General features: G+C 42.4%; 50 protein-coding genes and 1 pseudogene (2 of these 51 cut by a window edge). 31 read left to right on the top strand and 20 right to left on the bottom strand.

Going from position 1 to position 57,671, the window contains the following annotated elements:
- From BN8908_RS06025 to BN8908_RS18475, 6 genes are all read right to left on the bottom strand, one after another.
- Nucleotides 1–12, bottom strand: partial view of a zinc metalloprotease gene (locus BN8908_RS06025; protein ID WP_068689655.1) — the start only. Its footprint begins 1,311 nt before the window's first position; the window shows 12 of its 1,323 coding nt (coding positions 1–12); its start codon is at nucleotides 10–12; its stop codon lies beyond the left edge, outside the window.
- Nucleotides 13–163: 151 nt separating this feature from the next.
- Entirely contained in the window at nucleotides 164–1,681 is a 1,518-nt protein-coding gene (locus BN8908_RS06020) for a RagB/SusD family nutrient uptake outer membrane protein (RefSeq protein WP_068689653.1), read from the bottom strand.
- Nucleotides 1,682–1,694: 13 nt separating this feature from the next.
- Nucleotides 1,695–5,321, bottom strand: coding sequence for a SusC/RagA family TonB-linked outer membrane protein (locus tag BN8908_RS06015; protein ID WP_068689651.1), 3,627 nt, complete (start codon nucleotides 5,319–5,321; stop codon nucleotides 1,695–1,697).
- Nucleotides 5,322–5,381: 60 nt separating this feature from the next.
- Nucleotides 5,382–6,662 (bottom strand): hypothetical protein, encoded by a 1,281-nt coding sequence (locus BN8908_RS06010; RefSeq protein WP_068689649.1) that lies wholly within the window; start codon nucleotides 6,660–6,662, stop codon nucleotides 5,382–5,384.
- Between the two features lie 26 nt (nucleotides 6,663–6,688).
- Nucleotides 6,689–7,867, bottom strand: a complete 1,179-nt coding sequence (locus BN8908_RS06005; RefSeq protein ID WP_021988915.1) for a FecR family protein — start codon at nucleotides 7,865–7,867, stop codon at nucleotides 6,689–6,691.
- Nucleotides 7,868–7,895: 28 nt separating this feature from the next.
- Complete coding sequence (locus BN8908_RS18475; protein ID WP_154670134.1) at nucleotides 7,896–8,066, bottom strand: hypothetical protein; 171 nt, start codon at nucleotides 8,064–8,066, stop codon at nucleotides 7,896–7,898.
- A gap of 882 nt (nucleotides 8,067–8,948) precedes the next feature.
- Between BN8908_RS18475 and BN8908_RS06000 the strand changes: the two genes are divergently transcribed.
- The 3 genes and pseudogenes from BN8908_RS06000 (at nucleotide 8,949) to BN8908_RS05990 (ending at nucleotide 11,070) form a co-directional block, all read left to right on the top strand.
- Nucleotides 8,949–9,299 carry a helix-turn-helix domain-containing protein gene (locus BN8908_RS06000; RefSeq protein ID WP_068689647.1) on the top strand — a complete coding sequence of 117 codons (351 nt, stop codon included), beginning with the start codon at nucleotides 8,949–8,951 and terminating at the stop codon, nucleotides 9,297–9,299.
- Between the two features lie 254 nt (nucleotides 9,300–9,553).
- Entirely contained in the window at nucleotides 9,554–10,138 is a 585-nt protein-coding gene (locus BN8908_RS05995; RefSeq protein WP_068689644.1) for a BfmA/BtgA family mobilization protein, read from the top strand.
- 4 nt (nucleotides 10,139–10,142) lie between these two features.
- Nucleotides 10,143–11,070: pseudogene (locus tag BN8908_RS05990) on the top strand (DUF5712 family protein).
- A 22-nt stretch (nucleotides 11,071–11,092) separates the two neighbouring features.
- Here BN8908_RS05990 and BN8908_RS05985 read toward each other — a convergent pair.
- A complete protein-coding gene (locus BN8908_RS05985; RefSeq protein ID WP_068689642.1) occupies nucleotides 11,093–12,031 on the bottom strand; it encodes a hypothetical protein in 939 nt (312 codons plus the stop codon).
- A 771-nt stretch (nucleotides 12,032–12,802) separates the two neighbouring features.
- Here BN8908_RS05985 and BN8908_RS19035 point away from each other — a divergent pair.
- From BN8908_RS19035 to BN8908_RS05970, 4 genes are all read left to right on the top strand, one after another.
- Nucleotides 12,803–12,931: a hypothetical protein gene (locus BN8908_RS19035; protein WP_262361140.1), complete on the top strand. Its 129-nt coding sequence runs from the start codon at nucleotides 12,803–12,805 to the stop codon at nucleotides 12,929–12,931.
- A 456-nt stretch (nucleotides 12,932–13,387) separates the two neighbouring features.
- Nucleotides 13,388–13,663 (top strand): hypothetical protein, encoded by a 276-nt coding sequence (locus BN8908_RS05980; RefSeq protein WP_068689640.1) that lies wholly within the window; start codon nucleotides 13,388–13,390, stop codon nucleotides 13,661–13,663.
- 88 nt (nucleotides 13,664–13,751) lie between these two features.
- Nucleotides 13,752–14,606 carry a hypothetical protein gene (locus BN8908_RS05975; protein WP_068689638.1) on the top strand — a complete coding sequence of 285 codons (855 nt, stop codon included), beginning with the start codon at nucleotides 13,752–13,754 and terminating at the stop codon, nucleotides 14,604–14,606.
- Nucleotides 14,603–15,055, top strand: a complete 453-nt coding sequence (locus BN8908_RS05970; protein ID WP_068689636.1) for a hypothetical protein — start codon at nucleotides 14,603–14,605, stop codon at nucleotides 15,053–15,055. Before BN8908_RS05975 ends, BN8908_RS05970 begins: the two co-directional genes overlap by 4 nt.
- Before the next feature lie 649 nt (nucleotides 15,056–15,704).
- Here the strand turns inward: BN8908_RS05970 and BN8908_RS05965 are convergent.
- Entirely contained in the window at nucleotides 15,705–16,547 is an 843-nt protein-coding gene (locus tag BN8908_RS05965) for a mechanosensitive ion channel family protein (protein ID WP_021988914.1), read from the bottom strand.
- A 368-nt stretch (nucleotides 16,548–16,915) separates the two neighbouring features.
- Between BN8908_RS05965 and argS the strand changes: the two genes are divergently transcribed.
- The 6 genes from argS (at nucleotide 16,916) to BN8908_RS05935 (ending at nucleotide 22,222) form a co-directional block, all read left to right on the top strand.
- Entirely contained in the window at nucleotides 16,916–18,706 is a 1,791-nt protein-coding gene (gene argS / locus BN8908_RS05960; protein WP_021988912.1) for an arginine--tRNA ligase, read from the top strand.
- Between the two features lie 31 nt (nucleotides 18,707–18,737).
- The gene (locus BN8908_RS05955) at nucleotides 18,738–19,250 is read left to right on the top strand and encodes a flavin reductase family protein (RefSeq protein ID WP_068689634.1); all 513 of its coding nucleotides are present in this window, start codon (nucleotides 18,738–18,740) and stop codon (nucleotides 19,248–19,250) included.
- Entirely contained in the window at nucleotides 19,250–20,107 is an 858-nt protein-coding gene (locus BN8908_RS05950) for a histidinol-phosphatase (protein ID WP_068689632.1), read from the top strand. Before BN8908_RS05955 ends, BN8908_RS05950 begins: the two co-directional genes overlap by 1 nt.
- Before the next feature lie 146 nt (nucleotides 20,108–20,253).
- Nucleotides 20,254–20,511, top strand: a complete 258-nt coding sequence (locus tag BN8908_RS05945) for a TIGR03905 family TSCPD domain-containing protein (protein ID WP_021988909.1) — start codon at nucleotides 20,254–20,256, stop codon at nucleotides 20,509–20,511.
- 208 nt (nucleotides 20,512–20,719) lie between these two features.
- The gene (locus BN8908_RS05940; protein ID WP_148453219.1) at nucleotides 20,720–21,499 is read left to right on the top strand and encodes an inositol monophosphatase family protein; all 780 of its coding nucleotides are present in this window, start codon (nucleotides 20,720–20,722) and stop codon (nucleotides 21,497–21,499) included.
- 27 nt (nucleotides 21,500–21,526) lie between these two features.
- On the top strand, nucleotides 21,527–22,222 hold the full coding sequence (locus tag BN8908_RS05935; protein ID WP_068689630.1) for an SGNH/GDSL hydrolase family protein: 696 nt from the start codon (nucleotides 21,527–21,529) through the stop codon (nucleotides 22,220–22,222).
- An 84-nt stretch (nucleotides 22,223–22,306) separates the two neighbouring features.
- On the opposite strand, the gene BN8908_RS05930 is transcribed toward BN8908_RS05935, so the two are convergent.
- The 4 genes from BN8908_RS05930 to bcp all read right to left on the bottom strand — a co-directional run bounded on the left by BN8908_RS05930 (nucleotide 22,307) and on the right by bcp (nucleotide 27,907).
- Entirely contained in the window at nucleotides 22,307–23,941 is a 1,635-nt protein-coding gene (locus BN8908_RS05930; protein ID WP_021988905.1) for a dipeptidyl-peptidase 3 family protein, read from the bottom strand.
- A gap of 182 nt (nucleotides 23,942–24,123) precedes the next feature.
- Nucleotides 24,124–26,199 (bottom strand): dipeptidyl-peptidase Dpp5, encoded by a 2,076-nt coding sequence (gene dpp5, locus BN8908_RS05925; RefSeq protein WP_068689628.1) that lies wholly within the window; start codon nucleotides 26,197–26,199, stop codon nucleotides 24,124–24,126.
- 149 nt (nucleotides 26,200–26,348) lie between these two features.
- Nucleotides 26,349–27,398 (bottom strand): recombinase RecA, encoded by a 1,050-nt coding sequence (recA, locus tag BN8908_RS05920; protein ID WP_068689626.1) that lies wholly within the window; start codon nucleotides 27,396–27,398, stop codon nucleotides 26,349–26,351.
- A 56-nt stretch (nucleotides 27,399–27,454) separates the two neighbouring features.
- A complete protein-coding gene (gene bcp / locus BN8908_RS05915; RefSeq protein WP_021988902.1) occupies nucleotides 27,455–27,907 on the bottom strand; it encodes a thioredoxin-dependent thiol peroxidase in 453 nt (150 codons plus the stop codon).
- A gap of 277 nt (nucleotides 27,908–28,184) precedes the next feature.
- Here bcp and BN8908_RS05910 point away from each other — a divergent pair, with 277 nt between their 5' ends.
- Both BN8908_RS05910 and BN8908_RS05905 read left to right on the top strand, forming a co-directional pair.
- A complete protein-coding gene (locus tag BN8908_RS05910) occupies nucleotides 28,185–28,508 on the top strand; it encodes a DUF4491 family protein (RefSeq protein ID WP_068689623.1) in 324 nt (107 codons plus the stop codon).
- A 15-nt stretch (nucleotides 28,509–28,523) separates the two neighbouring features.
- Nucleotides 28,524–28,934: a PaaI family thioesterase gene (locus BN8908_RS05905; protein ID WP_021988900.1), complete on the top strand. Its 411-nt coding sequence runs from the start codon at nucleotides 28,524–28,526 to the stop codon at nucleotides 28,932–28,934.
- Nucleotides 28,935–28,972: 38 nt separating this feature from the next.
- On the opposite strand, the gene BN8908_RS05900 is transcribed toward BN8908_RS05905, so the two are convergent.
- A complete protein-coding gene (locus BN8908_RS05900) occupies nucleotides 28,973–31,078 on the bottom strand; it encodes a M3 family metallopeptidase (RefSeq protein WP_021988899.1) in 2,106 nt (701 codons plus the stop codon).
- Between the two features lie 346 nt (nucleotides 31,079–31,424).
- On the opposite strand from BN8908_RS05900, the gene rpmB reads away from it, so the two are divergent.
- From rpmB to BN8908_RS18125, 3 genes are read left to right on the top strand one after another with little or no spacing between them, the layout of a single operon-like run.
- Nucleotides 31,425–31,667: a 50S ribosomal protein L28 gene (gene rpmB, locus BN8908_RS05895; protein WP_021988897.1), complete on the top strand. Its 243-nt coding sequence runs from the start codon at nucleotides 31,425–31,427 to the stop codon at nucleotides 31,665–31,667.
- Nucleotides 31,668–31,678: 11 nt separating this feature from the next.
- The gene (gene rpmG / locus BN8908_RS05890) at nucleotides 31,679–31,867 is read left to right on the top strand and encodes a 50S ribosomal protein L33 (protein WP_021988896.1); all 189 of its coding nucleotides are present in this window, start codon (nucleotides 31,679–31,681) and stop codon (nucleotides 31,865–31,867) included.
- Between the two features lie 8 nt (nucleotides 31,868–31,875).
- Nucleotides 31,876–32,028 carry a DUF4295 domain-containing protein gene (locus BN8908_RS18125; RefSeq protein WP_021988895.1) on the top strand — a complete coding sequence of 51 codons (153 nt, stop codon included), beginning with the start codon at nucleotides 31,876–31,878 and terminating at the stop codon, nucleotides 32,026–32,028.
- Between the two features lie 66 nt (nucleotides 32,029–32,094).
- Here BN8908_RS18125 and BN8908_RS05885 read toward each other — a convergent pair whose 3' ends face one another.
- Complete coding sequence (locus BN8908_RS05885) at nucleotides 32,095–32,730, bottom strand: hypothetical protein (RefSeq protein WP_068689622.1); 636 nt, start codon at nucleotides 32,728–32,730, stop codon at nucleotides 32,095–32,097.
- A gap of 813 nt (nucleotides 32,731–33,543) precedes the next feature.
- Between BN8908_RS05885 and uvrA the strand changes: the two genes are divergently transcribed.
- Nucleotides 33,544–36,375: an excinuclease ABC subunit UvrA gene (gene uvrA, locus BN8908_RS05880; protein WP_021988893.1), complete on the top strand. Its 2,832-nt coding sequence runs from the start codon at nucleotides 33,544–33,546 to the stop codon at nucleotides 36,373–36,375.
- A gap of 394 nt (nucleotides 36,376–36,769) precedes the next feature.
- On the opposite strand, the gene BN8908_RS05875 is transcribed toward uvrA, so the two are convergent.
- Nucleotides 36,770–38,119, bottom strand: coding sequence for a sodium-dependent transporter (locus BN8908_RS05875; RefSeq protein WP_068689621.1), 1,350 nt, complete (start codon nucleotides 38,117–38,119; stop codon nucleotides 36,770–36,772).
- Nucleotides 38,120–38,387: 268 nt separating this feature from the next.
- Here BN8908_RS05875 and guaA point away from each other — a divergent pair, with 268 nt between their 5' ends.
- Nucleotides 38,388–39,917, top strand: a complete 1,530-nt coding sequence (gene guaA, locus BN8908_RS05870; protein WP_021988891.1) for a glutamine-hydrolyzing GMP synthase — start codon at nucleotides 38,388–38,390, stop codon at nucleotides 39,915–39,917.
- Between the two features lie 139 nt (nucleotides 39,918–40,056).
- The gene (locus tag BN8908_RS05865) at nucleotides 40,057–41,079 is read left to right on the top strand and encodes a DHH family phosphoesterase (RefSeq protein ID WP_068689619.1); all 1,023 of its coding nucleotides are present in this window, start codon (nucleotides 40,057–40,059) and stop codon (nucleotides 41,077–41,079) included.
- A gap of 1 nt (nucleotide 41,080) precedes the next feature.
- Here BN8908_RS05865 and BN8908_RS05860 read toward each other — a convergent pair whose 3' ends face one another.
- The 5 genes from BN8908_RS05860 to nadB all read right to left on the bottom strand — a co-directional run bounded on the left by BN8908_RS05860 (nucleotide 41,081) and on the right by nadB (nucleotide 48,101).
- Complete coding sequence (locus BN8908_RS05860; protein ID WP_068689617.1) at nucleotides 41,081–41,893, bottom strand: patatin-like phospholipase family protein; 813 nt, start codon at nucleotides 41,891–41,893, stop codon at nucleotides 41,081–41,083.
- Nucleotides 41,894–42,119: 226 nt separating this feature from the next.
- Nucleotides 42,120–44,567, bottom strand: a complete 2,448-nt coding sequence (pheT, locus tag BN8908_RS05855) for a phenylalanine--tRNA ligase subunit beta (protein ID WP_068689615.1) — start codon at nucleotides 44,565–44,567, stop codon at nucleotides 42,120–42,122.
- A 111-nt stretch (nucleotides 44,568–44,678) separates the two neighbouring features.
- Nucleotides 44,679–45,605 (bottom strand): quinolinate synthase NadA, encoded by a 927-nt coding sequence (gene nadA, locus BN8908_RS05850; RefSeq protein WP_068689613.1) that lies wholly within the window; start codon nucleotides 45,603–45,605, stop codon nucleotides 44,679–44,681.
- Nucleotides 45,606–45,659: 54 nt separating this feature from the next.
- A complete protein-coding gene (nadC, locus tag BN8908_RS05845) occupies nucleotides 45,660–46,499 on the bottom strand; it encodes a carboxylating nicotinate-nucleotide diphosphorylase (RefSeq protein WP_021988886.1) in 840 nt (279 codons plus the stop codon).
- A 27-nt stretch (nucleotides 46,500–46,526) separates the two neighbouring features.
- Nucleotides 46,527–48,101: an L-aspartate oxidase gene (nadB, locus tag BN8908_RS05840; protein WP_021988885.1), complete on the bottom strand. Its 1,575-nt coding sequence runs from the start codon at nucleotides 48,099–48,101 to the stop codon at nucleotides 46,527–46,529.
- Between the two features lie 149 nt (nucleotides 48,102–48,250).
- Here nadB and BN8908_RS05835 point away from each other — a divergent pair, with 149 nt between their 5' ends.
- The 10 genes from BN8908_RS05835 to BN8908_RS05790 form a co-directional block, all read left to right on the top strand.
- Nucleotides 48,251–48,802: an FKBP-type peptidyl-prolyl cis-trans isomerase gene (locus tag BN8908_RS05835; protein WP_021988884.1), complete on the top strand. Its 552-nt coding sequence runs from the start codon at nucleotides 48,251–48,253 to the stop codon at nucleotides 48,800–48,802.
- A gap of 201 nt (nucleotides 48,803–49,003) precedes the next feature.
- Nucleotides 49,004–49,303: an ArsR/SmtB family transcription factor gene (locus BN8908_RS05830; protein WP_021988883.1), complete on the top strand. Its 300-nt coding sequence runs from the start codon at nucleotides 49,004–49,006 to the stop codon at nucleotides 49,301–49,303.
- An 84-nt stretch (nucleotides 49,304–49,387) separates the two neighbouring features.
- Nucleotides 49,388–49,696, top strand: a complete 309-nt coding sequence (gene trxA, locus BN8908_RS05825) for a thioredoxin (protein WP_021988882.1) — start codon at nucleotides 49,388–49,390, stop codon at nucleotides 49,694–49,696.
- A 12-nt stretch (nucleotides 49,697–49,708) separates the two neighbouring features.
- Nucleotides 49,709–52,150, top strand: coding sequence for an FAD-dependent oxidoreductase (locus tag BN8908_RS05820; RefSeq protein WP_021988881.1), 2,442 nt, complete (start codon nucleotides 49,709–49,711; stop codon nucleotides 52,148–52,150).
- A gap of 79 nt (nucleotides 52,151–52,229) precedes the next feature.
- The gene (locus tag BN8908_RS05815; RefSeq protein WP_021988880.1) at nucleotides 52,230–53,420 is read left to right on the top strand and encodes a mechanosensitive ion channel family protein; all 1,191 of its coding nucleotides are present in this window, start codon (nucleotides 52,230–52,232) and stop codon (nucleotides 53,418–53,420) included.
- Between the two features lie 237 nt (nucleotides 53,421–53,657).
- The gene (locus BN8908_RS05810) at nucleotides 53,658–54,518 is read left to right on the top strand and encodes a M23 family metallopeptidase (RefSeq protein ID WP_021988879.1); all 861 of its coding nucleotides are present in this window, start codon (nucleotides 53,658–53,660) and stop codon (nucleotides 54,516–54,518) included.
- Nucleotides 54,519–54,543: 25 nt separating this feature from the next.
- Nucleotides 54,544–55,704 (top strand): 1-deoxy-D-xylulose-5-phosphate reductoisomerase, encoded by a 1,161-nt coding sequence (locus tag BN8908_RS05805; RefSeq protein WP_118773130.1) that lies wholly within the window; start codon nucleotides 54,544–54,546, stop codon nucleotides 55,702–55,704.
- An 18-nt stretch (nucleotides 55,705–55,722) separates the two neighbouring features.
- Nucleotides 55,723–57,063, top strand: a complete 1,341-nt coding sequence (gene rseP, locus BN8908_RS05800) for an RIP metalloprotease RseP (RefSeq protein WP_021988877.1) — start codon at nucleotides 55,723–55,725, stop codon at nucleotides 57,061–57,063.
- Nucleotides 57,064–57,076: 13 nt separating this feature from the next.
- Entirely contained in the window at nucleotides 57,077–57,436 is a 360-nt protein-coding gene (locus tag BN8908_RS05795; RefSeq protein WP_021988876.1) for a carboxymuconolactone decarboxylase family protein, read from the top strand.
- A 6-nt stretch (nucleotides 57,437–57,442) separates the two neighbouring features.
- A protein-coding gene (locus BN8908_RS05790; RefSeq protein ID WP_068689608.1) for a thioredoxin family protein crosses the window boundary here: on the top strand, nucleotides 57,443–57,671 show its beginning. 779 nt of this gene lie beyond the right edge of the window; 229 of the gene's 1,008 nt are visible here — the first part of the coding sequence; the start codon lies at nucleotides 57,443–57,445; the stop codon falls past the right edge of the window.

The following is a 57,671-nucleotide window of genomic DNA, read 5'->3' as shown; positions in this document are numbered from 1 at the left end:
TTTTTTTATCATCGTATTGTTATTTTTGATTTATGAATCATGGTATCCTTGTTGCATACCTGTTGGATTTTGGGATTAATTGTAAATCTAAAGCCGTGAATCTGAAATTATTTTAAAAGATGTGTATTCCACCTTTCATTCGTTCTTTACTAACCTTTCTGTTTTAATCCAGTTGGACGTTTTCCCATCCGGGGTTTTGCACGATATTTCTGTTCAGTTCGATCTCTTTGGCCGGAATCGGAAAGGAGTAGCGGAAATCATCGGGAGCCAGCGTATAGGTATTCCGGCCGATGGTTCGTTTTATACTGATTCCCAGTCGCTTCATGTCCAACCAGCGAAAATCGTTTTCCATATAGAATTCGCGGCTTCGTTCGTTCAGTATCTCCTGTAATATTCCGTCCGTATCGCCGGGCAGATCGAAGTTGCCGTCGTAGCGGGCTGATTTGAATTCTTCCAATGTTTTCCGGGCTTCTCCGGTCTTGCCTTGACGTAGGAGAGCTTCAGCTTTGATCAGGTACATTTCAGCCAGGCGGAATAACATCAGACTTCCGCCTCTGGCCGAAGTGATGATACCGTTTCCCAGACCCAGCAGGTTGTATTTGTCGCTTTGCAATCCGTTTGCAGTGAAATAGATGTCTTTGCGGATATCGTTGGCTTTGAAAAGGGTGTAATATTGGTTACTGGCGTTTCCGTCTACTAATTCGGCTTGGTAGTAAGCGTATGGAAAATTAAAAATTTGCCCGTTGTTACCGTCCAGTATCCGGAAATAGAATTCATCGCTTATCATGTCGGAGGCTGTCGTAACTTCCCGGCAGTCGAACATTTGGCGCAGTATGTTTGAAGATTGAGTCAAAGAGCGGCCTTTCATGGCTATTGCTGCACATTTTTCAGCGTTATTCCAATCGGTGTCCTCGGCTGCTCCGGACATTGCTTTCCACATGTAGATACTGGCCATCATGGCGTTGATAAAATCTTCACGCCAGGCACAATTCCAGTCGGAGCTCGGAGTTTTTTCCAGTAAAATCAGGGCTTCCCGGCAATCGTTCAGTATCTGGGCAAATACTTCCTGTTGGGTTTTGCGGGGAGGCATAGCGTTTCCGATATCTTTAGCCGGGTCGAGATAAACCGGTATGCCGTATTGGTTGTTTTTGTAAGGTGAATAATATTGCAGCAGCTTGTAGAATGAAAAGGCCCGCCATACGAGCCCTTCTCCCAATATGCGGTTTCTCCAGTCTTCGTCATTTCCCTGAGCAGTACGGACACCGGAGATCAGCAGATTGAGCGAACCGATAAACCGGTAGTATCGGTTCCAGCAATAGGGGTCGGTATTCATCCAGGTGAGTAATTGCAATCCTTCGGCGGTATAAGTACCTGTATTTTTATCATAGTAAAAAAAGGAGTTGCGGTTTAACACCGTTTCGCCCGTATAGATCCCCAGGTATTTGGCCATGTCGAAATAAGGGTAGTTGAAATAGATGCCGAATACCGCATCCTGGTTCCGGTTGGGCGTTTTCAGCAGGCTCATGTAACTGGCCAGGATAGCCCGGTAATCTTCAATTGTACTCACTACTTTTTTATCCCGGGGATGCAGTTCCAGAAACTTTTCGCAGGAGCTCATAAACAATATGCCGCACAGGCAGGCAATGACAATATGGCTTCGGTTTATCATTTGTGTTTTCATTTCCGTTCGTATTTTAAAATCCGAGTGTCAGTTTAAGGTTGAATTCCCTGGAGGCAGGATAGGTGAAGGCTCCCTCAGAACCGACATCCAGCCCCCGGTAGCGGGTAAAAGTCAATAAATTACGTGCATTGAATCCCAACAACAGGTTTTTTAATTTCAGTGCTTTCAGCGATTCGGGCCGAAAGCGGTAGCTGATGGAAAGATTGGTCATACGCAGGTAGTCGCCTTTCGAATACTTGTCGGAAGTGACAAGACTGGCCCAATAGTCGGCATTCGGCGATACAAAGCGGGGTATATCAGTGATATCACCTTCTCCTTTCCAGTAGTAAAGATAACGTCTTTCTCGGTTGGTAGAGGAGGCCCGCAGGTCGCTGCCCCGGTTGGGTGCATTTTGGTAATCGTTGAAATCGGGAATCAGGTGTCCGGTTTTAAATGTCCAGTCGGTGGTAAATTCCAGACCTTTGTATTTGAAATAAGTACTGAATCCTCCGACGTATTTCGGATTGGTACGTCCCAGGTATTGCATGGAAGGCATCATGCAGCCCGGTTGTATCCATTGGTCTCTGAAAAAATCGGCGACCCCCGGGATGGCATCGAAGGAAGTAATCATAACCTGATACCGTTCTCTTTCTTCCGGCGATAAGTTGTTCCAGTTGGCCAGCATTTCTCCGAATTTTGTTTTTCCGGCTTTTGTCAGGGTGTAGCGGGGATTTCCGCTCACCGGATTGACACCGGCAAACTGCCAGCCGAATATGCTGCCTGTTTCTTTCCCGATGATATTCAGTACTCCGCCTCTTACTCGTTCCGCGTTGATCACTTCCTGGTAGGAAGAATAGCTGTAACGGGATTTTTTGATTACATTTTTATTGCGGGCTATATTTACGGAAGTACTGAAAATGAAATCGTTGGTATTGATCCATCTGACGTTCAGGTACATTTCCAGCCCTGTATTTTCGACAATACCACCATTGGCTCTGACGATTGTCCGGCCGGTGGAGGACGGTACTTCCAGATCTTCAAGTACATCTGTTGTCCGGTTGAAATAATAGTCGGCAGTGAAATTGATACGGTTGTCGAACAGTGAAATGTCAATGCCCAGATTCCGGTCTTTCTTTTTTTCCCACCGGATATCGGGATTGGGAAATGTCAGTGTCTTGACATAGTGGTCGCCCATATACAGATTGCTTCCCAGTCCCATCATTGAAAAGGGATAAGCAGAGCGGTCGATATTTCCGGTGTAGCCGAATGAAGCCCGAAGAGCCAGTTCGTTGACGATGCGATTGCGGAAGAATTTTTCTTTGTGCAGGTTGTAGCGCATGCCGACCGACCACAATGGTGCAAAACGCTGGGCGTCACCGATCATATCGGCTCCGTCAGCCCGCCAGCTGAAACTGGCTACGTAACGGTCTTTGTAGCTGTAACGGAATGTACCCAGAAAGGAAACGCTGCGGTCCTGTCCGTCCGAAGTATTGAACAGGCTTCCCAGGCTGTTTCGCAGGGTTTCGTAATCGATCCGGGAATCGAATGAAGGTAATCCCGTAATGCGATAATCCGCATAATAGATGGGGGAGGTATAGCCGAAATTATTGAATTTTTTGGATATTACTTCGTTGGCCAGCAGTATGCTGAACAGGTGGTTTTCTTTGAGGGCTATAGAGTAGTCGATTTGATTGCGAAGCGACCAGTTGTGATTTCGTCCGGAATTCTCACTCAATTCGCCGTTGTCGTATTGATTGGGAAGAGGACCTTCCTTGAAAATATCACGGCCCAGTTTTTCATTGGCCCAGGAGGTATAGGTTCCGGCATTGACGGCTTTCATTTCAGTGTTATAACTTATACCTTTACGAATAATAGACTGGAGATTCAATCCCGGAATGACTTCGTAGCGCACATTGAAGGTAAATTCTGCATCCAGTCCGGTTTGGGTTGTCCGGGTTTCTGTCAGTTCGCGGAGTATATTGAACCGGTCGTACAGGTAGCCGGAGGCTGTTTCGGTGGTGTAATTATTGGGCAGATAACTCAGGTCGGAGGCATAGCTGCCGTCTTCGTTATAAGGTTTTTCGTAAGGATTGGCAAATACAGCATAGGTAAAGGGGTTGACGGCAGAGGCATGATCTTCGTTTTTCCGGGTGTTGGCCGATAGGTTTAAAGCAAAGATCAGTTTTTCCGTCGGGCGGTATTCGAGTTTTACCAATACTCCGGCGTTCTGATATTGATTGGAACGCAGAATACCGTTTTGTTGCTGAAAATTCACAGAAGTGTAGTAGGTCAGTTCTTCGCTGCCTCCCCGCAGACTGATGTTGTGGGATTGCGAATGAGCCGTGCGGAACAGCACGTCGAACCAGTCTGTGTTCGTGCTGGATAGTTGTTGTAATTGCTTGTTGTAGTCAGCCGAAGAGAGGTATCCCTGGGCATTTCTTTTGAAGAGGTATCCTCCTCTGCCGGCAAAATCGGCTCTGCCGAGACCGAAATTGTCGATGATAGACTGTTCGTACCACAGTTTTTCACTGCTGTTCATAAAATCCAGCCGGTTGCGTGGAGCAATACTGACGTTGTAAGTTCCGCTGTAATTGATAAGGGTTTTCGAGCGGAATCCTTTTTTGGTTGTGATGACGATCACTCCGTTGGCGGCACGGGCGCCGTAAATAGCTGCCGCAGAGGCGTTTTTCAGGATACTGATGGATTCGATATCTTCGGGCATGATGTTGCCGACGCCGTCCTGCATAATGGTGTTGGCATAATTCCCGGTATTATTTTTGGGGACACCGCTTATTAAAGGCAAGCCGTCGACGACCCATAAGGGTTCGGTGTTGCCGCTCAGGTTGTTTTCTCCCCGGATGGTAATTTTGGCCCGTCTCCCCGGCGCTCCGGAAAGGGTCGTACTGTTCAGTCCTGCTATTCTTCCCTCAAATATCCGGTCGAGAGAAGTTACTCCCTGCATTTGCAAATCTTTGGCGGTAACAACGGTAGCACTTCCTGTCATACGTTCTTTTTTGATGACTTCCATACCGGTGACGATAACCTCTTCTAAGGCTTCTAAACTTTCATGCATAACGATGCGGATTTCTTTGTCATCCACGACGTTATAACTTGTCGTTTGCATACCGACAAAGGAAAAGAGAAGCTCCGGAGTTTCTTTTGTGACGGGGATCGTCAAAAAAAACATACCTTCGCTGTCGGTAGACGTACCCAGTATCGTCCCTTTTAACTTGACCGTGACACCGGGTAAGGGAAGGCGTGATTTGTCGACAACAATACCTTGCAGTGTGCGGACTTGTTGGCCGGAGGGTGCCGGCTGTTTTTGAAGAACAATGATTTTATCTTGTATGACGTAGTTTATACCCAGCGGTTTAAGACAGGTTTGTAACGTAGTCTCGATGTCTGCATTCTGAAGAAGAAGAGAGGATATCCGGGTTTTATCGTTGATCTCCCCGGCATTGTAGAGAAAGTCAAATTGCGTTTGGGCTTTGATTTCTTTCAGAATGGTTTTGAGGTCTGTATTTTTCAGGGAAAGATTTATTCTGATGTCCGATTGTGCAGAAGCTTTGCCCCAAGTTCCGGATAATGAAAGGAGGATCAGACATAAAATAACAGAAGACAATGCTTTCCGGAAAATATAGCTTGACAATGTGGTGTTCATGTTCAAAAGTTATTTGTGTTGAGAGAATCCTGGATTCTCTCAACAATTCAGGGTTCTCGGTTATCGAATCGGAGGATTTACAGCATTTGTCGGATATTTGATATCCATGACTAAAGTCGGATTTACAGGTGTAGTAATATAAACAACTCCTGTTTCCTCGAAAGGCATTGAAATTTTATCCATCGGGGTAAAACGTTTAATGCGGATCACGCCCTGTATGCCATTTCCGGTTTCAAAAAATACGTATCCCGGTGAAAAAGTAGCCTCCGTGCCTCCGAATACGACTTTTTCATCTTTACTTTCATATGAAAATCCGGTGTCTTCGAGTTTAGCAAAATCTTCATCCGTAAAAGTGGCAGGAGCTTTTGCATAAGTTGTGTGACAGGGATAAGTAAGTGTAATGTTGTACCACAGGTAACTGCTCATTTTTATCGGAGATTCGAAAACAAAGGATTCATCGTTTTTATTCCAAATCAAGCCGATATCGATTTTATTTCTTAGTTCCTCAGCGATATTTGCGATGTAACTCTCATTGGTTGTTGTCGAATAAAATGCTTTCCCGTTTTCAGTATCTGCTATTTCTATATTCCCTAATATCATGCCGCCGAGTTCGGGTGCATGACTTAATGTCATTGTTACGCTATCCAGCAGACCGGCAATGGTTACATCTTCGTATGTTGCATAAGCCGGTTGCTCTGCCTTTGAGGTGTACAGTGTACTTTCGTATTGGCCTGTCAATTTACTTCCGTTAGCTAATGTACAGTCGAACTTAATGTACCAGCTATCGGTATTCTGTTCGATGAGCACTTCACCCGATGTAATTTCCAAAAGAGTATTGTTGCCGGCTCCCGGTTTGTACGAAATACAGCTCCAGGCCATAAAGGTATTGGCTGACTTCGCTTTTCCGAAAACATATTTCCCCGGCACAATTTTATCGATGTCGGAAGTGCTTAAGTGGAAACTGATACAGGCACCTTGTCCCGAAACTGTTTTCGTATTATTGTCGAAAGTCAGTCCCGTTCCGTAAAGCGAAAGCATAAAATTACCCGTTACGGTCATGTCACTTCCGGCTTTGAAGCCTTCGACCGTATTGGTGGCTTCTTCCCCTCCCTGGCCGGTTTCTTCGTCTACTTCAGTAATGTAATTGTATTCGTATCTGTAGGGAACAGTAGAAATGAGTACATTCCGGTTGCTTTTCCAGATAACTCCGGAAGTAAGGTCGTAATTTTGTCCCAAAAACTGGAACCGGGAAGGGTCCGGACCGTTTTCTTTGTCTGAACAGGCGTTGAAACAGAGGCATACACCGATGACTGCTGCCATCAAAAAAATAGATTTTTTCATAGATTTTAGTGTTTAGTAGGTTATAATTAAATGGGTTGACTGCTTACGATAATGGTATTCCCCTTTACCTGAAACCGTATACCTCCGGTCATTTCGACGGCCTGTAGGAATTGGTGTATGGTTTCGTATTTCCGTATACTTCCGGAGAAGACCATGTTTCTGGCCTTTTGGTCGGCGAAGAATACATGTATGTCGTACCAGCGGGATAGTCTGGTCAATATGTTTTCGATTGTTTCTTCTTCGAATACATACTGGCCTTTGTACCAAGCTGTATAGAGTTCGGTGTTTACTTCCTCGGTACTGAATTCACCATTGTTTTTATTGAACACTCCTTTTGTTCCGGGGACTAATGTGATATTGCTGCTGTGTTGCCACATTTTTACAGAGCCTTGTTCGAGAACGGTTTCTATTTGGATTTCATCGGGATAGGCCCGTACATTAAAGGCTGTTCCCAATACCTGTATATTGACTTCTGTCCGTGTATTGACAATGAATGGACATTTATCATTGTGTGCAACATCGAAATAAGCTTCTCCTTCCAGATATACAAGCCGTTCTTTGCCTGTAAAGTTCACCGGATAGCGTAAAACAGTTTGAGAGTTTAACCATACCCGGGTTCCGTCAGACAGGATCAGTTTGTATTCTCCGCCTGTTGGAGTTTTCAGTATGTTGTGCTCTCCGGAAAGTCGGGATCCGGCCAGACTATCGCTTGGTACCGGAGTGTAGCGGATTTCATTTCCGGATTTCCGGAGGGTTACTCCTGCCAATTCGATGGTTTCGTTTTTTTGGGTCTCTTCCAATTCTTTGACCTGACCGTCGGCCATGATCAATATCGCTTTGGAAGTTCCGGGGTGTATATTGACAACCTGGACACGTTCCGGGTGAGTTCGTACAAGCAGATGGATGCCAATGCCGATAAGTAATAATCCGATAGCAGCAGCAGAAATCCACCGGACGGGCATACGAACGGAATGTGACCTATAGCGTTTCCGGTATTTTTGAAGTCCTTGTGTCGTTTGAATTTGCTGATATGTCCGGAAAGCCGGAACCGGATTTTGTTTTTTCAGTTTTTCGTATAAACTCCGGTTGACCGGATTTTCAGATAACCATAGTTTTAGTTCTTTTCTTTCAGACTCTTCCAGTGTGTTTAAACGTTCTTTTGCAATCAGGAAAGCGATGTGTTGGTATGTATGTATCGGATTCATAAACTATATTGTTTTACATTATAAACCCTTAATTTTTTGAAAAGACGACAAGTTTTTGATTTTTTTGATGGAAAATAGGATTGAATGCGTATTTTTCCGGCTCTGTTGCATAAAAAATGATTGCAGCTATCCCCTCTATAGCTGCAATCGGTTTGTTGCTCTTCAGTTTCGCTTGAAAAATGAAAATGACATCCGGCATTTAATTCACTTCAGAGCAATCCTGCCTAAGGATTTTGTTTAAAAGTATGAGAAAAATAGTTTTCCACTTTTCTATATTATAAACCCTTATTTTTTGAAAAAGTCGACAAGTTTTTGATTTTTTTTTCAAAAAAAATACGTCAAAAAAGCAGGAAACAGAGAATTGGAGTAAAATAACTGTAAATCAATACGTTCAGACACTTTTAGAAAAACGGAGTGAGATAAAGGAAGACAGCGGAAAGACAGGTTAGGACAGAGTTTTATTACCAAATCATTACCGGATATAGGATAATACGGGACTGAAATTCTTTCAAGCATAACACTGATTTTAAATCGTTTAGCACTTTCAAAACTAAATCTGTTCACAAAATTAGCAGCGTACAAAGGAAAAAACAAATAAACCGTTTTTTAAGTACTGAACTTTAATATTTGCATAACTATAAATAAATCAATAAGTTATATTTTCAATCCATTAAAAATTGAGTTATGAGAAGTACGTTTAAAGTATTGTTTTACCTGAAAAGGAATGCCCCCAAGAAAAACGGTTATGTATCAGTTATGTGCCGTATTACAGTAGAAGTTTTTCATTTTATCTATTGATTAATAGATATTTATGAGAAAAAAGAACAATGGGTAACGATATAGAAATGAGCGAACTGCTTTAGTTTGCTTTGTTTTTCTATTGCTTCAAATAACTCAACTATAAATATAGAATATTTTATCGAAACATTAAAAAAATAGAGTTTATTTGTAAATCAGTCACTTACTAATAATTTATAGGGGAATAGATGATCTACTCCCCTAATTTATTTTTCACCATTTGCCGAACTTTGCTTCATCAATCGATTGGGAATCTTAATGTTGAATTTAATAATGAAGTAAAATGTATATAGACAACGAAAACTTCGACAAGTGGATGGAACGATTGTCGAAAAAGCTCTCCGAAATCGGGCAAGACCTAAAATCTTTTATCAATATCGACAATGTACTGGACGAGAACGATAAGATACTCGACAATCAGGATTTAGCTTTCCTGCTGAAAGTATCTTTCCGAACCCTGCAACGCTATCGGGCAAGTGGCAAACTTCCTTACTTTACGATAAGTCATAAGACCTATTATTGTGCTGCTGACATCCGGGCATTTATTCAAGAAAATGCCGATAGCAAGACCTACGAACGGTTCAAAAAGGAAAACGAACTCGATAAGCAAACCGAAGCAAAACAGGACGGGTAATCTACTCGCCTGATGAAGTACCACCACACCCCATTTAGCAGAAACCGCCTTGCCCTATGGTTCGGCTCATTTCGCTAAATGAAGCAAGAGGGAACTGGGCTTTGTCCTGTTCTCCCTCTTGCCCTGCGGGGCAAAGCCTTCGGTTTTAGCGGGTTACATTCGTAACCGTTTATAAGAGTGATTATAAGTCGAAAATGTATTTTACTTATTATCAACTAAATAAATCTCATTTCCATTATAAAAAAGTTATAATCATGGATAAGACCAATAATATATCTCCCTTTACCACCATCGGGATAGACCGACAAACAGGAAAGTTGATAGATAAGCTCTGCAAACGCTATTCACTGAAAAAGGGTGAAATAGTCCGTTTGGCATTTGTCTATATTGATAAAGCGTGTATCAACCCATCGGAAGCACCCGAATCCGTAAAATCGGAACTGGTGAAAATAAACAAACGGCAGGACGATATTATCCGCTTCATCCGACACTACGAGGAAGAGCAATTAACCCCGATGATACGAACCGCCAACTCTATTGTAGTTCGGTTTGATACTATCGGCAAATCATTGAAAACACTTCTTCTTACATGGCTGGAAGCTAATCAAGGAAAACAAACAGCCGTACTGCAAAAGGTAAGTGAACAGTTCGGAAAACATGCCGATGTAATCAACCAGCAGGGAAAGCAACTTAACGCACTGTATCAGATACACCAACGGGATTATAAGAAGTTGTTTCAACTGATACAACTCTATTCGGAGTTATCCGCTTGTGGAGTAATGGATAGTAAACTGAAAGAGAACCTAAAGGCGGAGATTGTCAATCTGATAAACATATAGAATCATGCACATAGATTTTGTCCCATCATCGGGCGGAACATATAACAATGCAGGTAGTAGCCGACAATTAGCGTCGTACATGGAACACGAAGACTTAGAACGGATGGAGAAAGGAATCTATATTGACGGTTTTTTCAATCTGACGGAGGATAACATCTATAAATCAAAGGTTATAAAAGATAAAGATAGTAATATCGGGCAACTCCTGAAAACGGATGCTAAGTATTATGTGATCCATGTCAGCCCATCGGAACAGGAACTGCAAGCGATGGGTAACACGGAACAGGAACAGGCAGAAGCCGTATATCAGGGAAGTGTTTATTTCTGAATATGCCAAAAACTTCAACAAAGGGCTATCTGAAGCGGATATAAAGTTTTATGGTAAAATCCATTTTGACCGCAACCGTTCCGATAACGAACTAAATATGCACTGCCATTTGATTATAAGCCGAAAAGACCAGTCAAATAAGAAAAAACTATCACCGCTTACCAACCATAAAAACACTAAGAATGGAGCAATAAAAGGTGGCTTTAACCGTGTAGATTTGTTCCGACAAGCGGAACAGGGATTTGATAAGCTATTCGATTACAACCGCCAATTCCCAGAATCCTTTGAGTATGCTAATACCATGAAAAACGGTAGCATTGACAATAAACTGAAAATACAGGAGCAGGAGTTGAAAGAGCCAAAACAATATTTTACTAGCGAAAAGAAAAAAGAAATATTCCAATCCAGTGAAAGAGCAAATAATATTTCTTGCAATTTTGATAACAAACAAAACAGTGAACAGTCTTTTAATCACGGAAATAAAACAAACAGAGATTCTTTATTATCTATCTTCTCATTGGGAGATGGCAATAATTACGATGCAACATTGGCAGAGGAATCACAGGCTAAGAAACTCAAAAATAAGAAAGGTCGTAAGTTGTAATTATTGTCAACAATAATTGCAACTACTGTCCCAAAAAATGTATTTCATCCATTTTTAATACTTTTGTTTTGATACTCAACTTACTATATGTTTTTTCCGCTTTATACTTACACCTATCATCATTTGTTAAGAAGAAATCAAAATGAGCTGCGTAGAAAGTATGCAATGCATCATCAAACATATTATTAAAATGTCCATCACTTTTATATCCAGCAATATCAAATTTGAAAAAAATTTTAATAACTTTTTGATACATCAAATTTTCACTACATTTATTGTTTGGGGTATATAAATCGAAGAAATCTGTTAATTCCAAATGTTGAGGTAAACTCTTGAAATTTGAATTGAAAGACTTAATAAGTTCTTTATTATTTCTTAGTTTATTTAAACTTGTTATGAGATGACTTTTAAAAGATTTATAGAGTCCATAGTCTGATTTAAGGCGAGTTTGAAAATTAAAAATATCAGTTTGCAATGCATACATATTGGGTTGTAATTTAGATAAAGGAAACATTATTCCAAATATTGGATTTTCATATCCTTTTCTGAACTCAGAAGGCAATGGGACGTTTTTATATAATTCCATAGTCGCTTGCATTAAAGGAAAATCTTCAAACAATGTTTCATAAGAGATTGGTTCATGCTCCCACTCTTTTTTCTTCTCTTCAAAAAAATCAAAAATATTTCGATAATGCCAAGTCGCATTTTTTTCACCCCAATATTGGCAGATGCAAAGGTTGTTTGTAAAGTGCTGGATATTCAGCAAATGACCATCAATATAAGTAGGATTCTTTTGGAATCCACGAAATAAATCATTTAAGTGTGCATTTGAATATGCTGTAATAATCTGCTTACTTGTTAATAAATCAGACAAATATTGATATGAAGATTTTTCTGTTGGGTCTAATCTATTCAACTTTTCAAGTCGGTCAAATATATTTAAGTCAATGTATACCTTCATACTAATTCTAATTATTAAATTTCTAAGCAAAGATATACATCTTGAAGCTAAAAATGCACGAATCAAATAACAAAAAGAAGATGGTAGTATAGTTCTTTTCTTTCTCTGAACACAAAGGTATATTCCGAGCCTGAAACGCCAATGCCAAGGCCTACGGGTTTGGGAGAATTTCTTCCTTTTTGCTTCACAAAAAGAGTAAATTTCCCCAAAGCATTGCCTTATGCATTCTCTCCATATGTGAGATGTTTATCAGAGAAAGAAAGGAAAAAAGATATTGGTTGGGCTACTTATTTGGGCAGTTGGTATTTTCCCTCAATCCGTTCTGCTAAATTTGTCATATCCTCATTAATCTTCGTTTTAGTGACCTCTGCGTAAATTTGTGTTGTTTTTATATTAGTATGCCTCATCATTTGGTTAAGTGTATCTATATAAGCATCTTGTATAAGGCAAATACTCGTTGCGAAGCTATGACGCTATATGTGGAAAAAGACAGGTAAAGAGAGCAACAGAAACGAAAAGAAAGCATAACACAATTTGTTGGTAATTAGTTGTTTCTCCATATTCTTCCACATGGGTAAAAAGCAAGAAAGTGGGGATTATTGAAGATGTTCAGTTACCAAACCGTTAGACGGACAGTTACCGAAAGGAATCAAGGTAACTCAAAACGGATCAGATAATATGAAACAACGATATATTACACTGATTGTCATAATTTTGCATACCAGCGAACGCTTGTAAAACAGGTAAATTTGCCACTAAAATTATGAGCGTATGAAAGTAGAAAAATTCAAAGTTTTGCTCTACCTCAAAAAGAGCGGATTGGACAAGTCGGGCCGTTGTTTGAGGATTGCTAACCGTACGTTGTCAGATTTGTCAGTATCCATTGTCGGGCACATTTGACGTAACTGACGTAAATAATACTCTTTTAACTCCTAATTTTCATCGCGCAGAGATTGTTCTAAAACCTGTTGACTGTTTAAAGTGGCATCAACGGATACGTTATTTTGTTCTTGGCTCATGTTTTGTCAGTAAATAAGTTATTTACTTTGATTCATTCCTCAGATTTTGTCCGTTCGGAACGGGCAAATAATTTTACGATACAGTAAATATGGATGAAAAGTAATTACGGCTATAAACACGAAAAAGCGTGAAATACTTCAACTATTTCGTATCGTTGAGGCATCGCCAAACGCCTACCACCTACTAATAGAATCCATAGTCCACGCCCATACAGCATGAAACTATTTTATCTATTGTCTCGGTGTAAAATTTTGGCGATTTTCAACGAGAGACGCTAAAACAAAAAGTTTTCACTTATATATCTTTTCGTGTACCCATTTTATGGAACACTCTTTTATGGTTTTGGCAAAGGAATTAACGCACAGAAAGCCCGTCATCTTTTCCGGTTCTCTTTTCTCACCTGAATTTAAAAGGCATTTTAACGCTGAACACTCCACGGCTAAAGTAGAACACCATCCCGAAGAACGGGGAAAACTCCAGTTGATGATTGACGGGGTGAGTGATTCCGATTGGTTCAGAAATAAGCGCAGGGAGTTTTTGCAAATGGTTGGAATTAAGCCGAGGCAAAGCCATGCTGGAGAACATAAAAATGGGAAAGGAATTAAATTTTAATTTCCGAACGAGAAATCAATTATTTTGATATAAATGCATATTATTAATATTTATTTATAAATTAGTTGGCGAAAAACATACAAAGATTATGAATAAAAAAACATTCGATTTTTATAGATACCAATTAGTCCCAAAGGATTACATTGAATTAAGTCTTTTTGAAAAGACATATAGCATAGAGGAAATTAAAGCAAGAAAAAATATTTTCTTTGCAGAGATGTTAAAGCAGGTCCATTTTGAAAATAGAAAGGGTAAACTTCCTTTCAAATTTAATATGGCGCAAGATAATATATATTGGGTTCAATTAGCTAATATAAAAGAAGCTAAATATGTTTCAAATTTTGAGGAACATAGTATTTCATCAGAACCTTTTGTAAATATATTATTTGATAATGAACCTACACGACAGATAATAGCAATTAGTCGTAATCCTAATGCCTATGACAATACAGGACAAGTAGTTGACGTATTAACATTATCTTTGAATCCAATGCTTGAAAAATATAATCTAAAAATGTATATTTCACCTATAAATGAAAATGATACATTTTGGAATATTATAAAAAGAGTTGGAAGAAATATTACTCGAATTGAGATTGAAATAATAAAACCCAATATGAGTAATATTTCAAATTGCTTAAAAGATGAAGTAAAAACTCTAATTGAAAAAACTAATAGCCATACGACAACGTTAAAGTTAGAAAGTACAAAAGATGGAGTTCTTGAAAATATTAATCAAAATAATGAAGGTTTAACAGGAATGGTTGAGTATTCTGCTGCTGGAGGAGGAAATATTAAAGTAAAAGCTAAAGGACGTAAAGAAATTATACAGACTAAAAATTCAATAAAGAAAACACGTGTATCATTTGATTTAGATGCTACAACAGATAAACCTGAAGTTATATCAGAAATCGTGAATAAAATTTTAAATAATGTAAAATGAATGTTGTAAAGAATATTTGTGTCTGTCTTGTACTTGCTTTAGCATTTAATGTCTTTGAAATTTGCTTAAAAAGTAGCTTCATTGATAATTTTATGACAGAACAAATAATAGGTATACAACTTTCTTTAATGGCAATTACAATTGCAACATATACCTTTATCATATCTAAATTAGAAGAATTATCAAAAGAGCATCCTGACAGCTTTAATAATACTTATAAAGCACTAAAAGGAGCAATGATAGAACAATTATATTGTATTGGAATTAGTGTAGTTCTTTTAATTTTAAAAAAGAGCGAAGTTTTAAGGAATATTGAATTTCAATATTTCAATTTAGTTATTAATACTTTAATATCTACCGTTTTCATTTATGCAATAGATATATTGAAGGATGTTGGATTAGCTGTGTTTATTCTAATAGACGCTTTTAAAAAGATAAAAAATAAATAGAGTTTGAAATAAAAGTATTTTATTATGTTTGTTCAAATGATATGGGTTGAATTTCGCAGTAATCAGAACTTACAAATTAGTGATAGCTTAATTTGAGAGTTTTGAAACATTGAATTATATGTGGTTAGATAGGTCGTTGCGATACCTCTCTCTTGAATTTAAAAGACATTTTACCGCCGTCACTTTACAGCTAAAGTAGAACTCTCCCCGAAGAACGGGGAAAACTCCGGCTGGTGACAGGGTTCGTGATTCTGATAGGTTCAGGAATAAGTGCAGGGAGGGCCTAGGCAAGCCTAGTAAGAATAACATAGGAAACGGTATGAAACTACAAACAATCTGTAAATATGTTGTGTTGTTTGAAAGTATTTATTATTTTTGATATGAGTTATTTGAAACAATGCAAAACACTGACACACCGAGCACTTTACACGTTGCCAAGTCATTACCTAAAAGATGTAAACGCATTTATTAACTCCTTATTTTCAATCCTTTAGATTTTTCCTGTATTTTTTGATAAAAAAATATCCATCGATGTCTATTTTATCGATGGATATTCAGAAAATAATGTTTTGTAAAGGATTATTCTTTGTCAGACGATGCGGAATGTAGGAATATCCTTTTATCGGTTTACAATTTTGTTTTCTGTGATTCAGTTGTTTTTTATATGTACATCCATTTGCGGGAACGGAATGTTCAGATTTTCTTCGGCGAAGGTTTTGTAAACTTTTTCATTCATGCCGAAGTATACGTCCCAATAGTCACCTGCTTTTACCCAGGCACGGACAACAAGGTTTACCGAGCTTGCCCCAAGAGAATTTAGGGCAATAAAATAAGCGGGTTCTTTGAGAATACGTTCGTCAGATGCCAATAGTTTTTCAATGACTTTTTTGGCCGTATCGTAGTTGTCTCCGTAAGCGATTCCGAATTCCCAGTCGACACGTCTCATTTCTTCTTTTGAGTAGTTTTTGGTAATGCCGGTTGAAAGACCACCGTTGGGAATGATAATGATCTTATTGTCTGGGGTTGATATTATTGTATTGAAAATCTGGATTTCTTTTACCGATCCGCTTTGTCCTTGTGCTTCGATAAAATCTCCGACTTTGAACGGTTTGAAAAGTAAGATCATAACTCCTCCGGCAAAATTCTGTAAAGTACCGCTAAGAGCCATACCGATGGCAACGCCGGCAGAAGCAAAGAGGGCGATGAAGGAGCTGGTTTCAATTCCCAGTACACTGATGAGAATGATAACAAGGATAAAGTTTAACGTGATTTTAACCAGGCTGCGGGTGAAGGAGAACAAGGAAGCTTCAACCTGACGTTTTTCCATAATTTTTATCAGAAGCCTGTTGAGCTTACGGATGATCCAGCGACCGACCAGAAAAACGATCAGGGCAGTTATGAGCTTGGAGCCCAGGGAAACACTTAAATCGACCAGTTTGGTAATAAGAACATCCAAAGAAACCGTGGAGGTACTACCTAAAAATTCTTCCATAATTGTTCGTGATTATAATTATTATTGATATCGAATATTTTGTACAAAATTAATAGGAAAAAACAGCTTTTCAAACTTTTATAGTGTGTTTTGATTTCCGATTCTTCTCTTTTTTGCAGGGGAGGTTTGTGGGTAGATCTAAAATTTAAAATCATAAATCTACAATTAAGGTCTGTGTTATTTTTGAAGTTCTTTGTCTTTTTTGTTTTATTAATTGTATTTTTGTAGGTTCATAAAACAGGCGGGTGTGCGGATTGATTCCGGCGATCCGTCGGAATGATATCTGGCTTTGTAATCTTTTGATTAATAGGTTGTTGATATATTTTTATGTATCGTTAATTATTGTATTATTTAAAATAGAATAGGATATGACTATCGAGAGTTTATTGACGGCTAAGGTGATTGAAGCAGTGAAACAGTGTTATGGAGCGGAGGTGACGGAGAAGGATGTACAATTACAAGCGACACGTAAGGATTTTGCAGGCGACCTGACGGTGGTCGTATTTCCCTTTACCCGCCATTCGCATAAATCTCCGGAAGAGACGGGTAAAGAGTTGGGTGAGTATTTGAAACGGAATATAGATGAGATACGGGATTACAATGTTATCAAGGGATTTTTGAATATTGTCATTTCTTCGGCATACTGGATCGGCGTGTTGAACAGTGTTGCGGCAGAGTTGAAATACGGATACGCTAAAGAAGCCAGCGGACGTCGTTATATGATCGAGTATTCTTCTCCGAATACCAATAAACCTTTACATTTGGGGCATATCCGGAATAATCTGCTGGGGTGGTCGGTATCTGAAATACAGAAAGCGAACGGACATGAGGTGAGGATGGTAAATCTGGTAAACGACCGGGGAATTCATATCTGTAAAAGCATGATTGCCTGGCAGAAATTTGCAGAGGGAGCCACTCCGGAATCTGCCGGAATGAAGGGAGACCATTTTGTAGGAGATTATTATGTACGTTTCGATAAGGAATATAAGGCTCAGATAAAGCAGTTGAGGGAGGAGAAAGGATTGGATGAGGAAGAAGCGAAAAAACAGGCTCCGATATTGCTTGAAGCGCAGGAGATGTTGCGGAAGTGGGAAGCCGGTGATGAGGCTACCGTGAGCCTGTGGCGGAAGATGAACGATTGGGTATTGAAAGGTTTTGACGAGACGTATAAACTGATGGGAGTCGGTTTTGATAAAATATATTTTGAATCGCAAACCTATAAAAAGGGACGGGATATCGTATTAAGAGGCTTGGCAGACGGGGTATTGTACCAAAAAGACAGCGGTAGTATATGGGCCGATCTGACGGGGGACGGACTCGATCACAAATTGTTGTTGCGGGACGACGGAACTTCAGTGTATATGACACAGGATATCGGTACGGCTTATGAACGTTTTAACGAATACGATATGGACGAGATGGTTTATGTCGTAGGGAATGAACAGAATTATCATTTTCAGGTGCTTTCTTTGATTTGCGGCAAATTGGGATTTCCCTGGGCCGGTAAGATTAAGCACCTTTCTTATGGAATGGTTGAGTTGCCGGAAGGAAAGATGAAATCCCGGGAAGGAACGGTGGTGGATGCCGACGATCTGATGCAGGAGATGATCAATACGGCTCGTGAAACTTCGCAGGAGTTAGGGAAGCTGGAAGGTTATTCTGAGGCCGAGGCCGAGGATGTATACCGGAAAGTAGCTTTGGGCGCATTGAAATATTTTATTCTGAAAGTCGATCCGAAAAAGACGATGATGTTTAACCCCAAAGAATCGATTGATTTCAATGGCAATACCGGACCTTTTATCCAATATACCTATGCCCGTATACAGTCGGTATTGAGGAAGGCTGCAGAGGCCGGTAATGCTGTCGGCGCGGCGGATGTCCATATTCCTATTTCCGATAAGGAACAGGATTTGATAAAGTTGGTGAGCAAGTTGCCGGCGGTGGTGAAAGAAGCCGGAGATACCTATAGTCCCGCTTTATTGGCCAATTTTTCGTATGAATTGTCTAAGGAGTTCAATCAGTTTTACCATGATTTTTCGATTTTAAAGGAAGAAAATGAGGCTGTCCGGAATTTCCGTTTACTATTGGCTAAAGAATGCAGTGAAGCAATAAAAAATGCAATGGGGATGCTGGGTATTGAAATGCCCGACAGAATGTAATAAAGATGTAAAAGGGTAAAATGTTTGTAAGATGGAGAATTTTGAAGAGATAAAACCGGCAGCGATAACCGAGAATTTTATCAAATTGATCGGTAGTGATTGGATGTTGGTAACGGCAGGTCAGAGGGAGCATTTTAATACTATGACGGCCAGTTGGGGAGGAGTCGGATTTTTATGGAATAAACCGGTGGTATTTGTATTTATTCGTCCGCAACGTTATACATTCGGGTTTATTGAACAAGAGCCGATGTTTACCTTGTCTTTTTTTACAGAGGCATACAGGTCTGCATTGCAATTGTGCGGGACAAAGTCCGGAAGGGATACGGATAAAGTGGCGGAAACCGGTTTGACACCGATGGCGACAGAAAAAGGGAACATTTTTTTTAAAGAAGCCCAATGTGTTTTGGAATGTAAGAAATTATACACCGACGATCTTCGGCCGGAGCATTTTCTGGATAAAAGTCTGGCGGAACAATGGTATCCGGCAAAGGATTACCATAAAATGTATGTAGCGGAGATTGTCAATGCGTGGGAGAAAAAGTGATGCCGAATCTTACGAATTATCATAGTCATTGTTCTTTTTGTGACGGTAAGGCTCCTTTGGAAGCATTTGTTGAGTCAGCGGTGGGGCTGGGGTTTACGAGTTATGGGGTTTCTTCTCATGCACCGCTTCCTTTCCCTGCCAAATGGGCATTGGAGCAGGAACGTGTAGGGGATTATCTGGCCGAAATTGAACGTTTGAAAAAGAAGTTTTGCGGACAAATAGAACTCTATGCGGCAATGGAAATCGATTATCTGAATGAAGAGCAACATCCTGCTATCGATTATTTTCAACAATTGTCTCTGGATTACCGGATCGGTTCCGTTCATATCGTATATACTCCGGAAGGGAAAATGATAGATACCGATACGAATGCAGAGAATTTCAAGCAGATTTTGGAACAGGATTTCCGTGGAGATTTAAAACAGTTGGTGGCTATTTATTTCGAATCTTCGATGCGAATGCTGGAATACGGAGGTTTTGATTTTGTAGGGCATGCAAATAAGATTTCCTATAATGTTGAGCAATGTGACCCGTTTTTGACACAAGGGGAGTGGTATAAAAAGAAGCTGACAGATTTTTTTGCTTTGGTAGCAGAAAAAGAATTAAGAGTCGAGATAAATACGAAGGCTTACTTGTCTAAAGGTTGTTTCTTTCCCCGGATTGAGAATTGGAAAATATTGAAGAAGTTTAATATTCCCATTGTCGTTAATTCGGATGCCCATCGTCCTGAACTGGTAAATGCCGGACGTATGGAGGCTCTTGAGGCTCTTCAGGAGATGGGGTTCCGTACTGTGGGGGAATTACATGCCGGGAAGTGGGTGGAAATGCCGTTGGAAGGAATGGGATGTAATTTTTGATTTACGATTTTTGATTTTTGATTTACGATTTACGATTATGGTGTTTTGAGAGGGGGAAGATTTTAGATGGAGCTGGAGTTTAAATCAAAAATCATCATGAATAAGAATAACGGAAAATTATATGTCAAATTAAAGATGGATTAACGATGAAGAAGACAATACATTATACGACAAACGGTGTCTGTTCGGTGTTTATCGATATTGTTGTGGAGGACGGGATTGTGGAGGATGTATATTTTGAAGGGGGATGCAACGGTAATTTGCAAGGGATTTCTTTGTTGATAAAGGGAATGAAGGTGGATGAGGTGATTGCACGTCTGGAAGGGATACATTGCGGAAGTAAGATGACTTCCTGTCCGGATCAACTGACCAAAGCCTTGCGCCAGTTGAAAGCACAAGAGTAGGTACTTTGAATTGTGGATTTACGATTTTTGATTGAAATACAAGGTCAGTGAGTAAGGGAATGGATGTCAGTTTTACGATTGGAATAGGTGATATTCTATCTTATTTGAATTGGAATCGTCAATCTAAAATCTAAAATTTACAATTTACAATCTGCAATCTGCAATCTGCAATCTGTACTCGGGAAAGAATAATTAGAATATAAGAATTATGGAACACATTTACGACAATGAGATTTTTTTACAGTCTGCTATAAGCTGGGTGAAAGAAATGGGAAAAATTCATTTGAGGTATTTCCGGGGAAATGAATTGGATATACATACCAAATCGAATGTGTCGGATGTGGTGACCCGGGCGGATAAAGAAAGTGAAACCTGGTTGCTGGAACAAATAGCGTTGTGTTTTCCGGAACATAGTGTTTTGGGAGAAGAAAGCGGGGTACATGAAGGGAAGGGAGAGTTTTGTTGGGTGGTCGATCCTTTGGACGGTACCAATAACTACAGCCAGGGACTTCCGGTTTTTACGGTGTCGATTGGTTTGCAGTATAAAGGAAAAACGGTTGTTGGAGTTGTTTATGCTCCTTATTTGAATGAGTTATATACGGCAGTGAGAGGAAAGGGAGCGTTTTTTAACGGACGACCTCTTCATGTGTCTGAAAAAACGGAATTGGATGTTTCTGTTTTGGGAACCGGATTTCCCTATGATAAAGGGACAAATCCGGCTAATAATATTGCGAATCTGGCGGCTATATTGCCGGGGTTGAGGGGTATGCGGCGTATGGGGTCGGCTGCTTATGATCTGTGTTGTGTGGCTGCCGGATTTCTGGATGGTTATTGGGAGTTGAATCTGTCTTTGTGGGATATATGTGCCGGTGCTTTAATTGTCGAAGAAGCGGGAGGAGTAGTACGTTCTTTCCGGGAAGATCGTCATATCTCGATTATTGCAGCGAATCCGGTTATGGCTGGAAAAATTGCAGCCATTATAAAATAATAAGTATCATAATTTAATAGGAATAGGATGAAGTTGAAATGTATACTCTTATTTGTCGGACTGCTTGCCGGACAAGGATTAGTTGCGCAAAGCAGTCCGGATTGGGCGAATCTGTCCCGTTTTAAGGAGGAGAATCTCCAATTGGGGCGTCCGTCCAGAAATGAATCACGTGTGGTGTTTATGGGGAATTCCATCACGGAAGGATGGATACGGAATCGTCCGGAGTTTTTTTCCGGGAATAAATACATCAACCGGGGCATCAGCGGACAGACGACACCGCAGATGCTGGTACGCTTCCGTCAGGATGTGATAGCCCTGCAGCCTGCTGTTGTTGTGATTTTGGCCGGTACGAACGATATTGCCGGGAATACCGGTCCGTCTACGTTGGAAATGATAGAGGATAATCTGGCTTCCATGACCGAGATTGCACAAGCGAACGGAATACAGGTCGTGTTGTGTTCTGTGTTGCCCGTTGCTGATTATCCGTGGGCTCCCGGTTTGGAACCTGCTGAAAAGATTGTCGAATTGAATGCCTGGATAAAAAAATATGCAGTCCGTCACGGAGCAATTTATCTTGATTATTATACGTCTGTCGTTGATGCTCAGAAAGGAATGAAGGCAGAATATTCCGAAGATGGGGTTCATCCGAATGTTGCCGGCTATAATGTGATGGAACCGCTGGCTAAAAAGGCGGTGAAAAAAGCTTTGTCAAGGGTGAAATAGTTTTGACCGGGGTTTACGATTTCTGATTTAAAGAAAAGGACTAGAGCCGAACTTAAATCAGAAATCGTAAATCTCTCCATGGTTTTAATTGTTTAATCCGAGCACATCTATACCTTGTTTGAAAAAGATATCGGTCGGAATACCTGCTCCTGCGATTTTATCGAGGTCGTTTTGTAAGGTCGGTGTGACAATCCCTTTTTCTGCAATCAATTGTCCGGCCTTTTCATAAGCTCCGTCTCCTTCCAGTGTGATATATTCTCCGGCAATTGTTGCAATATCTTGTTTCATTTTTTCAAAATCTACGGTGTAATAACCGGTTTCTTCATTCCGGCTGATGGCACCGCTTTCCATGAAATGGGCGAATTGCATCATGTTGGCTTTGCCGTGGGCACTGGCAGCTCCAAAGCGGCTGGAACGGAATATGCCTGCAACGAAGGTGACATAGTTGTCCATCAGGTCTTTGTCCTGAATAATGCCCCATTCGGTCAGTTTGCCAATACAATATAACCCTAAAATATCGGCCTTTCCTTCTTCGATGGAGGTATAATTGTTTTTCAGAGCTGATCGTACGTCTTGTTTGTCGCCGATCGTATAATTTACTCCTAATCCATGGGCCACCTCATGGAACATGGTATTTTCAAAAAATGCATCGAATTTGACATGTTTTTGTTGTTCCGGAGTAATCACCAAACCGGCAATCGGAACCAAAATCTTGTCGAATTTTGCCTGCATAGCATTTTTTAACTGTAGTTTGCGGCTTCCCTTGGCTGCGTGTACCCGCGGGTCGTTGGGCAGGTTGATAGCGATGTTTTTGCTTCCGGCATTGCAGTCTCCGGCATAATAAATGACATCGTAGGCATTCATGTCCGGGTTGGCGTTTGCCTTTTCCGTTTTATAGGCTTCCGCTACCGGTAAGTTTGCCTGTAATTTCGGCAGGTATTGGGCGTAGAGTGATAATTTACGGCTCCATTCTTTGTCTTTTACCAATATTTGTCCGGAATGTGAGGCTTTGTAGCCGTAGAGAGCGTCTTCGTAAGTTTCTATCGGACCGATGACGATGTCGAGCGTGTTGTTCTGCATGTCCATCCAAGCCAGATCGCTTGCCAGGTAATCATCTGTCAGCAAGGCTTCGGCGCGCAGTCCGAGGTATTTTTTCAGTCCGGCATCTTCGGCCAGTTCTGCTGCTTGCTTCAATAATTCTGAAGCTTGTTTTACTTCTTCCGGATAGGCTTCGTGGTAGGAAAGCACTTTCAGTTGACCGTTTTCGTCCCGGCGGAGGATGCTATACCAGTCGGTTTTACGTGGGTCTTGCAGGGCATTGAATTCTTCGGTTGTCATGTCCGTAGGGTAGAAGTTGGCACCCAGCGGTTTTGCACCGATACCCTTTATAAAGGGGGTATTACCGTTGAGCCGGTCCCACGGACCGTAATTGATTGCCAGGTATTTTTTCAGATAAGGATCGGTTACCGTATCCATTAGTGCCTGTTTGTTGCCGTAGGCATTCTGCCAGAAAATATTTTCCATGATATCTGCCGCTTTCATCAGAATCGGAAGCATTTTTTTCTCGTTTTCCGACAGTTTGCTGACGTCTGTCGTCAGGGTAAATTCTGCGTATTGGTCTGCCAATGGCTGATAAGGGGAAGCGGCTTGTTGTTGGGGAGTTTGTTTACATCCTCCCAGGGCCAGTGCTGCTGCCACCATAATTGTTATTTTTTTCATATTTGTTATTTGATGTTAATAATTGATTTGTTTGCTTGCGAAGATATAAAAAATAATGTAGTGGAATAAATGAATGCCCCCTGAAAGTTTGTGTCTGACTTTCAGGGGGCAGTACATAGCTGACTTCAGGGGGCACTTTTTATCGCTCTCCTTTGCGATGTGAAAGTGCGGTTATCAAAGTTTTATTCTTTTAACCACTTATCGAGCCAGGCTTTGAATGTCCGTTGCCAAAGGATGCCGTCCTGACAGCCGGTTACCCAGTGGCATTCTTCCGGGAAATATAGGAATTGTGCCGGAATACCACGCATCCGGGCCGCATTGAAGGCCGACATACCCTGTGAGACATCGATGCGGTAATCTTTTTGTCCGTGAATCACAAGTATAGGGGTATCCCAGTTGCCGACAAATTTGTGCGGAGAGTTGGCATAAGTACGTTGGGCGATTTTATTGTTTTTGTCCCAGGGGGCACCGCCCATGTCCCAATTGGCAAACCACATTTCTTCTGTTTCACAGTATTGGCTTTCGAGATCGAAGATACCGCAGTGTGCGATGAAGGCTTTAAAGCGTTTATTGTGATGTCCGGCCAGATAATATACGGAATATCCGCCGTAAGAAGCCCCGACACAACCCAACCGGTTTTCATCAATATACGGTTCTTTTTTGGCATCGTCTATGGCCGACAGGTAATCCCGGATGTTTTGTCCGGAGTAATCTCCACTGATTTGTTCCAGCCATTCCTGACCGAAACCGGGAAGCCCCCGGCGGTTGGGAGCTACAATGATGTAACCGTTAGCTGCCATTTGCTGGAAATTCCAGCGATAACTCCAGAACTGGCTGACTGTGCTTTGCGGACCTCCTTCACAATACAGGATTGCCGGATATTTCTTATTGGCATCGAAATGAGGAGGATAGATCATCCATACCAGCATGTCTTTGTTGTCGGTTGTTTTCACCCAACGTTTTTCCACTTTACCCATTTCGAGTTGATCAAGTATGGATTTGTTAATGAAAGACAATTCTTCGTCTTTACCGGTAGCCGGATCGGTCCGGTAAATTTCTGCCGGCTTGCTCATAGATACCTGGGTGGTGATCAAACTACCGCCTACCGGGGCAACAGAGGTATAATTGTGGATGCCGTCCGTATGCTTTTTGATTTCTCCTGTAGTGGTATTTAATGAGTAGATTTCATCTGTGGCGTGGTGATCGGAAATAAACCAGATGGTGTTGTTGTCATTATCCCAGGCCAGATGCTCTGCATTTTGGTCGAAGTCTTTGGTATATTCTTTCTTTTCTCCTGTCGTCAGGTCCATGACAAAGAGGCGTATTTTGTCGGCTTCGTAACCGTCCCGCTCCATACTTTCCCAGGCCATATGCCGGCCGTCGGGAGAAATAACCGGATTTTTATCGTATCCCATCATACCTTCCGTCAGGTTGGTTGTTGTTCCGTCTTCCGTATTGTATGCGTAAAGATCGGTATTGGTAGAGAAAGCATAGTCAAGTCCGTATTTTTTCCGGGAAGTGTAAATCATTTTTTTCCCGTCTTTCGTCCATGCCAGTTGCTCGACACCTCCCCAGGGACGTACCGGGGATTCCCATTTTTCACCTTCCATAATGTCTTTACCGTCGGTGATGATTCGGGCCGGTGTGTAATCTGCGATAAAGATATGGGAATAGCCTTCCACCCAATCGTTCCAATGACGATAGAACTGATCGTTGATGATCCGGGCTTTGGCTTTCGGCAGGTCCGGATATATATCTTCTACCGCAGGCTCCAGTTTGACATCCCGGAAATAGGCGATTTTACTCATATCCGGCGCGTACAGATAACCGTTGATACCTCCTTTGATATCTGTAATCTGCCGGTTATCGCTTCCGTCGGGATTGATTTCCCAAACTTGTCCTTTGGCCAGGTAAGCGATTTTCTGACCGTCCGGTCTCCAGGTCGGATCGGATTCGTTGTAATCTGTATCGGTAATCTGAACGGCACTACCGTCGGACAGATTCATAATGTATAAATCGGTATAGGACCGGTCTTCTTCCTTATTGAAGTATGTGATACTGTATACGGCTTTTGTTCCGTCGGGAGAGATTGCCGGGGTACTGACACGACCGAAAGACCAGAGTACATCCGGAGTCATGACGTCTGACGTAAGCTTGATTTCCGGTGTCTTGTAGCTTTTGGAAGCTGGCGTTTCGTTTTTATTATCACAAGCCATGAGGGATAATAAGATTAAAGTAGGATAAATTATTTTTTGCATAGCACACTTATGTGAATTTTAAATTTTAAATTTAAAAAATAACAGAGTCATGAAGCTATAAGGAATATTTTTGATTTACGATTTCAGATGAAATGAATCTGACACAGAATCGGATTGTCAGACAATTTACAATCTGATATCTGTAAGTTTTATTCGGCTTTTGCAGCAGACTCGGTTTCGTTGTTTTCATGTTGCTCCGTACCGTTCATGGCTGCCACGATTTTAGCACGCAATTCTTCTGCCAGTTCCGGATTGTCCATGACCAGTTGTTTGACGGTTTCCCGGCCTTGTCCCAGTTTGCTGTCTCCGTACGAGAACCAGCTTCCGCTTTTCTTGATCACATTATATTCTACACCGAGGTCTACGATCTCACCGGAAAGCGAAATACCTTCCCCGTACATGATGTCGAATTCTGCTTTGCGGAAAGGAGGGGCTACTTTGTTTTTCACCACTTTAACACGGGTATGGTTACCCAGGATTTCTTCGCCGTCTTTAATCGGACCGATTTTCCGGATGTCCAGACGTACGGAGGAATAGAATTTCAGAGCGTTACCTCCGGTTGTCGTTTCCGGGTTTCCGAACATTACGCCGATTTTTTCCCGCAATTGGTTGATAAAAATACAGCAAGTATTGGTTTTACTGATTGTTCCGGTTAATTTACGCAATGCCTGTGACATCAAACGCGCTTGCAGGCCCATAACACTGTCTCCCATTTCCCCTTCGATTTCTGCTTTTGGAGTCAATGCGGCAACCGAGTCGATGACAATGATGTCGATAGCTGCGGAGCGAATTAACTGGTCTGCAATCTCCAACGCCTGTTCTCCGTTATCCGGTTGTGAGATAAATAAGTTTTCCGTGTCTACGCCCAGTTTTTCTGCATATGAACGGTCGAAGGCGTGTTCCGCGTCGATGATTGCAGCAATACCTCCTTGTTTCTGGGCTTCGGCGATAGCGTGAATAGCGATGGTCGTTTTACCCGAAGATTCCGGACCGTAGATTTCAATTACACGTCCTTTCGGGTAACCGCCGACCCCCAGCGCTTTGTCCAGGGCAATCGAACCGGAAGGTATGACCGGGATGTCTTCCACTTCGTTATCTCCCAATTTCATGATGCTTCCTTTACCGAAGTTTTTTTCAATTTTATCGAGTGTAAGTTGAAGTGCTTTTAATTTGTCTTTGTTGATTTCTTTAGCTGCCATATATTAATTTTGAAAAATTTGTAGATTTTAAAGTTTACTGATAAATTGCGGATGTATTATTCCAGAATTTGTGCCGCATGGTTTTTCGTGTCCACTTTCGTGATCACTTTTTCAATAATGCCGTTTGCATCGATAATGAAAGTCGTACGGAGTACGCCCATATATTTTCTGCCGTACATCGATTTTTCCGCCCATACGCCATAATCTTCCACTATTTTTTTGTCTGTGTCGGCGATTAGATTGAATGACAGATTATTTTTGGCAATGAATTTCAAATGAGAAGCGATACTGTCGGGACTGACACCGACTACTTCGTAGCCTTTGGCTGTCAAATCCGCGTAATTATCATTTAAATTGCAAGCTTCTGCCGTACATCCGGAAGTGTTGTCTTTCGGATAGAAATATAAAATCAGTTTTTTGCCTTTGTAATCATTTAAAGATATGTGCTGCCCGTCTTGATTTGTTCCTTCAAAATAAGGAGCTTTGTCACCTGCTTTTAATTGTATCATCGTCTATTATTTATAAGGTTACTGAATCATGCAGCCATAAAATCTCAGTGTTTTCCCGACATTTTGTGCCCCGGAGACTGTATGACATGCTATACAAAAGTAAGGATATTTTGCCGAATTGCGATGGTTTTAACCGGCTTTATTTGACGTAGAAACTGTAAAAAGATTACCTTTGTACATAAAGAATTAGGGTAGAGAGGTTAGGATTTTAAAATATAAAACGTTTGGAAAGACAGCATGAAGGGGGAAAAGCAAAACTTTGAAAAATAACAATGATATGGAATTTATAGAAAATTATAATTTAACGGGTTTATTGATAGGGATATGTACATTTTTAATTATCGGGTTATTCCATCCGGTTGTTATTAAATGTGAGTATTATTTCGGAACCCGTTGCTGGTGGGTGTTTTTGATATTGGGTGTTATCGGTGTCGGCGGTGCCCTGTGGGTTTCACAGATATTTTGGTCTTCATTGCTCGGTGTTTTTGCATTCTCTTCTTTTTGGACCATACTGGAGATTTTCGAACAACGTGACCGGGTAAAAAAAGGGTGGTTTCCGATGAATCCGAAACGAAAGGGAGAATACAATACAAAAGAGTAAAGATTAGGATGGATTATGGAAGAGGTAATCGAAAAATTGAATGAGATTTGCAGGGGTACATTAGTGGAGTGGCTGGGAATGGAATTTATAGGGGCGGGAGAGGATTGGCTGGAAGTAAAGATGCCTTTGGATCATCGTACATGCCGTCCTGACGGTGCCATGCATGGCGGAGCCAATATGGCTTTGGCAGAAACTGTAAGCGGAGCGCTCAGTTCGGTTTCCGTCTCTCCGGAACAGCAATTTAAAGTGTATGGGATTGAGATTAACGGAAATCATATAAAGCGGGCCACGGGAGGCTATGTCATCGGACGTGCCGTTTTTATCCATAAAGGAAAACGTACCCATATCGTACAGGTTGAAATCCGGGATGAAGCAGGAATTCCGGTGACGGTCAGCCGGGTAACGAATATCATCGTAAATGATTAGGGATTAGAGAGAAATTCTCTCTAATCCCAATTCATGCATTAAGATCCGAACCTTCTTTCCAGAAGCGGTTCGATTGACGGTTCCTGGCCACGGAAAGCGAGGTAAAGTTTCATCGCGTCGTCGCTGCTGCCTTTTGAAAGGATATATTCTCGGAAAGCCTTTGCTTTTTCCGGGTTAAAAATATCTCCGGTTTCTTTAAATGCTGCAAAAGCATCGGCATCCAATACTTCCGCCCAGGTGTATGCATAATATCCGGAGGCATAGGAATCGGTGCCTTCGAATATGTGGGCGAAGTAGGTGCTCCGGTAGCGCACAGTGATGGAAGGCAGGAGTCCGAGTTTTTCCAATGTTTCTTTCTCAAATTTTTCCACATCGATGGGATCGGTTGTTTTTCGGGTATGGTAAGCCATGTCCAGTAAGGCAGCCGCCATAAATTCCGTTGTAGCGAATCCCTGGTTGAAATGACTGCTTTTTTGCAATTTGTCGATCAATGCCTGCGGTATATTTGCTCCGGTTTTATAATGGCGGGCATACACTTTTAATACTTCCGGGTCTGCCGCCCAGTTTTCCATGATTTGAGAAGGGAGCTCGACAAAATCACGATATACGTTGGTGCCTGCTACACTGGGGTAAGTGCATTGGGATAATAACCCGTGAAGAGCATGTCCGAATTCATGAAACAAGGTCTGTACTTCGTCAAAAGTCAACAGGGCCGGCGTTTCTCCGGTCGGTTTGGTAAAGTTGCACACATTGGTAATGACCGGAGTAGAATTGAGTAAACCGGATTGAGGCCGGAAGGCTTCCATCCAGGCTCCCTGACTTTTACCCGGACGAGGGAAGTAATCGACATAATATATTCCGATAGGACTGCCGTCGGCATCCTTTACTTCGAATGCCAGGGCTTCGGGATGGGGAAGGGGTAAATCGTTCCGTTGCTCGAAAGTAATTCCGTATAATTTGTTGGCAGTATAGAAGGCGCCTTCTCTGACTTTATCCAGAGGAAAATATTGCCGGAGCTCGTTTTCATCCAATCCGTATTGGGCTTGTCTGACTTTTTCTGCATAATACCGCCAGTCCCAAGGGGCCAGTTTGAAATTTCCTCCTGTTTGAGTAATCATTTTTTGTAACTCTCCGGCTTCTTTTTGGGCGACGGGCAGAGCTGCCTCCCAGATTTGGTGGCATAGTTTATAAACATTTTCCGGATTTTTGGCCATATTTTCATCCAGAACATAACTGGCATAATCCGGAAAGCCTAACAGGTTGGCTTTCTGTAAACGCAAAGCAACGATTTTGGATATGATTTCCTTGTTATCGTATTCGTTGTCGTTATTGCCTCTTTGTGTATAGGCCCGGTAGATTTGTTCACGTAGATCCCGGTTATCGGCATATTGCAGGAAAGGCATGATACTTGGATTGTGCAATGTAAACATCCATTTTCCCGCTTGTCCGTTGGCTTTAGCTGTTTCGGCCGCGGCTGCAATTACTCCTTCGGGAAGTCCTGCCAGATCCTTTTCATTTTCGATCAGTAAGTGGTAGTTGTTGGTTTCCTTCAATAGATTGCTTCCGAATTTGAGGGTCAGAACCGAGAGTTCATTATTTATTTTTTTGAATTTTTCTTTGTCTTCCGGTGATAGATTGGCTCCTCCCCGGATAAATCCCTGATAGTATTTATCCAGTACCTGCTTTTGTTCTGTTGTCAGATTTTCGTTTTCTTTATTATTATATATGGTTTTCACCCGTTCGAATAATTTTTCGTTCAGATTGATCGCATCTTTGTGAGATGTAAGCAGGGGCGTGACCGTTTCAGCTACTATCTGCAAAGAGTCGCTGGTATTTGCAGCTTGCAGGTTGATGAAAACCCCGGAAACTTTGTTGAGTAGTTGTCCTGATTTTTCCAATGCTTCTATTGTGTTTGCGAAGGTCGGAACTTCCGGATTATTGAGTATCGCTTCGATCTCCGCATTTTGTTGCCGCATTCCCTCGTCAAAAGCCGGTAAGTAATGTTTGTTCTGAATCAAATGAAAAGGAGGTACTCCGAAAGGAGTATCGAAATCTTTAAGAAAAGGGTTGTCTTGTTTCACCTCACTGTTACAGGCCTGCATGACAATACCTGCAAAACAGATCAGATAAGTTATTTTTTTCATAAGTATTAAGATTAAGACAGTTGTAGGCTTGCAGACTTTTTCTGTATGAGCTTTGACCGTCGTGTTAAACTGTGTTGTTGCTGTTGCAAAAATAAAATAAAAAGTGAGATGGAATGACATTCGGGAGAGGAAAGATAAAGATGTTGTGCGGGCTGTTGCCGCTAATGATTCACATTGTCGGTTCCGCTAAGGTAGTGCTGGGTAAAGTATGAAAAGGGAGGATGTTTAATGATTTTGGGAGTTGTCATAAAAAAATGTGATTTTTTTTTCGGTATATTTGATTATGTGAATAAAAAGTACTTAATTTGCAACCTGTTTGGAAAGCGTTTAAAAAAATTACTGAGAGATGTCAAGAGTTTGTCAAATAACCGGAAAGAAAGCAATGGGTGGTAATAATGTATCTCACTCAAAAAGAAGAGTGAAGAGAACATTTTCTATCAACCTGTTCAAGAGAAATTTTTATTGGCCGGAAGAAGACAGATGGATTCGTTTGAACGTATCTGCTGCTGGTCTTCGTTTGATCAATAAGAAAGGTATCAGTGCTTGTTTGAAACAAGCTGCGGCTGATGGATTAATTAAGAATGTTTAAAATCACTGAAGATGGCAAAGAAAGCTAAAGGAAATAGAGTACAGGTGATTCTTGAGTGTACAGAACATAAAGAATCCGGTATGCCGGGAACTTCACGGTATATTACCACGAAGAACAGAAAGAATACTCCGGAGAGATTGGAACTGAAAAAGTACAATCCGATATTGAAGAAAGTAACTTTACACAGAGAAATTAAATAATTTGAACTATGGCAAAGAAGGTTGTTGCAACATTGAAGACCGGAGACGGCCGGGGATACGCTAAAGTAATCAAAATGGTGAAATCTCCGAAAACAGGTGCCTATACGTTCAGAGAACAAATGGTCACCACTGATGAGGTAAAGGCTTATTTGAAAAAATAATTCTCTTTGATCTTATAAAAATCCCCTTCGTGAGAAGGGGATTTTTTTTATGCTTATCGCTAATGGCTATCCTTTCCGGAGGCAAAGACCGCACAAGGGACAGCCTTGGCAGAAGGAATAAGGGGAATTGTTCCGCTGCTGTGATGTTTGTATTTTTTCATTTTCTATCTTGATTTCTTTTATTTTGTCAGCCACAAGAACAATCACAGAAACGTAATCCCTGCCCTGGGTTGTCATGATCTGTCGTAGATTGGTAACAGTCCGTTGCAGGTTTTGCTCCGCTTTTCCCTGCTTGTGCATATTGGCGATCCATACGGAATCGTTGCAGGGGTTATGATCTATGTGACAAAGCAGAAGACCTGCGGCTTCGATAGAGTCGATGTAAGCACGGGAAATCCGGGTTTCACTGACGGTACCTGAAATTTGTAATGTTTTCCCTGTCAGAGAATGCTCGAAACGAGCCGACGAATCGGATAAAATGATTTTGACAATTTGGCGGTTACGGCCTGATAATTTCATTTTTTTACCGTCTACAGGGCATACGTGGATGATTTTGCCCTCAACCGTTACTTTTTTGCCTGAAAATTGAGTAATGTGTGTTGCCAGACTGTCGGCTGTTATCAATGGCGGCATATCAGTATTTGATTGAGAACGGCAGGATAGAAATAAAATCCCGCAAAGGATAAAAACAATATTTTTCATAGCTGTTATATGATTTAAATGTAAATATAGGATTGATGAGGGGAAGGTATAATTTATTACGATATAAATGAATAAAATACTTTTTAAAGTTTAGACGGTAAGCAAAAATATCAATAAATCGAATTTTAAATTTTGAATAAATGGATTTTTCGACTGATGATTCTAAGATTTAGCTGAGAAGTGTTTCTTTTTTGAATGCTGTACCTCAGAAATTTTTCAGTTTTTTCCTTATTGACAGGCCTGAATTGGGGTGATGGTGGTCTTTTTTATAAAAAAATGAAATTTTATTGTATTGATTATCAGTGGTATAAAATAAAAATGAAAGATTTTTGAAAAAAATAATCGGATATTGTAACCCTCCTATTCGTTTTCCCGTTAAATCAGGTGTAAATGATGATTGAAATTTATGATTTTATTTAGCTGTTATTTAGATTAAATTATTTAGCACACACCACGGGGGAGGGGATAGCTTATAAACAAGCTGGTTTTCAAAGTAGTTCTTTAAATGTTTGAAGTATAATCTACGGGGCAAATTACACCACGCACATACACACACCACACACACAGACGCACGCACACACATACAACATCTTTTCATAGCCCCATATGCTTAAACTTTAAAGAACCTTAGGGATGCCTCCCTTTTATTTTAGAAACACAATGATTTTTTTCATACATCTCCCGGGAAACCGGGAGATTTTTTATATCCGGGCTTCAATCGTTAATTCAATCTAAAAATTACAATTTAAAATCTATGATTGTCTTTGATCTCTCCGATTTGTTGTAAATTTGCAGGTTAATTGATTTTTGGTTATGGAAGAGGATGAAGTTATTAAGATATACGGTGCCCGTGAACACAATCTGAAAAACGTGGATTTGACGATTCCGCGGAATCGTCTGACGGTGATTACCGGTTTGAGCGGAAGCGGAAAATCTTCGTTGGCATTCGATACGATTTATGCCGAAGGGCAACGCCGTTATATGGAAACTTTTTCGGCATATGCCCGTCAGTTTTTGGGAGGTATGGAACGTCCGGATGTGGATAAGATTACCGGTTTGAGTCCTGTTATTTCGATCGAGCAAAAAACGACGAATAAAAATCCGCGTTCGACAGTGGGGACGACGACGGAGGTGTATGATTTCCTGCGTTTGCTTTTTGCCCGGGCGGGTGAAGCTTATTCGTATGTGACGGGGAAACGGATGGTGAAATATACGGATGAGCAAATCATCGACCTGATTCAAAAGGATTTTGCCGGTAAGAAAATAATGTTATTAGCGCCGGTGGTAAAGGGAAGAAAAGGGCATTATAAGGATTTGTTTGAAAGTCTGCAGAAAAAAGGATTTCTGTCGGCACGTATCGACGGTGAGATCCGGGAGATTGTGCCGGGAATGGCAGTAGACCGTTATAAGATACATGATATCGAGATTGTTGTCGATAAGCTGGTGGTGGATGATGTGGACGAGAAACGCCTGAAAGGATCGGTTGCTACCGCTATGAAGCACGGTGACGGGGTGATGATGGTGCAGGAGTACGGCGGGAACGAATTGAAATATTACAGTCGTCACCTGATGTGTCCCGATACCGGTATTTCTTATAAGGAACCCGCTCCGCATTCATTTTCTTTTAATTCGCCTCACGGGGCTTGTCCGAAGTGTAAAGGCTTGGGGTATGTGACGGCGGTAGATATGAATAAAATCGTGCCGGATGATTCGCTTTCGATTTACGACGGCGGAATTTTGCCTTTGGGAAAGTATAAAAACGGTATACTTTTCTGGCAGATTGATACCGTATTGAAAAAACACGGTACGACTTTACATACGGCGATCCGGGATTTGCCGGAGGAGGCTTTAACGGACGTACTTTACGGTTATCCGGGGCAGCTCCGGCTGGAAAATAAAGAGTTGGGGGTGTCTTCCAATTCTCTTTATACTTTCGAAGGGATTATCAAATACATTACCATGCAGGAGGAGAATGCAACCTCCAAGAAAGCCAATAAATGGGCGGAACAGTTTGTTTCTGTCGTTAAATGTGATGTTTGCGACGGACAACGGCTGAACCGGGAATCGCTGCATTTCCGGATTGCGGGAAAAAATATTTCCGAGTTGGCTCAAATGGAGCTGACGGATCTTTACGAGTGGGTGTGCCGGACGGAACAGGAGCTTGGAGAAAAACAGAAACAGATTGCCGGAGAAATATTCAAAGAAATCCGTACCCGTCTGAAGTTTTTGTTGGACGTTGGTTTGGAATACCTTTCCCTCGACCGTCAGTCGATGACGCTGAGCGGTGGTGAATCGCAGCGTATCCGGTTGGCAACTCAGATCGGTTCCCAATTGGTGAATGTGTTGTATATATTGGACGAGCCCAGTATCGGTTTGCATCAGAAGGATAACCGCAAGCTGATTCATTCTTTGCAGCAGTTGAGAGATGCCGGTAACTCGGTAATCGTCGTGGAGCACGATAAGGAAATGATGGAAAAAGCGGATTATATTGTGGATATGGGACCGAAGGCAGGACGGAAAGGCGGAGAAGTGATGGCTGTCGGAACAATAGACGATATTCGCAGGAGTGACAGCCTGACGGCACAATATCTGAATGGGGTTAAAGCCATCCGGGTTCCGGAAGAAAGACGGAAAGGAAACGGAAAATATTTAAAGTTGTCCGGATGTACCGGAAATAATCTGAAAAATGTGGATGTTGAGATTCCGCTCGGAATGCTGGTAGGTGTTACCGGTGTGAGCGGAAGCGGTAAATCTTCATTGATTAACGGAACTTTACGTCCGATATTGAGTGAGAAATTCTACCGGGCGATAGAAACTCCTTTGCCTTACCGTTCAATTGAAGGTATAGAGCACGTCGATAAAGTTGTCGTGGTAGATCAGAGCCCGCTGGGACGTACTCCCCGTTCGAATCCGGCTACCTATACCGGAATCTTTGCGGATATACGGAAGATTTTCGAGAAGTTGCCGGAGTCGCAGATACGGGGATATGCTGCCGGACGTTTTTCTTTCAATATGGCCGGGGGCCGGTGTGAGGAATGTAAGGGGGCCGGTGTAAAGACGATCGAGATGAATTTCCTGCCGGATGTCTACGTACATTGTGAATCCTGCGACGGTAAACGATACAACAAAGAAACGCTGGAGATACGTTATAAGGGGAAATCGATCGGAGATGTGTTGAATATGACCATTAATCAGGCCGTAGAGTTTTTCGAAAATGTCTCTTATCTACAGCAGAAATTGAAGGTGTTGCAGGAGGTCGGGTTGGGATATATCAAATTGGGACAGCAATGTACTACGCTTAGCGGCGGTGAGTCACAACGGATCAAGCTTGCCACGGAACTTTCGAAAAAAGATACCGGAAAAACCCTCTATATCCTTGATGAACCTACTACCGGACTGCATTTCGAAGATATCAATATTCTGTTGGAAGTGATCCAGCGTTTAGTGAATAAAGGCAATAGTGTCATTGTGATCGAGCATAATCTGGATGTAATCAAAGTGGCCGATTACCTGATCGATATGGGCCCCGGAGGTGGTAAGGACGGCGGAAAGATCATAGCTACGGGTACCCCGGAAGACGTTGCCCGGGTAAAGATTTCGGAAACCGGAAAGTTTTTGAAAGAAGAATTGGGGGAGTGTCTTTGATTTACGATTTTTGATTTACGATTTACGATTTATGATTTACGATTTTTGATTTACGATTTTGGATGGAACCTGCAGATTTCAAATTACACACTGGGACGGACTCATTTGTGTAATTTCTGATGCTGATCCGGTTCATTGTCAGTCATTTCGGTTTTTTATGTTTCAGTGTGAAGAGGTATTGATGGGAAATTAAAGGTTGCAGGTTATAATTTGATATATCTTGGGGAGAAATAGAAGAATCATTTCAGATTGGTCCGATCAATCTGAAATGGTTCATATGGATTGTAAATTTTGAATTGCCCGGCAACCTGATTTTTTATCAGATTTTTAATCTAAAATCGTAAATCTGCATTAAAACGTTTTTTATGTAGATTGTCTTTTAATTTCCGGCGGTTTATTTCAGGATTCCCATTGAGTTCAGAAGTATTACAAAGATACAGATGGGAGCGACGTATTTCAGAATAAAAGCATATAGTCTGAAAAATTTAAATTTAAGACGGCCTTCGTTACTGATTTCGTCGCAGAGTATGGATTTATCCAGTCGCCAGCCGGCAAAAATACAGATCAATATACCTCCCAGGGGCAGTAATATATTGGAACTGACAAAATCGAACGTATCGAAGATCGATAGTCCGAAAAAACGGATGTTTTGCAACGGTCCGAATGAAAGAGTACAAAAGATTCCGAGCAGCCCGATGCCTGAAGTGGTGGTAATCGTCGCTTTCAGACGGCTCATTTTTTTCTCTTCAACCAGATAGGCTACGACAACTTCCATCAGAGAGATTGCCGAAGTCAGAGCGGCGAAAGTCAGCAGTATAAAAAACAGAATGGCCCAGAAATAACCCAGCGGCATACTTTGGAATACTTGGGGAAGAGTCAGGAATACAAGTCCGGGTCCGGCCTGTGGATCGATACCGAATGAAAATACCGCAGGCAGAATAGCTATTCCGGATAAAATTGCCACTAAGGTGTCTGTGGTAATAACCTGTAATGAAATGTGTGCCAGATTTTCTGTTTTCCGGATGTATGAGGCATACGTCAGCAGTACTCCCATACCGAGGGATAAGGAAAAGAAAGCCTGTCCCAATGCAGAAAGTACCGATTGTCCGGTGAGTTTACTGAAATCCGGATAGAAAAGGAATTTGAGCCCTTCGCCGGCGCCCGGTAATGTGGAAGCCCGGATGCCTAATAATATGACGATGACGAACAGTACGGGCATCATCATTTTGGTATACCGTTCTATGCCTTTTTTGACTCCGGCAACAATGATCGCACCGGTAATCACCATGAAACTTACTTGCCAGATAACGGCTTTGTAAGGGTGACTGATGAACGTATTGAACGTGTCATGGATACCTTCCGCCGTTTGGTGGTGAAAGGCTCCCGAAATGGCCAGCCAGACGTATTCCAGTGTCCAGCCGGAAACCGTACCGTAAAAAGAAAGAATGAAAGCAGCGGCTATGATCGAAAGCAATCCGAAAAGATACCATTTTGATCCCGGAGCCAAAGTTTTGAAAGTGCCGAACGCATTTTGCTGTCCCCGGCGTCCGAGGGCAAATTCACTGAGCATAATCGGCAGTCCGATAGCCAATGTAAAAAAGATGTAAATGATCAGAAAGGCACCGCCTCCGTTATTTCCTGCTTCATAAGGAAATTTCCAGATATTTCCCAACCCTACTGCTGAACCGGCTAAGGCAGCTATGGCCCCGAATTTGGAACCGAAACTATCGCGTGTTTTGTGCATGCTCAATGTCTGAATTTTTAGTTTAAGAATCTTTCAGTTGATTTTACTTTGGATGCAAAAGTAATGTTTTTGCATGAAAATGAAAATCGTTTTGTGATTTAAAATGTTATTTTTCAAATTGTTATATGATTTGTTGCAGCACTTTCAATTTGAAACTAAAATGGTAATATTACTTTCTTTTTATCGAATATAGGAAAGTTTAAAAGTGAATATAAAACATGTAATTCCAATTTTATTATCTTTGCCGGAAATAATTTAACTGATTATTATGCAGGAAAAGATACTGATATTGGATTTCGGCTCTCAGTATACGCAGTTAATTGCGAGGAGGGTTCGTGAACTGAATGTATATTGTGAAATTTATCCTTATAACAACCATCCGGCACTGGATGCTTCGGTAAAGGGAGTCATCCTTTCGGGGAGTCCTTTTTCGGTGCGGGATGAGAAAGCGCCGAAACCTGATTTATCGGCTATGAAGGGGAAGTTACCTTTGCTCGGGGTTTGTTTCGGGGCTCAGTATCTGGCTCACAATTTCGGAGGGGAGGTGAAAGCATCGAATAAGCGGGAGTACGGCCGTGCCAATTTAGCTTATATCGATCAGGAGAGTCTGCTTTTTAAAGGTATGAGCATGAATTCTCAGGTGTGGATGTCACATGGAGATACGATTGAGAAATTACCGGCGGATTGCAAGGTGATAGCCAGTACGGCAGATGTAAAGAATGCTGCTTTTAAAGTAGGACAAGAGACGACATACGGCATACAGTTTCATCCGGAAGTATATCACAGTACGGAAGGTAAATGCCTGCTGTATAATTTTGTGGTGAATATATGCGGATGTGCGCAGGATTGGACACCGGATTCGTTTGTAGAAACTACGGTAGCCGAATTGAAGCAAAAATTGGGAAATGACCGTGTCATTCTGGGATTGTCGGGAGGTGTCGATTCTACGGTAGCGGCGATGTTGTTGCACCGGGCTATCGGTAAAAACCTGACTTGTATTTTTGTGGATAACGGTTTGCTGCGGAAAGATGAATACAAGAATGTACTGGAAAATTATAAGGAACTGGGGCTGAATGTTGTGGGCTCGGAATCCGCGGATTTATTTCTCGGCCGTTTGGCCGGAGTTGCCGAACCGGAAAAGAAACGGAAAATTATCGGTAATACGTTTATAGATGTGTTCGATCAGGAGGCTTCTAAAATTAAAGATGCAAAATGGTTGGGACAGGGGACGATTTACCCGGATGTCATTGAATCTTTGTCGGTGAACGGACCGTCACAAACGATTAAGTCACACCATAATGTAGGCGGATTGCCTGATTATATGAAGTTGCAATTGGTTGAGCCTTTGCGTTTGTTATTCAAGGATGAGGTGCGCCGTGTCGGGAGAAGTCTGGGTTTGGCGGATAAATTTTTGCAGCGTCATCCGTTCCCGGGACCGGGTTTGGCGATTCGTATTTTAGGGGAGGTTACCAGGGAGAAGGTGGCTTTGTTGCAGGAAGCCGATCATGTTTTTATTTCGATGTTGCAGGAAGAAGGCTTATATGACAAGGTATGGCAGGCCGGTGTTATGTTACTGCCGGTGCAGAGTGTGGGAGTGATGGGGGATGAGCGTACCTATGAAAGTGTGGTGGCTTTACGTGCGGTGGAATCGACGGACGGGATGACTGCCGATTGGTGTCATTTGCCTTATGAATTTCTGGCCCGGGTATCTAACCGGATTATCAATAATGTCAGAGGTATCAACCGGGTTGTTTACGATATCAGCTCGAAACCGCCCGCCACAATCGAGTGGGAGTAATAATTGATGTACGATAGATAGATTTTTGAAACCAGCCGTTTGTTTTTCAGACGGCTGGTTTTAATTTATTCCGTAAAATTTTATAGTAAAAGGAGGCTTTATCGTATCTTTGCACATTCAAAATAAATGTATCCGAAATATGGAAACGATAGATATAGAGATAGGAAGATTGCGGGAGCGCTTACAGGGACAGGAGTTGAAGACGGTGATTATTCCGCATATTTCAGCTGACGGGGATGCTGTCGGGGCTTGTTCTGCTTTTTCAGAAGCCTTGCTGAAAGCCGGGTTTGACTGTCATATTCTTACCTGTGATTATTTTCCGGAGTATCTGGTTTGGTTGAAAAATATCAAGAGAGCGATTTCTTACCAGAATAAGCCGGAGGAATGTGCGCGGCTTATCGGGGATGCGGATTTGATTTTTATGCTCGATCATAATACGACAAAGCGGGAAGGTGACCTGGAGGGTTTGGTAAAGGCTGCCAAAGCGGAGAAAGTGATTATCGATCACCATCCGGGTCCGGAAGCCGTAGACTATGTTATTTCGGATGTGCGGGTTTCTTCAACTTGTGAATTGCTTTATAAAGTAATTACGGAAATATGGGGTGTGGACGTGATCGATACGGATGTTGCGAATGCGTTGTATACGGGAATTAATACGGATACAGGAGGATTGAGTCATAATTCTTCCCGTCCGCAGACGTATCGGGTGATTGCCGATTTACTGGAGCGGGGATTGGATAAGGAATCAGTGCATCATTATCTGTATCAGATGAACAAACTTTCCCGTTTGCGTCTGATCGGGAATGCCTTGCTGAATAAATTGACGGTGCATCCGGATTATCCCGTGGCACTTATTCCGATTACGCTGGAAGAATTGAATACATACAATTACCAGGACGGTGATTTGGAAGGCTTGGTGAATATTCCGCTTTCCGTAGAGAATATATATGTTTCGGTACAGATAACCCAGCGTAAAGAAAGGGTGAAATTGTCTTTCCGTTCCAAAGGGGCTATTCCTGTCAATGAATGGGCAAAGGCTCATTTTAACGGAGGCGGACATTTGAATGCTGCCGGCGGGCAGATGGATTTGCCGCTGGACGAAGTCGTAAAGCGGGTAAATGAAACGGCTGCCTGGTTTTTCGAGACTTTTGTAGGGGCTTGAATTAATTGGCAATAGCTACCGCAGGGGTCGTGACTTTCTGAAAGTCTTTCAGAATTTCCCGGGCCGTCGAATAGCCTTGTTCGTATATTTCCCGGATATGGCTCAAATCAAACATGCTGTATCTGATCATATCGTCGGGGGCTATAAAAATATCTGCCAATTTTTTGTCGATATGGGTGTTGGCTGCCAGTCCTAAATGGAAAGAACGGACGGCCATGTGTATCATATTACCTACTTTTTGCCGGCTTTCGTTTGAATTAATCTCAACGGCAATTACTTTTTCACATAAGTCCCGAATCGGTCTGACCGGTAAGTTCATAAATATACCGCCGTCAACATAAATAACTCCGTCGATTTCTATCGGAATGAAAACAATGGGAACGGAGCAGGAGGCCAGGATGCGGGGAATCAATTCTCCGCTGTTGAAGTGTACGGATTTGGCATTACTGATATCGGTTGCTGTAACTACTAACGGTGTTTGCAAGTCTTCGAAGGTTTTTGCCTTTAAGAATTTACGTAAGCCGTTTTCCATGCCGTTCATGGACATCAATCCTATTTTTGACATGGTAAACCGGGCAAAATTCAAGACTTTTTTATGAGTAAAAAATTCGATGCATTCGTCAGGGGTTTTGCCTGCAGCAATCATGGCACCGGCTAGTGCACCGGCACTGGTACCGGAAATGATATCCGGACGGATTCCGTATTCCTGCATGGCTTTGATTACCCCGAAATGTGCAAATCCCCGGGCCCCACCTCCGCTTAATGCTAATCCCAATTTGTATTTTTTGCGGTTATATTCGTTGTTTGTCTCCATAAATGCTTGTCTATTCGAGGTTTCTTTACGTAATGTGCTTACTGTTTACGGATTCGGGTATCCAATGTTAACCCCAACTTCACCGGACATTTGTAAAAATAGTTATTAATAATGGAAATGTAAAAAAAAATGCAATATTGCTGTAAAAGCCGTGGAATTAATGTCAGGTGAGATCGGATAAGTTATTTATAAAAAATAAGGACTGATTTTTCAGTCCTTATTCTTTTTAGCGAATTTCTGCCTGAAGCAGATGTTTATATGTGCCGATCAGTTTATTCATGATCTTATCGATCTGCTTGTCTGTGAGTGTTTTTTCATCATCCTGCAGGGTAAAGCTGACTGCATAGGATTTTTTGTCTGCACCCAGTTTTTCACCTTCATAGACATCGAATAAGCTTACATTTTTCAATAAATGTTTTTCCGTACGTAAAGCGATCTCTTTCACTTCTTTGAATGAGATTTTTTTGTCCAGTAGCAATGCCAGGTCACGTTTTACAGCCGGGAATTTGGGTAACGGCCGGAAGGTGATCGTATGGTTTTTCAATGTTTTCAATATATTTTCCCAGGAGAAATCGGCATAATATACGTCCTGGCCGATATCGAACGCTTTCAGTAATTTGGAGCTGACAACTCCTATCGACAATAAGTGTTTGCCGTTTTGTGAATAATCCAGACCTTCCCGGAAAATATCCTGATTGTTTTCTTCCGTCGTCAGATAATCGGATTGAAGTCCCAAACGTGATAATACCATTTCACCGTATGCTTTCAGGGTAAAGAAGTCCGAAGGTACCTCCCTGCTATTCCAGGAGGCGGTATTCTTATGGCCGGAAATAAACAAGGCGAGCCGGTTTTCTTCCTGATATTGCTTTAAATGGTTGTCTCCTTCTTTTTTATGGAAGGTATACACTTTTCCGAATTCGAATAAGCGCAAGTTATGACTTTTCCGGTTGATGTTATATGCGATGGTTTCTAAGCCCCCGAACAACAGGCTTTGCCGCATAGCGTTCAGATCGGAGCTGAGCGGGTTGAATAACATGACCGTATTTTCGGGTTTATATGTTTCTAAGCCTTCGAAATAGGCGGCCTTGGTCAGCGAGTTATTCATGATTTCATTAAAACCGTTTGCTGCCAGTAGATCTCCGATTACATTTTTAAGGCGATAATCATCCGGCTTTTCCGAATAGCTCAAGGTCGAATTTACTTTGGCCGGCACTTCGATATTGTTGAAACCGTAGATACGAAGAATGTCTTCAATGACATCCGCTTCCCGGCGTACGTCTACCCGATAGGGAGGGATAAGCAGCATTAATTTTTCGTCGTCTTCCCGTACTATTTTTATTTCAAGGGATTTCAGTATTTTTTTGATGTTTTCTTTGCCGATTTGTTTTCCGATTAACCGGTCGATGTGGGCATATTTAACTTCCACTTCAAAATCCTGTACCGGATTGGGATAAATGTCGATGATGTCCGAAGTAATTTTACCTCCGGCCAATTCCTTGATCAGCAGAGCTGCCCTTTTCAGTGCATAGATGACCAGATTGGGGTCGGTACCTCTTTCAAAGCGAAAAGACGCATCGGTGTTGATTCCGTGCCGGCGAGCGGTTTTGCGGACGAAAACGGGATCGAAGCAGGCACTTTCCAAAAAGACGTTGGTTGTCTGTTCTGTAATGCCGCTTTCAAGTCCGCCGAATACACCTGCTATACACATCGGTTCTTCGGCATTGCATACCATCAGATCGTTTTCATCCAGTTTGCGTTCTATGCCGTCCAATGTGACAAACGGAGTGCCGGTCGGGAAACTGCGTATAACAACCTTATTACCTTTTACCTTGTCCTTATCGAAGGAGTGGAGCGGTTGGCCCAGTTCGAAGAGGATAAAATTTGTAATGTCTACGATGTTGTTGATCGGATTGAGGCCGATGGCTTTGAGTCGGGTGCGCAACCATTCCGGTGATTCTTTAACCTCCACACCTTCTATACATACTCCGGCATATCTCGGACAGGCTTCCGGCCTTAATACTTCTATCGTAAGACCGGCAGTGTTGCTGTCGGGAGCAAAAGCTTCCACTGAAGGCAGGCTGTAATCGATGTCCCGGCTCTGTTTCAGATAAGCTGCCAGGTCACGGGCAACACCCAGGTGGGAAGCTCCGTCGACCCTGTTCGGGGTAATATCTATTTCGATGGCGTAGTCGGAGGTTATACCGTAGTATTCGGCAGCGGGCATACCTGTTTCGGCCGATTGAGGCAGTACGATGATGCCCTTATGATCATGGCCGATTCCGATTTCATCTTCGGCACAGATCATGCCTTCGGATTCCTGTCCCCTGATTTTGGATTTTTTGATGACAAATTCTTTATCACCATCATACAGTACCGTTCCGATTGTTGCAACGACTACTTTCTGTCCGGCAGCAACATTCGGAGCTCCGCATACGATCGGAGTCAGCCGACCGTCGCCTAAATCTACGGTTGTAATATGCAAATGGTCGGAGTCGGGGTGGGCTTCACAGGTTTTTACTTCACCGATAACCAAACCTTTCAGTCCGCCTTTTATGGATTCTATTTGTTCATATCCGGCTACTTCCAGTCCTATACTTGTCAGTATTTGGCAGATTTCTTCAACATCCAAGTCGATTTTCAGGTATTCTTTCAGCCAGTTTAAAGAAATTTTCATTTTTCAGTGGATTAATGGTTGCTTTGTTTCCGCTATGCCGGCTTGTTCCCGGTTGACGGTCGCTGCTTCCAGATTTAATGTTTATCGTGTGTTATTATTACGTGTATTTATTCAATGTATTTTCAACATTCTTTCAATGGGTAACCAAGCCCTTTGGCGGATATCTTCCGGAACTTTTACCACATATTGTTCTTTTTCGAGCGCTTCCAGGACATTTTCCAGAGTTACTTTTTTCATCTGTCCACAGATGGTTTTCGGATGAATCGGAATAAATTCCTTGTCCGGATTGTCTTTCTGTAATTTGTGAATGGTTTCTATTTCTGTGGCAATGATAAATTGTTTCTTCGGAGAAGCGGCTGCATGCCGGATCATTCCTGCCGTAGAATACATATAGGCTTGCGGAAGATTGAGGATACGGTCGTCGTGTGAACAATTGGATTCGGGATGAATCAGAATATCGGCTTCCGGATATTCCTGACTTTTGGCCAGTATCATTTCTGTGGTGATTTTTTCATGTACACAACAGTCGCCGCTCCATAGTTCCATTTGGCGTCCTGTCTTTTTCTGAATCCAGGCCCCGAGATTTTTATCCGGTACGAATAAAATCTTTTTGTCCTGCGGCAGACTTTCAACTACCTTTAAGGCATTGGCAGAGGTACAGCATATATCGGTCCAGGCTTTTACTTCAGCCGTTGTATTGACATAGCTGACGACAATACCGTCCGGATTGGCTTTTTTCCATTCCCGCAGCTCATATCCCGTCAGACTTTCTGCCAGTGAACAGCCGGCATGTTGTGCCGGAATCAGTACCGTCTTTCCGGGGGAGATGATCGAGGCTGTTTCTGCCATGAAGTGTACTCCGCAAAAGACGATGATATCTGCCGATGTTTTTCCGGCTTCCTGTGATAATCCCAGGGAGTCGCCCAGGTAGTCGGCAATGTCCTGAACTTCGGGACGGGTATAATAATGTGCCAGGATAACGGCATTCTTTTCTTTTTTCAATTGCCCGATCTTGTCGATGATCTCATTGTGTGTCATAAATCCTCCGTTTTCACCCCCAAAGATAGCAAAGAAAGGGGAAAGGTAAAAGTGTTAATTGTTTTTAATGTTCATGCTGATATCCAGTGCTGTAACAGAGTGGGTGAGGGCCCCGACACTGATAAAATCGACACCGGTGGCTGCAACTTCTTTCAGCCGTGGGATACTCATGTTTCCGGAAGCTTCCGTTTTGGCTTTTCCGGCAATGATTTTTACGGCTTCCGTCATATCGGCTGTACTCATATTGTCGAGCATAATGATGTCGGCATGAGCAGCCAGTGCTTCACGTACTTCATCCAGATTGGTCGTTTCGACTTCGATTTTTATGCCCGGAGCCAGTTTGGGTCTTACTGCGTTGACGGCATTGGTGATACCTCCGGCCACTTTGATGTGGTTGTCTTTGATCATCGACATGTCGTATAATCCCATCCGGTGGTTCGTACCGCCTCCCTGCTTTACAGCAAGTTTGTCGAGCACCCGTAGTCCCGGGGCTGTTTTGCGGGTATCCAGCAATTGGGTATGTGTTCCGGCCAGTTCTTTTACATATTTGGCTGTTTCAGTGGCAATACCGCTCATGCGTTGCAGTATGTTGAGCGAAAGGCGTTCTCCGAGCAGCAGGCAGCGGTAACTGGCTTCGATACGTAGAATAATGTCTCCTTTGCGTACTGTGTCTCCGTCTTTTACCAGAGGTTGCCATACGATATCCTTTTCAAACCGTTCGTATACACGACGAATGATTTCCAAACCGGAAATAACGCCGTCGGCTTTCATTTTCATTTCAGCAACGGCACGTGAATGGGCCGGTATAATTGCTTCTGTTGTGACGTCTCCGCTGGCGATATCTTCTTCTATAGCCAGGTCGATCAGACGATCAATCAGTTTATTATATTCCATAATTGTAATTATTTCTAAGGTTATAATTCAGGCTTTACAATGGGTTTCTACGGGAAGAGTACGTATCTCTTTACCGGTTTGCTGGACAATGTGGCAGATATAAGAATCGTCGCTTTGCGGAAAATCCTCCCGGTAATGTCCGCCACGGCTTTCTTTCCGATAGATAGCAGAACGGATAATCAACTCCGCAACCGTAATAAGATTCTGACTGGTCAGGGTGTAATATTCGTTTTGTTCTTCCGGAATTTCCCGTTTCAATTTTTCCAGTTTGTCCAATCCTTCCCGAAGCAGGGTTTCATTGCGGATGATACCGGCATGTTCGGTCATAATAATGGCAATTTCTCTTTTCAGCCGGATGTAATTTTCTGCTAAATTATCGTTGCAGTGATATACGGTCCTGAAATCGGGTACTTTCGAGGCCACAACATCCTGGCGGGCCTTTTCCACAGCCCGTTTTCCGAAAACAAGGCATTCGATCAGAGAATTGGAGGCCAGTCGATTGGCACCCATGATGCCGGAGGAAGCCAGTTCCCCGCATACGAACAGGTTTTTAATATTCGTTTGTCCGTTGATATCGGTCCGTACGCCCCCGACCGTATAATGAGCAGCCGGAGCAACCGGTATACGGTCGCACATATCGATCCCGAGTTCTTTACACTTTTCGTAGATGTTAGGGAAACGGCGTTTTACCATTTCCGGGTCCAGGTGTTTGAGTGATAACCAGACAAAGTCCTGTTTGTGTATTTGCAATTGCCGGTAAATGGATTGGGCAACGATGTCCCGCGGGGCCAGTTCTGCCAGTTCGTGTATGGCCGGCATAAAACGTTCCCCCTGTTGGTTAATGAGGTGGGCACCTTCGCCTCGTACAGCCTCGCTGACAAGAAATGCCTCTTCCGAATCGGTAGAGATAGCCGAAGGATGGAATTGAATAAATTCCATGTCGGCAATTTCACATCCCGCATTGTAGGCCAAGGCTAAGCCGTCGCCGATAGTGGTATGGGGGTTGGTTGTACGTTTATAGATGGCTGAAGTACCTCCTAAAGTCAGGAAGGTATGTTTTGATAAAAACAATTCTTCTTTTTCTGTCGTCAGGTTCCAGGAACGTACCCCGTAGCAGGATTCACCGTCTTTTAACAATCCGATTACCGAATGATTTTCGTAAATATCGATGTTCGGATTGTTGATGACCTTTCCGATCATAAAGCTGGTGACCATTCTGCCGGTTGCATCTCCGCCTGCATGTAAGATCCGTTTTTTATGATGCCCGCCTTCCAGACCCAAAGCCAGACTCCCGTCTTCCATATCGAAATGCATACCGGCATTGATCAGGTCCTGTATCCGTTGCGGTCCCTCATTGACCAGAATATTGACGGAGGGATGATCGCACAAGCCTCGGCCGGCAATAATCGTATCTTCGAAATGCAGAGCCGGGGCGTCGTCTTCGTCTGTAACCGCTGCAATACCGCCTTGGGCAAAATAGGAGTTACTCTCCGTGATACCGCATTTGGTAATCAAGGCAACTTTCCCATAAGCAGCAGCCAGATAAGCCGTGTATAAGCCCGCTAATCCGCTTCCTGCTATAATATAATCGTAATGACGCATTTTCTGAAATATGTAAATTAGTGCGAAAGTACCATTTTTTTATAAATTGCGGACGAATTCAGGTGTTTTTTTTGAAAGAGTGCTTTCGGAAAAGGGTTATTCCATTATTTTATCGTACTTTTGCAGTAAATTAATTTAAAACAGTAAGAATGATAACAAAGAATAAGGTAGTATCGGTAAGCTACGAGCTGAGAACAGAGCCGGACGGAGAGCTTCTGGAGGCTGCAGATGCCCAGAACCCCCTGGAATTTATCTGTGGACAAGGGCAGACACTGGAGTATTTTGAAATGAATCTGCTGGATAAAAAGGTAGGAGATAAGTTTGATTTCAAGATCCCCGCAGAGAATGCTTATGGTGATGTAAATGAGGATATGGTGGTGGATTTGCCGAAGGATATTTTTAAGGATGTTGAGCCGGAAGATATGGTTGTAGGTAATACTTTGCCGATGATGGATAGTATCGGTCGTCGTTTACAAGGACAAATTGTTTCCATCGGTGAAGAGGACGTACGGATCGATTTCAATCATCAGTTGGCAGGCAAAGATCTTTATTTCAGAGGAGAAGTGTTGGCTGTGAGGGAGGCTACCGAAGAAGAGCTTGAAGCCCTGAAATCACACGGTTGTAGTGGCTGTAGTGGTTGCGGATCCGAAGGGGGATGCGATTCTCACGAAGATAGTTGCGGTTGCGGAGGATGTCATTGATATTCCCGGCTATTTTCAATCTAATCGAAAATTAAAAAACGGTTGCCTGAAGCAGCCGTTTTTATTTTTGTTTCCAAATACCAATGAAGTAGGTATTGAGTAAGTTGCAGTAGATTTGGTGATTTTATTTATTATTTATCGTGAAAAGCTTGTATATATAAATATATGTTTATATATTTGTGTCGAAAATGAAATAAAGAAATGGGAACACGTTGTTTTACAAAAGAAGAGTTGGAGCGGATCGCTTATGGGTTGAAGGCTGTTGCTCATCCGAACCGATTGGCGATTATCTGTTTGTTGTCCAGAAATGAGGAGTTGAGCGTATCGGATATTTGTGAGCAAACCGGATGCAGTCAGGCATTGATTTCTCATCATCTGACGGATATGTATGCAAAAGGTATTCTGCAAATCCGGCGGGAGGGCAGAAATGCTTTCTATCGTCTGGCCGACGACCGGGTGACGAATGTCATGCGTTGTATGATGAAATGTGAGGCTGAATAGAATATAACCGGTGTAATAGGCACCGTATTTTAATGTCTTTATATATAAATGTATGTTTGAATATTAATTTAAAAATCGATAGTTATGGAAAAATTTGAAGAATTAATCAGCAGTGAAGTTCCGGTATTGGTGGATTATTATGCTACCTGGTGCGGACCGTGTAAAATGATGCATCCGGTTCTGGAAGATTTGAAGGCCCGGTTGGGAGATAAAGTGAAAATCGTCAAGCTGGATGTGGATGTTCCGGCTAACCGGCAAAGTGTTTATACGTATCAGATACAGTCGGTGCCGACATTGATGTTGTTCAGGAAGGGGCAGATGTTATGGCGGCAGAGCGGGGTGGTCCGGCTGAATGAATTACAGGGTATTGTTGAAAAGTATATTAATAATTGACAGGTATAGTTTATGAAATATGTTATTGTCGGTGGAGTTGCCGGTGGAGCTTCTGCCGCAGCCCGTTTGAGACGGCTGGATGAAACAGCGGAAATCGTATTGTTTGAAAAAGGAGAGTATATTTCTTATGCGAATTGCGGTTTGCCTTATTATATCGGAGGGGTTATCGAAGAGCGGGAACGTTTGTTCGTACAGACTCCGGAAAGTTTTTATGCCCGTTTCCGGGTGGAAGTGAGAGTCAAGTCGGAAGTGAAACGGATTGATGCAGAAGCCAAAAGGGTAACGGTTTCGGATTTGAATTCGGGTAAAACGTATGAGGAATCATACGATAAACTGATATTGTCTCCCGGAGCGGAGCCTGTAAGACCTCCTTTGGAAGGTATCGGCGAAGAAGGTATTTTTACGTTGAGAAATGTTGCGGATACGGACCGGATAAAATCGTGGGCGGATAGCCGGAATGTTCGTCGGGCTGTGGTTGTCGGAGCTGGTTTTATCGGTTTGGAAATGGCAGAAAATCTACACCGGCGGGGTATACAGGTGACTGTTGTTGAAATGGCCGACCAGGTGATGACCCCTGTTGATTTCGAAGTAGCGGCGGTTGTACACCAGCATTTTAAGGTGAAAGGGGTCGGTTTGCTTTTACAGGAGGCTGTAGCGGCTTTTCGCCGGGAGAAGGAAGGGTTGGAGGTCGTTCTGAAAAGCGGGAAGAGTTTGACGGCTGATTTGGTTATCCTTTCTATCGGGGTGCGTCCGGATGTGAGATTGGCAAAGGAGGCCGGATTGAAAATCGGAGAGTTGGGAGGTATACAGGTGAACGAATATCTACAGACTTCCCATCCGGATATATATGCTGTCGGGGATGCTGTTGAATTCCGGAATCCGGTAAGCGGGCGTTCCGGATTGTCTTTTCTGGCAGGACCGGCCAATAAACAGGGACGTATCTGTGCCGATAATGTCGTAAGCGGTAATCATCGGAAATATACAGGTTCTATCGGTACAGCCATTGCAAAAGTGTTTGATCTGACGGTCGGGACTACCGGTTTGTCGGCAAAATTACTCAGTCGGTTCGAAATACCTTTTCAGGAAGCCATCGTACATGCCGGTTCACATGCCGGATATTATCCCGGGGCCATTCCGATGACTCTGAAAATTAATTTTTCTCCCGAAAACGGCCGTTTGCTGGGGGCTCAGGTCGTCGGTTATGAAGGAGCAGACAAGCGTTTGGAAATGATGGCAGCCGTGCTTCGTTCCGGCGGGACGATATACGATCTGGCCGAACTGGAGCATGCTTATGCGCCTCCTTTTTCTTCGGCGAAGGATCCGGTAAATATGATCGGGTTTGTTGCCGATAATTTATTGTCGGGTATTGTAAAGAGTATAGGCTGGAAGGAGTTGCAGACTATGGATAAAAGCCGGATCACCCTGATTAATGTGTGTTCCGAAGAAGAGTGTGCCCTAAATACAATTGAAGGGGCTGTCAATATTCCTTTACCTGAGTTAAGGGAACGGTTGGGTGGAGTTCCGGCTGATAAACCGGTCGTGGTGTTTTGTGCCGTCGGTTTACGGGGATATATTGCTTCCCGGATTTTGAAGCAGCGGGGATATGAGGTATATAATCTGACAGGTGGCTTGAAGACTTATGAAGCGGTAACGGCGATACAGAACAATGTGATTTCGGAACAGGGAGCGGAAGAAAAAGACAGTTTATCTCCTGAAAATGTAAAAGGTGAACGAAAAATGGTGTTGGATGCCTGCGGATTACAATGTCCGGGGCCGGTTATGAGGTTGAAGAGCAGCATGGAGCAATTGGTTGCCGGAGAGCAATTGGAAATTACCGCTACGGATGCCGGTTTTGCCAAAGATGTGCAATCCTGGGCCCGGATGACAGGAAACCGCTTGGTGGAACTGAGACAGGACAAAGGTGTGATAACGGCTTTGCTGGAGAAGAAAGGGGGAGAGTCTCCGGTAATTTCTCCATCTGGCGGAGACGGTAAAACGATTGTCGTTTTCAGTGATAGCCTGGACAAGGCGCTGGCCTCTTTTGTCATTGCGAACGGTGCGGCTGCAACCGGCCGTAAAGTGACTATGTTTTTTACGTTCTGGGGATTGAATGTGATTAAACGAAAACCCGATGTCCCGGTGAAAAAAGATAGTTTGGGAAAGATGTTCGGTATGATGTTGCCGTCGGGCAGCCGGAAGTTGAAGCTTTCTAAAATGAATATGGGAGGATTGGGATCGCGGATGATGCGGAATATTATGGGGCGGAAAAATATAGACTCTCTGGAAAGTCTGATACAGCAGGCTCAAAAGAATGGCATTGAATTTATTGCCTGTCAGATGTCGATGGATGTGATGGGGATAAAAGCAGAGGAATTGTTGGAAGGTGTACGGATTGGCGGTGTGGCGACCTATTTGGAACGGGCGGAGGAGTCTAACGTGAATCTTTTCATTTGATCGAAATAATATCGGGGTGCAACTTTACGCCGGAAGGGGCGTAAAATAGAGTCAGTAATTGACTCTAAACCCCGAAATTATGATACATGAACTTCATCCTGTTACCGATACGTTCGATTTGGTTATCCGGATTGTGATCATTGTCGCAGGAGCTATTCTTATTTATTTTTTAATCAATAAATGTCTGGCCTGGCTGATCTGGAAAATAGCAGGAAAGACCAAAAATAAATGGGAGAATATCATCTACGAACAACGTTCTTTCAGTAAGCTGGCCTATCTTGTACCTCCGATTGCCGCCTATGTTCTTTTGAACTATGTTACCTGGGAATATACCTATGTATTGCGGCGGTTGATCGATATCTGGATGGTGGTGGCCGCCATGCTTATTTTTAATACTTTGCTGAATACGATCAATAAGATATACGAGAGTTATCCCATAGCTAAAAATCGTCCGATTACCGTATTTATCCAGGTATTGAAGATTTTTGTTTATTCTGTCGTTGCTGTGGTGGTTATCAGTATTATGGTCAATAAGTCGCCCGAGCATTTGATAGTCGGGTTAGGTGCTTTTGCGGCAGTATTGATGTTGATATTCAAAGACTCGATCCTGGGGTTTGTTGCAGGCGTACAATTGTTAGCGAATAAAATGGTCCGGATCGGGGACTGGATCGTGATGCCCAGTAACAATGCCAACGGGGAAGTGCTCGAAATCAATCTGTATACCGTAAAAGTACAGAACTGGGATATGACGATATCGACTATTCCGACTTATCAATTGGTTTCCCAGTCTTTTATCAATTGGCGAGGAATGCAGGAATCGAACGGGCGCCGTATTGAACGTTATATCAGTATAGATATCAGTACGGTACATTTTTTGTCTAAAGAGGAAGTCGACACTTTTCGTACTTCCGATTATTTGAAAGAGTATATCGAGAAGATGCTTGCAACATTGCAGCAGGTGAATAAGGATAAAGGGACGGTGCTCGACGAACGTAAACTGACGAATCTGGGCATATTCAGACAATATATGGAACTATGGCTGGAGGCCAATCCGGATATCAATAACGATATGACGCATATGGTGCGGCAATTACAGCCTACGGCTACCGGTATTCCGGTTGAGATTTATTGTTTTTCACTTAAGCAGGAGTGGGTGGCGTATGAAAAGGTACAATCGGATATTTTTGACCATGTATTGGCGGTTATTCCTCATTTTAATCTGAAAGTATTTCAATATCCTACAAATATATATACGCCGGTAAATAATTAATATACAGTGTTGTGTCTGATTTTGGGTTTTGGGTTTCTGATTTCCGTTTAGAAAGTCGCAGGGCTGTGAAGCTGGTCTGATTTTAGATTTTAAAATGTAAATTTTAAATTGTTTTATTGTGAAATGACCGGCAGAAAGGAATTTCTTGTTTGAAATTGAAAATAGTAAATACGATTGTGGAAAATTATTTCCGGTTTTCAATTTGTTGTGCTAATTTTGAAGGCTAAAATAATTAGGATGGCTCAGGAAAAGGTAAGATTGTGGGATAGGTTGAAATACAAATACAAGCTTTCTATCCAAAACGAAACTTCTTATGAAGAAGTTTTCAGAATGCGTTTGTCTCAGTTACATGTGTTGATGGCTTTGAGTGTATTAGCCGTCGTGTTGGTTACTTTAACGACCTTACTGATTGCTTTTACCGGTTTGAAAGAATTTATTCCCGGATATCCGAGCGGGAATATGCGTAGGATGATTACGGAAAATGCTTTGCGGGTTGATTCACTGGAGACGGAATTGGGAAAGCGGGAGCGGTTTTTAAAGTCCCTGCAATCGGTGCTGAAAGGGGAAGAAATAGCTTATACGGAAGCAAAAAACGATACGTTGAAAATGAATTACGATACCATCCAGTTCAATATCAGTCAGGAAGAGCATAATTTCAGGACAGAAATAGAGGAACGGGAGCGGTTTAATCTGACAGTAGGAAAGACTAAGACAGACAATCACGAATATTATCATTTTTTTCCGCCGGTGGAAGGCATCGTCAGCAGGGGTTTTGATGAAAAAAGCAGGCATTTTGGAACGGATATTGTTGCAAAGGCAAATTCGAAAGTTTCTACGATTGCGGATGGAGTTGTTATTTTGACGGATTGGACGATAAAAACGGGAAATGTGATACAGGTACAACATTCCAATAACCTGGTATCGGTGTACAAGCATAATTCGACTTTACTGAAAAAGCAGGGAGATTATGTGCGTGCGGGAGAAGTTATCGCTATTGTCGGAAATACCGGGGAAGAGACGACCGGTCCGCATTTGCATTTTGAGTTGTGGCGTGCCGGTAATCCTCTGAATCCGGAGAATTTTATCCAATTTAAATAGGTGTTTCCGTTTGATATTGATGAATATGAAAAGAATAGCAATATTAGGGTCTACCGGATCTATAGGGACTCAAACTTTACAGGTCATCGGGGCGAATCCGGAATTATTCTGTGCGGAAGTATTGACGGCCAATGAGAATGTCGGTTTATTGATCGAACAGGCGTTAAAATTCAAACCGAATATGGTGGTTATCGCCAATGAGGCTAAGTATTCGGAACTGAAAGAGGCATTGAAGGAGGAAGATATCAAGGTTTATGCCGGTAAAGATGCACTGGCCCAGGTGGTTGCTGCGGGAACCGTGGATATGGTTGTAACGGCTACGGTCGGTTATAGCGGCTTGTTACCGACGGTAAATGCGATTAAGGCCGGGAAGGTTATCGCTTTGGCCAATAAGGAAACTCTGGTGGTTGCCGGGGAATTGATAAATGATTTGATACGGCAGTACAGGACGTCGATTATTCCGGTGGATTCGGAACATTCCGCAATTTTTCAATGCTTGGCCGGAGAAGGTAATAATCCGTTGGAAAAGATTATTTTGACGGCTTCCGGGGGGCCGTTCCGGGGATGGTCTTACGAGGCTTTGAAAGATGTGACTCCGGCAGATGCTTTAAAACATCCGAATTGGAATATGGGAGCCAAGGTTACTATCGATTCCGCATCCATGATGAATAAGGGATTCGAGGTGATTGAAGCCAAATGGTTGTTCGGTGTTGATCCGGACCGGATAGAGGTGGTTGTACATCCGCAATCCATTGTACATTCGATGGTACAGTTCGGTGACGGTAGTATAAAGGCTCAACTCGGGGTGCCGGATATGCGCTTACCTATCCAGTATGCATTAACCTATCCCGATCGCATTCATTCGGATTTTGGCCGGGTAGATTTTACCCGATGTCATTCGTTGACATTTGAAGAACCCGACCGAAAAACGTTCCGTAATCTTGATTTGGCTTACCGGGCGATGCAAAAGGGAGGAAATATGCCGTGTATATTGAATGCTGCCAACGAAATTGCCGTAAATGCTTTTTTACACGGGCATCTGTCTTTTACGGGCATGTCGGATCTGATCGAATATGTTATGGAGAGAGGAAATTATATGGTAAAACCTGTATTGGACGATTATGTAGCTACAGACCGGGAAATCCGGATTGTGGCCGAAGAGTGGGTGAGGACTAACGGAAAGTAATCAGAAAGAGGGAATATTATGGATATATTTATAAAGATATTGCAGTTTGTTTTAAGCTTGTCGATTTTGGTTTTATTTCACGAATTCGGACATTTCATGTTCGCAAAGTTATTTAAGACCCGGGTCGAAAAGTTTTATATGTTTTTCAACCCCTGGTTTTCTTTGTTTAAATTTAAGAAGGGGGGGACGGAATACGGTATGGGGTGGCTTCCCTTGGGGGGATATGTCAAAATTGCGGGTATGATCGATGAGTCGATGGATACGGAACAGATGAAGAAACCGGCTCAACCCTGGGAATTCCGTTCCAAACCGGCCTGGCAGCGTTTGCTGATTATGCTGGGAGGGGTAATCGTGAATGTGGTGTTGGCATTTGTGATTTATAGTATGGTTTTATTTACCTGGGGAGAAACGTATCTGCCTGCGGAGAATGTCAAATACGGGGTCGTGTGTGATACTGTTTTTTACGATATGGGGATGCGTAACGGAGATATTGTGGTTGCGATGGATGGAAAGAAAGTGGAACGTTTTTCCGATATTGTTCCGGATATGTTGCTCAATACGCCGAAAACCGTTCAGGTAAAACGGGATGGCGAACTGATCGATCTGCAAGTGCCTGAATCTTTTGTAGCCCAGCTGTTGGCTATGTCTACGCAAAATTATAAAACCCGTTTTTTGGAGCCCCGGAAATTGATGGACAGTACTTATGTGGGTGATTTTGCAGACTATTCCGTGGCCTATGACGCCGGGATACGCAAAGGAGATAAGATATTGGCTGTGAACGACCAGAGTTTCCGGTTTTATGACGAATTCACCAACTATCTGGCGGCTCATTCCGATAGCAAGGTAAAGACAACCGTCTTACGGGGGAAAGATACCTTGAATTTTGCCTTCGATCTGGGATACGAGGGAAAATTCGGTATTTATTTCGGATCGACGGAGGTACCGGAACTGGCCGTTCATGAGTATTCTTTTTTAGAGGCTATACCTGCCGGAATCGACCGGGGAACGGAGACGCTGGGTTCTTATCTGAAGCAACTCAAGCTATTGTTTTCGCCCCATGTAGAAGCTTATAAATCGGTCGGTGGGATGATGATGCTCGGTAGTATATTTCCCGGGGTGTGGAATTGGCAGATATTTTGGGAATTGACAGCCTTAATTTCCATTATGCTGGCTGTTGTAAATGTGTTGCCTATACCGGCACTGGACGGAGGTCATGTTTTGTTTTTGTTATATGAGATGGTCACAAGGCGTAAGCCGGGAGAAAAATTTATGGAGTATGCTCAACTTGCGGGTATGGCTGTTTTGCTCGGACTTTTTATTTTGGCGAATGTGAACGATTTTGTAAGGTTTTTCGGATAACGGTTATATAAAAATGAATAAGAAAGTAAAAGAATTCAGGGAATACCGGGAGAAAATGAATGAAAAAATCCTGGCTGCCGATAATAAGGTGATTAAACGGATTTATAATATCGATACGAATACGTATGTGGACGGAGCTTTGCCGGCGAAGGTGAAGGAGATGCTGGGGCTGGCGACCTCCATGGTGTTGCGTTGTGATGATTGTATCAAATATCATTTGGAAAAATGTTTTGAGTTAGGGGTGACGACCCCCGAGCTGTTTGAGATATTCTCGGTAGCTAATTTAGTCGGAGGAACTATTGTTATTCCTCATACCCGTCGGGCTGTGGAATATTGGGAAGCATTATCGGAAGATAAGACGGAAGAAAACTGATGTGACATGAGATTGTTTGTATTGATAGGATTTTGCTGGCTGGCAACGTCTGTTTTTGCTCAGGAAGAAAAAATAAAATGGCTGACGCTGGAAGAGGCTGAAAGGCAGTATGCGAAAGAGCCCAGGCCGATGATTATCGATATTTATACCGATTGGTGCGGATGGTGTAAGCATATGGACAAGACGACTTATGGCCAGCCGACCATTGTTTCGTTTATCAACCGGTATTTTTATC

It is taken from the genome of Culturomica massiliensis, assembly GCF_900091655.1.
Lineage (GTDB): Bacteria > Bacteroidota > Bacteroidia > Bacteroidales > Marinifilaceae > Culturomica > Culturomica massiliensis.
The sequence above is the reverse complement of the archived record's forward strand: the minus strand, read 5'-3'. Positions and strand labels throughout refer to the sequence as shown.

Coding starts and splice junctions, on each gene's coding strand:
- BN8908_RS05945 (WP_021988909.1), top strand. CDS start 20,254: ATGAAGAAGACAATACATTATACGACAAACGGTGTCTGTTCGGTGTTT.
- BN8908_RS05905 (WP_021988900.1), top strand. CDS start 28,524: ATGGAAGAGGTAATCGAAAAATTGAATGAGATTTGCAGGGGTACATTA.
- BN8908_RS06005 (WP_021988915.1), bottom strand. CDS start 7,867: ATGAATCCGATACATACATACCAACACATCGCTTTCCTGATTGCAAAA.
- rpmB (WP_021988897.1), top strand. CDS start 31,425: ATGTCAAGAGTTTGTCAAATAACCGGAAAGAAAGCAATGGGTGGTAAT.
- BN8908_RS05820 (WP_021988881.1), top strand. CDS start 49,709: ATGAAATATGTTATTGTCGGTGGAGTTGCCGGTGGAGCTTCTGCCGCA.
- BN8908_RS18475 (WP_154670134.1), bottom strand. CDS start 8,066: ATGCCGGATGTCATTTTCATTTTTCAAGCGAAACTGAAGAGCAACAAA.
- BN8908_RS05970 (WP_068689636.1), top strand. CDS start 14,603: ATGAATGTTGTAAAGAATATTTGTGTCTGTCTTGTACTTGCTTTAGCA.
- BN8908_RS05795 (WP_021988876.1), top strand. CDS start 57,077: ATGAATAAGAAAGTAAAAGAATTCAGGGAATACCGGGAGAAAATGAAT.
- bcp (WP_021988902.1), bottom strand. CDS start 27,907: ATGATACAATTAAAAGCAGGTGACAAAGCTCCTTATTTTGAAGGAACA.
- BN8908_RS05940 (WP_148453219.1), top strand. CDS start 20,720: ATGGAACACATTTACGACAATGAGATTTTTTTACAGTCTGCTATAAGC.
- trxA (WP_021988882.1), top strand. CDS start 49,388: ATGGAAAAATTTGAAGAATTAATCAGCAGTGAAGTTCCGGTATTGGTG.
- guaA (WP_021988891.1), top strand. CDS start 38,388: ATGCAGGAAAAGATACTGATATTGGATTTCGGCTCTCAGTATACGCAG.
- BN8908_RS06010 (WP_068689649.1), bottom strand. CDS start 6,662: ATGAAAAAATCTATTTTTTTGATGGCAGCAGTCATCGGTGTATGCCTC.
- BN8908_RS05805 (WP_118773130.1), top strand. CDS start 54,544: ATGAAAAGAATAGCAATATTAGGGTCTACCGGATCTATAGGGACTCAA.
- BN8908_RS05965 (WP_021988914.1), bottom strand. CDS start 16,547: ATGGAAGAATTTTTAGGTAGTACCTCCACGGTTTCTTTGGATGTTCTT.
- nadB (WP_021988885.1), bottom strand. CDS start 48,101: ATGCGTCATTACGATTATATTATAGCAGGAAGCGGATTAGCGGGCTTA.
- BN8908_RS05830 (WP_021988883.1), top strand. CDS start 49,004: ATGGGAACACGTTGTTTTACAAAAGAAGAGTTGGAGCGGATCGCTTAT.
- BN8908_RS05995 (WP_068689644.1), top strand. CDS start 9,554: ATGGATAAGACCAATAATATATCTCCCTTTACCACCATCGGGATAGAC.
- nadA (WP_068689613.1), bottom strand. CDS start 45,605: ATGACACACAATGAGATCATCGACAAGATCGGGCAATTGAAAAAAGAA.
- BN8908_RS05930 (WP_021988905.1), bottom strand. CDS start 23,941: ATGAAAAAAATAACAATTATGGTGGCAGCAGCACTGGCCCTGGGAGGA.
- BN8908_RS05900 (WP_021988899.1), bottom strand. CDS start 31,078: ATGAAAAAAATAACTTATCTGATCTGTTTTGCAGGTATTGTCATGCAG.
- BN8908_RS05865 (WP_068689619.1), top strand. CDS start 40,057: ATGGAAACGATAGATATAGAGATAGGAAGATTGCGGGAGCGCTTACAG.
- BN8908_RS05985 (WP_068689642.1), bottom strand. CDS start 12,031: ATGAAGGTATACATTGACTTAAATATATTTGACCGACTTGAAAAGTTG.
- BN8908_RS06020 (WP_068689653.1), bottom strand. CDS start 1,681: ATGAAAACACAAATGATAAACCGAAGCCATATTGTCATTGCCTGCCTG.
- rseP (WP_021988877.1), top strand. CDS start 55,723: ATGGATATATTTATAAAGATATTGCAGTTTGTTTTAAGCTTGTCGATT.
- dpp5 (WP_068689628.1), bottom strand. CDS start 26,199: ATGCAAAAAATAATTTATCCTACTTTAATCTTATTATCCCTCATGGCT.
- BN8908_RS05835 (WP_021988884.1), top strand. CDS start 48,251: ATGATAACAAAGAATAAGGTAGTATCGGTAAGCTACGAGCTGAGAACA.
- argS (WP_021988912.1), top strand. CDS start 16,916: ATGACTATCGAGAGTTTATTGACGGCTAAGGTGATTGAAGCAGTGAAA.
- BN8908_RS05950 (WP_068689632.1), top strand. CDS start 19,250: ATGCCGAATCTTACGAATTATCATAGTCATTGTTCTTTTTGTGACGGT.
- BN8908_RS05810 (WP_021988879.1), top strand. CDS start 53,658: ATGGCTCAGGAAAAGGTAAGATTGTGGGATAGGTTGAAATACAAATAC.
- BN8908_RS05955 (WP_068689634.1), top strand. CDS start 18,738: ATGGAGAATTTTGAAGAGATAAAACCGGCAGCGATAACCGAGAATTTT.
- BN8908_RS05815 (WP_021988880.1), top strand. CDS start 52,230: ATGATACATGAACTTCATCCTGTTACCGATACGTTCGATTTGGTTATC.
- BN8908_RS05910 (WP_068689623.1), top strand. CDS start 28,185: ATGGAATTTATAGAAAATTATAATTTAACGGGTTTATTGATAGGGATA.
- BN8908_RS05935 (WP_068689630.1), top strand. CDS start 21,527: ATGAAGTTGAAATGTATACTCTTATTTGTCGGACTGCTTGCCGGACAA.
- uvrA (WP_021988893.1), top strand. CDS start 33,544: ATGGAAGAGGATGAAGTTATTAAGATATACGGTGCCCGTGAACACAAT.
- BN8908_RS05980 (WP_068689640.1), top strand. CDS start 13,388: ATGGTTTTGGCAAAGGAATTAACGCACAGAAAGCCCGTCATCTTTTCC.
- BN8908_RS05875 (WP_068689621.1), bottom strand. CDS start 38,119: ATGCACAAAACACGCGATAGTTTCGGTTCCAAATTCGGGGCCATAGCT.
- recA (WP_068689626.1), bottom strand. CDS start 27,398: ATGGCAGCTAAAGAAATCAACAAAGACAAATTAAAAGCACTTCAACTT.
- rpmG (WP_021988896.1), top strand. CDS start 31,679: ATGGCAAAGAAAGCTAAAGGAAATAGAGTACAGGTGATTCTTGAGTGT.
- BN8908_RS18125 (WP_021988895.1), top strand. CDS start 31,876: ATGGCAAAGAAGGTTGTTGCAACATTGAAGACCGGAGACGGCCGGGGA.
- BN8908_RS06000 (WP_068689647.1), top strand. CDS start 8,949: ATGTATATAGACAACGAAAACTTCGACAAGTGGATGGAACGATTGTCG.
- nadC (WP_021988886.1), bottom strand. CDS start 46,499: ATGGAATATAATAAACTGATTGATCGTCTGATCGACCTGGCTATAGAA.
- BN8908_RS05860 (WP_068689617.1), bottom strand. CDS start 41,893: ATGGAGACAAACAACGAATATAACCGCAAAAAATACAAATTGGGATTA.
- BN8908_RS05885 (WP_068689622.1), bottom strand. CDS start 32,730: ATGAAAAATATTGTTTTTATCCTTTGCGGGATTTTATTTCTATCCTGC.
- BN8908_RS05975 (WP_068689638.1), top strand. CDS start 13,752: ATGAATAAAAAAACATTCGATTTTTATAGATACCAATTAGTCCCAAAG.
- pheT (WP_068689615.1), bottom strand. CDS start 44,567: ATGAAAATTTCTTTAAACTGGCTGAAAGAATACCTGAAAATCGACTTG.
- BN8908_RS06015 (WP_068689651.1), bottom strand. CDS start 5,321: ATGAACACCACATTGTCAAGCTATATTTTCCGGAAAGCATTGTCTTCT.
- BN8908_RS19035 (WP_262361140.1), top strand. CDS start 12,803: ATGAAAGTAGAAAAATTCAAAGTTTTGCTCTACCTCAAAAAGAGCGGA.